The organism is Gluconacetobacter diazotrophicus PA1 5 (assembly GCF_000067045.1).
GTDB classification, from domain to species: Bacteria; Pseudomonadota; Alphaproteobacteria; order Acetobacterales; family Acetobacteraceae; genus Gluconacetobacter; species Gluconacetobacter diazotrophicus.
This window is the reverse complement of the sequence record NC_010125.1, coordinates 1777154-1834154: the sequence shown is the minus strand read 5'-3', so window position 1 is coordinate 1834154 and position 57001 is coordinate 1777154. Positions and strand designations below refer to the sequence as shown.

Genomic DNA, 57001 nt, shown 5'->3' with positions numbered 1-57001 from the left:
GACCACGTCGGTGGAATAGGCGATCGTGCCGCAGCGCACTCCCAGCGACAGGGTGCGGCCGTGTATCTGCTCGAACAGGCGCAGATGCAGGCCCGCGACCTCCAGCGTCTGGCCGGCATGCACGACATGCGGCACCACCACCGGGCGATAGAATCCGGGCGGGGACCAGGGGCGAAACGCGTAATTGAAGCGGTTTTCCAGGTCGGTCAGCACCGGGGGCGTGCCATAGACCGGCAGCGGCCGGTCGATCACCCGGTTGATGGCGCGGACCTCGTCCAGCCCCGCGATGTGATCGGCATGGGCGTGGGTGTAGAGGATCGCGTCGAACCGGTCGATCCGCTGGGCCAGCAACTGGTCACGCAGATCGGGGCCGGTATCCAGCAGCACCGCCCCGTCCCCGCCCCGCAGCAGGACGGATGCGCGGGTGCGGCGGTTGCGGGGTTCCGCCGGATCGCAGACGCCCCAGTCGCCAGCGCCGTCGGGGCCGCCGATCATCGGCACCCCCGCCGACCCGCCGCATCCCAGGACGATCAGTTCCATCGGTCAGGCCGCCCGGCTGAACAGCCGGTGGAAGTTCGCGGTCGTGACCTCGGCCAGGCTTTCGGGCGTCATGTCCCGTACTTCCGCCAGCCGGCGCGCCGTGTGGGCGACGAAACCCGGCTCGTTCTTGCGCCCCCGCTGCGGCACCGGGGCCAGATAGGGCGAATCGGTTTCCACCAGCAGCCTGTCCTGGGGAATGTCCCGTGCCACGGCACGCAGCGCATCCGATTTCGGAAAGGTCAGGATACCGGAGAAGCTGACATACCCCCCCAGTTCCAGCCCCACCCGCGCCAGGTCGGGACCCGAGGCGAAGCAGTGCAGCAGGAAGCGGAACGGGCCGTGGGACTCCACTTCGTCCCGCAGGATCTCGGCGACATCCTCATCGGCATCGCGGGCATGGATGACCAGCGGCAGGTCCATCTGCCGCGCGGCCGCGATATGGGCGCGAAAGCGCGCCTGCTGCAACGGCCGCACGGATTCGGCCCCGTGAAAGTAATCCAGGCCCGTCTCACCGATTCCCACCACGCGCGGATCGTCGGCCAGGGCCACGATACCGGCCGCGTCCGCGACCGTGCATTCGTCCACATGGTCCGGGTGCGTGCCCACCGTGCACCACACCCGCAGGTCCGGGCGGCTGAAGCGGGTCAGGTCCTTCTGCTGCGCCGCGCGCGACAGGCGGGTGCCGATCGTCACCATCCCTTCGACCCCGGCCTGGCGCGCCCTGTCCAGCAGGTCCGGGATCTCGTCATCCGTGAAATGGTCCAGATGGCAGTGCGAATCGATCAGTCCCGTCATTGCGCCTCGGCCTCCACGTAACGGGGAAAGATCCCCTGCGGCGGCGGCAGGGCGCGTCCGCCCGGCAGCGGCGTGGCCAGGGACGCGAAATCGCGCTCGTCCTCCGCCACGCCAAGCTGCGTCAGCAGCGCATCCATGCTGCCGGGCATGTAGGGCTGCAGCATGGTGCCGATGCCGCGCAGGGCATCGACCAGCACGCGCAGCACCACCGCCATCCGGTCGGGATCGGTCTTCTTCAGCGCCCACGGGGCCTGGCGGTCGATATAGGCGTTGCAGGCGCGGATGACGCGCCAGACCTCTTCCAGCGCGTCGGTCAGGGCGCGGCGGTCGATCTGTTCGTGCATCAGGGTCGGCAGCAGGTCGGCCTGCGCCAGCAGCGCGATGTCGTCGTCGGTCCGCGTGCCCTGCTCCGGCAGCAGCCCGCCGCAATTGCGCGCCACCTGCGACAGCGTGCGCTGCGCCAGGTTGCCCAGGTCGTTGGCCAGTTCGACATTCATCCGGTTGATGATGGCCTTGCGGCTCAGGTCGCTGTCACCGCCGAAGGGCATTTCGCGCATCAGGAAGAAGCGCACCGGGTCCAGGCCGAATTCCGCCACCAGGTCGCGCGGATCGACGACATTGCCCAGCGACTTGCTCATCTTCTCGCCCTCGATGGTCCACCATCCGTGCGAGAAGACGCAGTCCGGCAGGTCCAGACCCGCCGCCATCAGCAGCGCCGGCCAGTAGATGGCGTGGAAGCGGACGATGTCCTTGCCCACCAGGTGCAGGTTCGCCGGCCAGAAGCCCGCGCGCGGGTTGCGGGCGTCGGGAAAGCCGATCGCGGACAGGTAGTTGGCCAGCGCGTCGACCCAGACATACATCACGTGATCGGCATCGCCGGGCACCGGAATGCCCCAGCGGAAGCTGGTGCGGCTGATCGACAGGTCGCGCAGGCCCTGGCGGACGAAGCTTGCGACCTCGTTGCGCCGCGACGCGGGCTCCACGAAGCCCGGGCGGGTTTCGTACAGGTCCAGCAGCCGGTCGGCGAAGGCGGACAGGCGGAAGAAATAGGACGGCTCGCGGACCCATTCGACCGGGGCGCCGGTCGGCGCGACCCGGGTGCCGTCGGGCTGGGTAACCAGTTCGTCCTCGTTATAGAAGCTTTCGTCGCGCAGGGCGTACCAGCCCTCGTACGCACCCAGGTAGATATGGCCGTTCGCCGCGATCCTCTCCCACAGGGCCGTGGCGCCGGCGATGTGACGCGGTTCGGTGGTGCGGATGAAATCGTCGTACGAGACGTTCATCACGTCGTACATCGCGCGGAAATCGGCTGAAACGCGGTCCGCGAACGCGATCGGGGCCAGGCCCGCCGCCTGGGCGGCCTGTTCCACCTTCTGGCCGTGTTCGTCCGTGCCGGTCAGGAAGAAGACGTCGAAACCCGCCAGCCGCTTGAACCGCGCCACGATGTCGGCGGCGACCGATGTATAGGCGTGGCCGATATGGGGCGCCCCGTTCACATAATAGATCGGTGTCGTGACGTAATAGCGCCGGGTCATATTCCACTCACCAATGTCAGGCCGCTCAGGATGGCCTGATGTTTATCCAGATTGAACTGTTCCGTCTCGGCCCGCAGATGGACCAGACGACGCCAGAGATCGACCATGCGGTCGGCCGGCCTTTCCGCCGGGATCGTGCCGCGCACGGCGGCGCGGGTGCGCACCGATATGGCATCGCACAGCAGATCGAAGAAGACGGAAAAGCCATTCTCCCGCTTCAGGACCGCTTCCGCAATCTCGTACATCTCTCCTTCCCGCATGGCTCCCGGGCCTGCCGGCGCGTCCATCACGCGCGCGACCAGGGCGCCCAGCGCGCCGCCGTCACCCGCCAGCAACGCCAGCGCCCGGCCCGGCGATCCATGGGCCAGCGGCACGACGCGCGCGATGTCGTCGGGGGCCGCGTCCTCGACAACCGTGGACAGGACGGCATGCATGTCGGCGGGCGACAGCGGGCCCAGCTTCAGCGTCCGGCACCGGCTGCGGATCGTCGGCAGCAGGCGCCCCGGCGTGGCGCAGGTCAGGATCAGGATGGCGCGCGGGGGCGGTTCCTCCAGCAGTTTCAGGATCGCGTTGGCGGCGCTGCGGTTCATGTATTCCGCGCCGTCCACGATCACGACGCGCCAGCCATCCTCGGCTGCCGTGCGGTGCAGGAACTGGCCGATCGGCCGCACGTCGTCGGCCACGATTTCAGCGCGCAGGCGCTGCCGCTTTTCATCCACCCCCCGGGCGATGGTCAGCAGGTCGGCATGGCTGCCGGCGGCGATCCGCCGTGCGGCGGGACTGTCGGGGTCCGTCCCCTTCAGCAGCAGCCGCGCCATCCAGAAGGCCATCGTCGCCTTGCCGATGCCCTCGGTGCCGGTCAGCAGCCAGGCGTGATGCAGCCGCCCGGTGCGAAGCGCGTCCTCGAACGCGCGTCGCGCTTCCTGCTGCCCCACCAGGTCCGGAGCGTCACGCGGCGCCGGGGGCATCCGTTTCCAGCCTTGCGTCCACCAGGCGGGCGATGTCGCCCGCGACCACATCCACCGGCCGGTCGGCCGCGATCGTGACGCAGCGCCCGGCCTCGGCCCGCGCGATGGTGTCGAATCCGTCCGCGACGCGGGCGTGGAAGGCTTCGTCGGCGGCCTCGTACCTGTCCGCCGGGCCGCCGCGCGCGCGCAGGCGGGCCAGCGCGCCGGCCCGCTCCAGCATCAGGACCAGCGTCAGGTCGGGCGCCAGCCCCACCTGGGCGCCCAGCACCGCGATCAGGTGCAGGATCCCCGGATCGGCGCGACCCAGCCCGTAGCCCTGATAGGCCAGGGTGGAATCGATGAAGCGGTCGCAGATGACGACCGCGCCGCGCGCCAGCGCCGGGCGGATCAACTGGTCCACATGGTCGCAGCGCGCGGCGAAATGGGCCAGGATCTCCGCCCGCAGCGACAGGTCGTGCCCGCCGAACAGCAGCAACTGGCGCAGGGCCTCGGCCCCCGGGGTGCCGCCCGGTTCGCGCGTGCGCACCACCTCGCGGCCGGCGGCGCGCAGATGCGCCTCCAGGCGCTGCGCCTGGGTAGATTTCCCCGCGCCCTCGCCCCCTTCGAAGGTGATGAACAGGCCCGCCACGGAACTCAGTGCCGGCCCAGTTTCTGGCCCAGCACCGCCGACGCCCGGGCGAACAGGCCCAGGCGCGGCACGCCCTGCCCCGCCACCAGGGGCATGCGGATATCGGCCAGGCCCGGATTGCTGATCACCAGGTCGCCCAGCACCTGCCCTGCCGCCACGGGGGCGGCCACCGGGGCCTGGTAATCCACCCCGATATGCGCCCGCGACCGCCAGCCATGCGGCAGGGTCATGACGATATCCCGCGTGGCGACCAGGGGCACGGTGGGCTGCGTGCCCAGCCACACCGATGCCTGTTCGACGATGTCGCCCTTGCGGAACAGGGTCGCGTTCTCGAAATTCGCGAACGACCATTCCAGCAGGCGCTCGCCTTCATGCGCGCGGGCGTTGCTGGACGGCATGCCGTTCAGCGACAGGACCACCCGGTTGCCGCCCCGGTCGGCGCTGGCGCACAGCCCGAACCCGCCGGCATCGGTGTGGCCGGTCTTCAGCCCGTCGGCCAGCCCCTTGTCCACCAGCACGTTGCGGTTGCCCTGCGAGATCTTGTTGAACCGGTAATCCTTCTCGGAAAAGAAGTGATAATATTCCGGGAAGTCGCGGATCAGCCGTACCGCCAGTTGCGCGACGTCGCGCGCCGACATGTAGTGATTGTCGGCCGGCCAGCCGGTGGCGTTCATGAAATGCGAATTGGACAGGCCGATACGCGCCGCCATGTCGTTCATCTGGGCGACGAACTGTTCCTCGGACCCCGCCACGCCTTCGGCCAGCACGATGCACGCGTCGTTGCCCGACTGGATGACCATGCCCTGGATCAGGTCCTGGACCGCGATGCTCTGCCCCAGGGGCACGAACATCTTGGACCCCTGCATACGCCACGCCTTCTCGCTGACCGGCAGCATCTGGTCCAGCTTCAGTCGGCCGGATTTCAGCATGCCGAAGACGATATAGGCCGTCATCATCTTGGTCAGCGAGGACGGCGGCATCCGCTCGTCCGCCGCCTTTTCCAGCAGGACCGATCCGGTCGTGACGTCCAGGATGCAGGCCCAGCGCGCCACGGTGTCCAGCGGACCGATGGGGGTGGCGGCCGGCGGCCCGGCGGGGGCCGCCGCGTCGGCGGCATCGGTGCCGTCCTCCGCATTCGCTCCGCCGGTCGGGGCGGGCTGGGGGGACGGCGCGCCATGCGCGTGGTGCCGGCGCGGCGCCGCAACCGCAAGAGAACCGGTGGCGGCCAGCGAGGCCGTCCCAGCCATGAGGAACCTTCGGGTCTGCACGTTCATCCCTATTCGACGACGATCCGGGCACCGGTTACTCCGGCGCCCATAAGCTGGTCCAGTGCGCGGTCGGCGTCGGTCGCGTTCATGAACGGCCCGACATGGACCCGCCACAGCGCCCGTCCGTGTTCCTGGACCGGCACGACGCGGCCGCCGGTCCGCGCGGCCGACAGTTCGGCATAGCGCAGGGTCGAAAACGTGCCGGCATCGACCCACAGCAGCCCGCCCACCACATAGCCCTGGCGCACGCTGGGAGGCAGGTCGCCCATCAGGGCCGAGATATCCGCCGCCCCCACCGTCCCGCCGGGGGCGCCGACGATCGTGGCCCCGCTGCCCGGATGGTCCAGCGATTCGGCACGGACCTGGCCGGCCGGCGCCGCCGCGATATCCAGGTGCTGGGTGCCCGGCAGACCCTCGGCCAGTTGCTCGTTCTGCGCTTCCAGTCCCGTGACCGCGACCCGCACCGGATTGCTGCCGATCCCCAGCAGGGCGGCGGCCCTGGGCGACAGGCCGATCAGCCGGCCCGGCGAATCCGGTCCCCGGTCATTCACCCGGATGGTGATTTCACGCCCGTTTTCCAGGTTGCGCACCGTGACGATGGCCGGAAGCTGCAGCGTCGCATGGCGGCCGGTCAGGGCATCGGGGCTGTAATGCTCGCCATCCGCCGTGACGTAGGGCGTGCGGTCCGGGTCGGCGACGGCCAGGCCGGTCGCCTGATAGGAGAAATCCTCGTGCGGGTAGTACCACACGCCGTCCATCTGGTACGGCGCGCCGACGACGTAATGCGGCGCCGCAGGGGGCAGCCCGGGCTCCGCCCGATGGCAGCCCAGCAGTCCCAGCGCGGCCATTACCGTGGGAACGGCCCGGCGCGTCACGTGACGTCGTGGCCCAGCAGCCCGACCGCCAGCGCGTAGAAATCGGATGGATTGTAGCGCCGGATGACCGAAAAATTGCGATAGACCATGAAGGCCTCGCCGCCCGGTCCGTCCGGCCGGATCACCGCGCCGCTGATATCGGGGCGCGAGAAACGCCGCCCGTCCAGCCGCCGCACGCCCTGCGCCATCCAGTCGGCCAGGGTACGCACCCTGCCCCGCCCCAGATCGGCCTGCGCCAGCCGCGTGGGAACCGAGATTTCCTGGCCCCAGGGCTCGCCGGCCGACCAGCCGCAACGGGCCAGGTAATTGGCGATCGAGGCGAAGACGTCGGGCTCGCTGGTCCAGATGTCGCGCCGGCCGCTGCCGGTATAGTCGACGGCGTAGCGCAGATAGGCGCTGGGCATGAACTGCGGCTGTCCCATCGCACCGGCATAGCTGCCGGTCATGGAATCGGGCGTGACGTCGCCATGGTCCAGGATGCGCAGCGCATTCATCAGTTCGCCGCGAAAGAACGACGCGCGCCGCCCGTCATAGGCCAGGGTCGCCAGGGCGTCGGGGATCTGGAAGGTGCCCGTACGCGTGCCGTAGGCGGATTCCAACCCCCAGATTCCCATCAGCGGCTGCGGGTCCACGCCGAAATGCCGGCCGACCTCCGCCAGCAGCGCGCGCCGTGCCCCCGCCGCCACGCGGCCGTCGGCGACCTTCTTGGGCGTCAGCACGCGCTGTCGGTACTGCGCCCAGGTCAGGGTGAATTCGGGCTGGTGCTGGTCCAGTTGCAGGACGCGCGCGTTCGGCGCCTCCAGCGCCAGGGCGCGATCGACGATCGCGGCCGACAGGCCATGGGAAACGGCCTCGGCCCGCACCCCGGCCAGGAAGGCCGCATAGGATGCAGCAGGGGCGCTGTCGGCCCGCGCCGACGCGGCCATGCCGATGCCACCGGCCGCGCAGGTGGCCGAGGCTGACATCAGGAAGTCACGTCGTCGGATCATGATGCAAGCTGTGCCACATTCCCCGCCGGCCTTTCAATCCTTGCCTGGGGCAACCACGCGCTGTCCGGCGGCGGAATTTGCCGTCGCCCGCAGGCGATTTGTCGGCGGCGGCGAAGCGTGCCACAAGGGCCCCACCCCGGGCGCGGCCTCCGCCGGTCTGTCCGGTGCCCGCGCTGGACGGGCCCCTGGCCAAGGATTTTCAGGGCAAGGGTTTCTGGGCAAGAGGTTTTGATGCAGTGAGGATTCCGACCCGTCTCTTCCGGCCAATCCCACGCTGAACGGCCCTGTCCCGGTCATGTTTCCCTCACTTCCCGACCTGCTGGCCGCGGCCGGCACTTCGCCCGTCATCCAGGCGCTGGCGATCATCATCGGCACCTTCATCCTGGAAGACGCGGCCACCATCCTGACGGCGATGGAGGTCCAGACCGGCCAGATCGCCATCCCCGTGGCGCTGGTAGCGCTGTATGTCGGCATCGTGGTCGGCGACCTGGGGCTGTACGGGCTGGGGCGGCTGGCCGCGCTGTGGCCGCCGGCCCGGCGTTGGGTCGCCGTGCCTCAGGACGGCAACGGGCAGACCTGGTTCGGGCGCAATGTCTTCCGCATCGTCTTCGTCAGCCGGTTCATCCCCGGCGCGCGCCTGCCGCTCTACACCGCCTGCGGATTCTTCGGCGCCAGCGTGGGTCGATTCGCGCTGGCGGCCGTTCTGGCGACGCTGATCTGGACAACCCTGCTGTTCGCTGTATCGCTACAGGTCGGCCATTTCCTGATCGACCATCTGGGGGAATGGAAATGGCTGGGCATGGGGGGATTCGTCCTGACCATCATTCTGGTTGGCCGGATCGTGGCCAGTGTGCGGAGTCCCTCTCGATGAACCATGCCCCGACCGCCGCTTCCAGCCGGGCCAAGACGGGGGGGGATGCGGCACGGCAGCCCGCGCCGCTGTCGATGTTCGAATTCTGGCCGGGCTGGGCCATCTATACCCCGGTCGTGCTGTACTGGATCCTGCTGGGCCTGTGGCACCGGGATTTCAGCCTGCCGACCGCGGCCAATCCCCGCATCCTGACCGGCGGCCTGTGCGGCGAAAGCAAGACCAGCATCCTGGACATGGCGGGCGAGACGGCGCGGCGCTGGATCGCGCCCTATGTCTCGGTCACCACCGGTTCGGCCGATGACGGCGCGGCCGCCCTGGCGGCGCTGGATCGCGGCGGGCTGGCGCTGCCGGTGGTGGTGAAGCCCGATATCGGCTGCAACGGCGCCGGGGTGAAGCTGGTCACGACCCCGGACGAACTGGTCGCGGCGGTGGCGCTGTACCCGCCCGATACCCCCCTGGTCATGCAGCGGCTGATCCCGTTCGAGCACGAGGCCGGCGTGTTCTATATCCGCCACCCAGACGAGGACCGGGGCCGGATATCCTCGCTGACCTACAAGGAGGCACCGGTCATCGTCGGCGACGGCCGGTCCACGGTGCGACAACTGATCGATGCCGACGCGCGCACGCGCCTGGTGCCGCATCTGTATCTGCCCCGCCTGGGCGATCGGGTGCATGAGGTCCTGCCGGCGGGCATGCCGCTGCGGCTGGTCTTCGCCGGGAATCACAGCAAGGGGTCGATCTTCCGCAACGGCGCGGACGACATCACCCCGGCCCTGGTCGAGCAGATCGACCGGATCATGCAGGATATCCCCGATTTCCATTTCGGCCGGATCGACCTGAAGTTCGAATCCATCGCCGCCCTGCGCCTGGGCCGGGGGTTCGAAATCATCGAGATCAACGGCGTGGGGTCCGAAGCGACCCATATCTGGGATTCGCGCACCACCCTGCGCGAGGCCTATGCGGCGCAGTTCACGCATTACCGCGAGACCTTCCGCATCGGCGCCAAGAAGAAGAAGGCCGGATGGCGGACCAGCGGCGCCTTCACCATGCTGCATTACTGGCGCCAGCAGAGGCGGCTGCTCGCCTCCTACCCCCTGAACGACTAGGATACTGTTTTTACTGCATTGAATCGGACGGCAGACCGCCATTGCCGAAGATGTAGTTGCTGACCTGCTGTTCCAGGCTGACGGCCTCCTGCGCGTTGGTGATGACCGCGCCGGGGGGCAGCCGCGCCGGGGCCTTTCCCGGCACCACCATCAGCGCATCGTCGCCCGTCATGGTCGCGCTGCCGATCATCACGCCGGAATCGGCCGGCAGGGACAGGTCGCGATCGAGCGTGAAGCCCACATTCGCCATGGCCGTCGCGGGGTCCAGCGCGATGGCGGTCACGCGCCCGACGGGAACGCCCGCCAACTGCACCTCGGCCCCCACATGCAATCCGTTGGCCGATATGAATCGGGCGGACAGCGCATAGCGATCATTCCCCAGATCGACCTGCGAGGCACGGGCATAGGCATAGAATGCCCCGGCCACCAGCAAGACCAATCCGCTGAAAACAATCGCGCTGCCATTTTCTCGCGCCAAACGTTCCTCCTTATTCCTGTCGGGCCGATCATTCGCGGCGCTACGGTACAGACTTGCCGGGCACCCGGAAAGTAAGGCACGACGACATTCTAATTCGCCATGGACAGCCGGACAATGACACTCATCCAAGCCATCGTGATCGCGATCCTCCAGGGGGCGACGGAGCTGTTCCCGGTCAGCAGCCTGGGGCATGCCGTCATCGTCCCCGCCCTGCTGGGCTGGGCGTTCGACCCGCACGGCGAAATCTTCCTGCCGTTCCTGGTCATGCTGCACCTGGGCACCGCGATCGCCCTGCTGGTCTATTTCCGCAATGACTGGGCGGCCATCTTCCAGGGGCTGAGGGGCCGCGACGGCAGCCAGCGCCAGGCCGAAAGCATCCATATCCTGGCCCTGCTGGTGGTGGCGACCATTCCGGCGGTCATTATCGGCGGCCTGCTGGAACATTGGCTGCGGGCGCTGTTCGGCACCGCGCGCTATGCCGCGATCTTCCTGTTCCTGAACGGCCTGCTGCTGCTGCTGACCGAACGGATGAAGAGCCGCCAGCCCGTCCAGGGCGGCTATGCCATCGCATCGCTGACCTATGCCGACGCCGCGATCATCGGCCTGTGGCAGTGCCTGGCCTTCCTGCCCGGCATCTCGCGGTCGGGGGCCACGATCATCGGCGCGCTGTTTCGCGGCCTGAACCATGAAGGGGCCGCGCGGTTTTCGTTCCTGATGGCCCAGCCGGTCATCATTGCCGCCACGGTGCGCGAGGCCCTGCACATGCGCCATGTCGCCATCCCGCCGGGTCAGATGCAGGTCGCGACCATCGGCGCCATGGTGGCGGCCGTGACCGCACTGGCCAGCACCGCGTTCCTGATGCGATACTTCCACAATCACGAGCGATGGGCGCTGAGCCCGTTCGGCTATTACTGCGTGCTGGCCGGCGCGGTTTCCTTCTTCATCCTCGGCCACTGAACGTACCCTCCCCCATGATACGCCGCCTGACCGCCAGGTCCCTCCTGGCACTGCCCCTTCTGCTGCTTGCCGGCCTGGGTACCGCCCGTGCGACGCCCCCGAACCTGGCCGTCCAGCCCGTGTCGCGCATGGACACGCCCTGGTGGCGCCAGCGCTTCGCCGACAAGCAGGCCGAAATCGCGCATGGTCGTTTCGACCTGGTCTGGCTGGGCGATTCGATCACCCAGAACTGGGAGCGCACCGGCCCCGAGCCCTGGCGTCAGTTCGCGCCGGTCTGGCAGCATTATTACGGCGACCGCCACGCCATCAACCTGGGCTTCAAGGGGGACAGCACCTGCCACGTCCTGTGGCGCCTGGACCATGGCGAGCTTGATTTCCGCCCCCCCCCGCGCCTGTTCGTCGTGCTGGTGGGGGCGAACAATTTCGGCCATGTCCATATCGACGCGGGCCACACCTACCCCGGCATCACGCGCATCGTGGACCAGATCCATGGCCGCTTTCCCGCGGCGCAGGTCCTGCTGCTGGAGGTCCTGCCTTCGATTCGGACGGCATGGATCACGGCGAACACGCAGCGCCTGAACGCCATGCTGCGCGCCGACATACGGCGCGACCGGCCCTGGCTGCACCTGCAGGACGTCGGCGCGGCGCTGGAGCGGAACGGCGCGCCCGATCCCACGCGCTTCCTCGACCCGCATCTGACGCCGCCCGACCCGCCGCTGCACCCCAGCGCGGCGGCGCAACAGGACATCGCCCGCATGATCGAACCGACGGTGGCGGCGATCCTGGGCGACCACCCCCATTAACCTCCCTTAATCAATCGTTCGTACCGACCGTCCGAACCGAAACGGGACGTGCCTCGGCCGCCCCGTTTCGGTTCGTTCCGTTCGTTTCGCATTCGGTCCGGGCGGCCATGTTCGTTTGGCGCAATACAGCCCTCCCCCCCTCATGCTATTTTGAAGTTCATGTCCCTCATTTCCTTTTCCAGTAAACGCCTCCGGCTTCGGAAATCCATTCAGCAGATTGAATCCGAAAGCCAGAATCACGGGCTGCGCCGTACGCTCGGCCCCGTTCAGCTGATGATGCTCGGGATCGGTTCCACCATCGGGGCCGGGATCTATGTCATGACCGGAACCGCCGCCGCCACCTACGCAGGGCCGGCCATCCTGCTGTCATTCCTGGTCGCCGGCCTGGCCTGCCTGTTCACCGCGTTTTCGTATGGCGAACTGGCCTCGACGATGCCGGTTTCCGGTTCGGCCTACAGCTATGCCTATGTTTCGATGGGCGAAGGGGTGGCCTGGGCGGTCGGGTGGCTGCTGCTGCTGGAATACGGCATATCCTGCGCCGGCGTGGCTGCCGGATTTTCCGGATACGCGACCAGCCTGCTGCACGATCTGGGCGTCCATGTGCCGTCCTTCCTGTGCACCACGCTGGTCCAGACCGTGCCCACCCCCCACGGCGCCAGCCTGCTGGTCGCGCCCCGGATGGGCCTGGTGGGGGCGGTCTCGGTCCTGGTCGTCACGGGACTGCTGGTCCTGGGCGTCGAGGAATCGGCGCGGATCAACACCCTGATCGTCTTCGTGAAGGTCGGCGTACTGATGCTGTTCATGGCGTTCGGCATCCGGTACGTCCACCTGTCCAACCTCAATCCCTTCATCCCGCCGCGCGAAAACGGGTTCCATTACGGCGTGCCCGGCATCTTCCGGGCCGCGTCGGTCATCTTCTTCGCCTATGTCGGGTTCGAAACCGTCTCGACCGCGTCGGCCGAGGCCCGCAATCCCCGCCGCGACGTGCCGCTGGGCATCATCGGGTCACTGCTGATCTGCACGCTGGTCTATATCTGCGTGGCCACGGTGCTGATCGGGGTCGTGCCGTTCCGGCAACTGGGCGTCGCCGATCCGCTGGCAATAGCCGTGGATGCGATCGGCCAGCCCTGGCTTGCGATCATGATCAAGGTGGGCGCCGTCGTCGGCCTGTGCTCGGTCATCCTGGGCCTGCTGTACGGCCAGACGCGGATCTTCTTCACCATTGCGCGCGACGGGCTGCTGCCGCCGATCTTCTGCCGCCTGCACCCGACCTTCCGCACGCCATGGGTCGGCACCATCGTGCTGGGTGTCCTCGTCGCCGTGGCTACCGCGACCCTGCCGATCGACATCATCAGCGACCTGGTCAGCCTGGGCACCGCGACGGCGTTCGGCATCGTCTGCTTCACCGTGATCTGGCAGCGCAACGCCCGCCCCGACCTGCACCGGCCGTTCAGCGTGCCGCTGGGCGGGGTCAAGGTCGGCGGGGTATGGATCGGCGTGGCGCCTGCGCTGGGCATCCTGTTCTGCCTGATCATGGCCGGGCCGCTGTTCGTGGACATGATCCGGGCACTGACCAACGGCGATCCGCTGCCGGCCATCCTGCTGGGCAGCTACATCGTCCTGGGCGTGCTCAGCTACGCCTTCTACGGCCATTCCCATTCGCGGCTGGGCCGTGAAGAGGTCGCGCTGTAATCAGCCTGGAGGGCCGGTATAGGCGCCGGGCGGCGGCCGGTCGATCGGGGGGGACAGGATGCCGTGCGGGCCCAGCACGTCCTGGCCGGCCGGGGACGAGACATGGGCCATCCGCTCGCGCGGCAGCGCCTCGGGACATTCGTCGCGCAGGAACAGGATGATCTTCTCGCGGATCTCGCAGCGCAGATCCCAGCTCTGCATGGCCGAGCGCGCACTGGCGATGACGCGGATGGTCATGACCTGCGTGCTGCAGTCCGACACCTGGACATCGAACACCTTGCCGTCCCATAGCGGGCTTGCCTGCACGATATCGCGCAGCCGACCGCGAATCCGGTCCATCGGTGCGTGGAAATCCACGTACAGGAACACCACCCCGATCAGGGCCGCCGAATTGTGGGTCCAGTTCTGGAACGGGTTTTCCAGGAACCAGGAAATCGGCACGATGTGCCGGCGCCAGTCCCAGACCCGCAGCACGACATAGGTCGCGGTGATTTCCTCGACCCACGCCCAGTCGCCATTGATGATGATCAGGTCTTCCATGCGGATCGGCTGGGTCATGGCGATCTGCATGCCGGCGATCAGGTTGGTCAGCAGCGGCCGCGCCGCCAGACCGACCACGACCGAGGCCGCACCCGCCGAGGCGAACAGGCTGAGCCCGTATTCCCGCACCGATTCGAACGTCATCAGCGCCGAGCCCACCGTCAGCAGCCCGACCAGGATATCCGCCATGCGCCGCAGCACGCGCACCTGCGTCATGTGGGTCCGCGACAGGATGTCGTCGCGGTCCTCCTTGCCGTTGATCCGGAGCAGATAGGCGTCGGACAGGATTCGCATGGCCACGATGGCGGCGTAGCCCACCATCAGCACGAACAGCACCAGCAACCCGTGCGCGGCCCGATGCATGGTCTCGTACGACAGGCCGGACGCCGGCAACGCGGTGCCGACGAAGATGATCGCCAGCATGACCCGCGCCGGCCGCTGCATGGCCAGGGTGAAGGTGCGGACGAAGGCCCCGCGCTTCTGCCCCGGTATGCGCAGGATCAGCTTGGTCACGACCCGGCTGCAGAGTTCGGCCATCACGGCGGCGGCACACAGCACCAGGACCGAGGCCACGGAGCCGGGAAGCCATCCGAACGATTTCCGAATGTCGGTCAGCAGGTCGATAAACGCGTCTTTCACGAATTCTGCTCCGGTCTTGCGGCGCGGCATCGGGGTGGCAGACTGTGCATGAACAAAGCCATATCAATGGAAAGGATGGTTTTCTTTAACCACGGTGGGAAGCATCGCATCAATCGCGATGCACGGGTTGACTTTGCGCAACGGGGGGGATATCTCCCAACCCACCCGACGCGATGGCGGCGTAGCTCAGCGGTAGAGCAGGGGAATCATAATCCCTTGGTCGGCGGTTCAAATCCGTCCGCCGCTACCACGCGTCGGGTCTTTCCCCTTTTTTCCGAGGCTGTTTCAAAAGCCTCTCAATGCGCGCCCCCCGGCTGCCGCACTGCCGCGATATCCTGGGCCGTGACGTGCCCGACGCGGTTGGCGAAGTGACCGATCGTGTAGTTCGCCAGGTCCGCCAGGTCCTGATCGCGATATTCCGGGCCGAAGGCCGGCATCGTCATCACACCCCGGGCGGTATCCAGCCGCGATCCCTGGACCATGGTCTGGATCAGGTTCCGCCCCTGGATCTCGCCCAGGCTGCGCGCGCCCCACAATGCGGCTTCATCGACCTGCCGCCCCTGCCCGTCCGTCAGGTGACACCCGGCGCAGGCGCCGGCGAACAGCCGCTCGCCATTGCTGTGCGTGGGGGTGGCGTGGGCCAGGGCCTGCGGCGGTATGGCGGCGACGGTCTCGTTCGACTGCCGGGCCGGCAGGCTGCGCAGATAGGTCACCATGGACGCGATATCCTGCGGGGTCAGATACCGCAGGCTGTAGCCGACCACTTCGGCCATCGGTCCGGCGGCCGTGCCGCGCCCGTCGGCATGGCCGGTGGACAGGTACGCCGTCAGTTGCGCGTCGGTCCATGCCCCGATCCCGCTGTCGGGATCGGAGGAGATATTATACGCCTCCCACCCCGCAGTAAGCGCGCCCGCATAGGACCGGGCGCCGGATGTCGCCTGCATCATGGTGCGGGGCGAATGGCATTCGGCGCAATGGCCCGCGGCCTCGACCAGATAGCGGCCACGATTCCACGCGGCCGAGCGTCCCGGTTCGTCCGTCATCGCGCTGGAGGGCCGATACAGCAGGTTCCACGCCACCATCGCCAGGCGGATACTGTAGGGGAACCGCACCCGGTTGGCCCGTGCCGTCGCATGGACCGGCGCCAGGGTCGCCAGATAGGCCCGGATGGCACGCACGTCGTCCGCCGTCATCCGCGCATAGGATGCGTAGGGCATGACGGGATAGAGATGCGTCCAGCCCGGCGCGACGCCGGCCCGTACCGCCGAATCGAACTGCGCGTCGGTATAGGCGCCGATGCCGGTTTCCCGGTCCGGGGTGATGTTGGGGGCGTAGATCGTGCCGATCCCCGGAAGGTCGAAGGCCCGCCCGCCCGCAAAGGGCCGGCCGCCCGGTTTCGTATGACAGACCTCGCAATCCGCCGCGTGCTCCAGATAGGCGCCACGCCGCACCAGATCCGAATCCTGGGCCTGAACTTGGGCCTGGTCCTGGGCCTGGGCCACGCCGCCCGTGGCCACGCCCAGCGTCACCAGCGCCAGGACGGCACGCACCGCCCTCATGCCTGGGGTCCCGTCAGGGGCAGCCTGCGATAGCGCCGGCCGGTGGCGGCGGCCATGGCGTTGGCCAGCGCCGCCGCCGCCGCCGCCGTGCCGGTTTCGCCGATGCCGCCCGGGTCCTCGGTGCTGTTCACCAGATGCACCTCGATCATGGGGGATTCGTTCATGCGCAGGACCCGGTAGGAATGGAAATTCGTCTCCTGCACGCGGCCGTCGCGCAGCGTCACCTCGTTGAACAGGGCGGCGCTGATGCCGAAGATCAGGCCGCCCTCGATCTGGGATACGACCTGGTCGGGATTGACCATCCGGCCGCAATCCACGGCCACCACGGCGCGCAGGACGCGTACCGTGTCCATGTCGGACATGTCGACCTCCATCACCGTGGCCAGGTAGGAGCCGAACACGTATTGCAGGGCAATCCCGCGGCCGACATGCTTGGGCAGCGGCTCGCCCCAGCTCGCCTTTTCGGCGGCCAGGTCCAGTACCGCCCGGGCGCGGGGATTGCCCCCGGTCATCTGGCGGCGAAACGCCACCGCATCCTTCCCGGCACGCGCCGCCAGTTCGTCGATGAAGCTTTCGACCACGAAGACGCCCCGCGTGCCCCCTACCCCGCGCCACCACGCGGTGACCACGCCCGGGGCCTCGCGCCGGGCGTAATCCAGGAACATCGCGGGAATGGCGTACGGGGTCTCGACCGTCGCGGCCAGCAGGTCGTCGTCCACCCCGTTGGGCAGCAGCGCCTCGGGCGCCCAGCGGGCGACCACGGCGGGGCCGACGATCCGGTGCGACAGTCCGACCAGGTTTCCCTTCCGGTCCAGGCCGCCGACCAGGCGATCGACATAGGCCGGACGAAAGCGGTCCAGCGTCAGGTCTTCCTCGCGCGTCCAGACGATCTTGAGCGGATAGGCGACCTGACGGGCGAACTGCACCGCCTGGATGACATATTCATGTTCCAGCCGCCGGCCGAAGCCGCCGCCGATATACTGGTTGTGGACATGGACCCGGTCCTTGCCCAGCCCGGTGATGTCCGCCGCCGCGTCGCGCGCGCGCATAGGTACCTGCGAACCCACCCAGATGTCGCAGCGTTCGGGCGTGACCTGCACGGTGCAGTTGATCGGCTCCATCGGCGCGTGGGCCAGCAGGGGCTGCTGGTACACGGCCTCGACCCGCGTCGTGGCACCTGCGATCGCCGCCCTGGCGTCGCCCTTGGCGTGGGCGGTAATGGCCGGACCGTCCAGCGCCTCGTGCAACTGGCGATAGATCGTATCGGTGGAAACCGCCGCGTTGACGCCTTCGTCCCATGTGATCACCAGGGCATCCAGCCCCTTGCGCGCTGCCCAGAAATGGTTCCCGACCACGCAGACCGCATTGCCGATCGTCAGGACGTCCCGCACGCCGGGGACCTGCCGCGCCGCGCTGTCATCCACATGCGCCAGCACGCCGCCCATGACCGGGCAGGCCGCCACGGTGCCGATGCGCATGCCCGGTACCTGCACGTCGATGCCGAACGTCGCGGTTCCCGCGACCTTGGCCGGCGCGTCCAGACGGTGCTGGGATCGCCCGACCAGGCGAAAGGAAGACGGATCTCGCAGCGTCACGGGTGCGGCCGGCACCGGCAGGGCGGCGGCGGCGGTTGCGAGTTCGCCATAGGCCAGGCTGCGCCCCGTCGCCTCGTGCCGGACCATGCCGCCCCCGGTGGTGCAGGATGCGGGATCGACCGACCACTGGGCCGCCGCCGCCTGGACCAGAAGCGTCCGCGCCACCGCCCCGGCTTCTCGCAGGCTCTTCCACGTCGCGATCGTCGAGGTCGATCCGCCGGTTGCCTGCGTGCCCAGTTCCCTGGTCACGTAGGCGTCGTCCGGGGGGGCGGCCTCGATCTGGATCTGTTCCAGCCCGATATCCAGTTCCTCGGCGATCAGCATCGCCTCGCCGGTATAGATCCCCTGCCCCATTTCGACATTGGGCAGGATCAGCGTGATGGCCCCATCGGGTGCGATTCGTACGAAGGCGTTGGGCGCGAACGGGCCGGTCTGGTCCTCGACGATCCGGGTCGCGGCCCGGGCCGCCCCGCGCGGCAGCATGGCCGCCAGCAGCAGGCCGCCCGTGCCCGCCAGGGCCTGGCGGCGCGACAGCATCGTGCGGCCCATCACGCAGCCCCGGCGGCGTTGCGGATAGCCGCGCGAATCCGGCGATAGGTGCCGCAGCGACAGATATTGCCGGCCATCGCCTGCTCGATCTCCTCGTCGGTGGGGTGGGGGTTGGCCTTCAGCAGCGCCACCGCCGCCATGATCTGCCCGGTCTGGCAATATCCGCACTGCACGACGTCGATCTCCAGCCATGCCTGCCGCACGCCGGTTGCCAGCGGGTCGTCGGACAGGCCTTCGATCGTCGTGACCGGCCGCGCGCCGACCAGGGAAACCGGCAGGGAACAGGCCCGCACCGGCCGGCCGTCGACATGCACGGTGCAGGCCCCGCATTCGCCGATGCCGCATCCGAATTTCGTGCCCGGCAGGCCCAGGACATCCCGCAGGACCCACAGCAGCGGCATGTCATCGGGAACATCCACCTGATGCGCCGCGCCGTTAACCTGCAATGTCAGCATGCACCCTCCAGGTTGAAATCACCGATAGCCGTTCACCCACTCCATCGTGATAACAAAACAATCCGGGAAGGTGAAACCGGGGATCAGCCCCCGGACGGCGGGCTGTCCTGCCCCATCGTCGCGGGCAGGGCGTCGGACAGCGAGGCCGTCGCCAGGGCGATCGCCTCGTCCGAAGGCGCCACGGTGTTGTCGCCATCGGTCGGGACAAGCTGGACCTCGGATCGTTCGGACGTTTCGCGTGCCCGCGCCAGTTCCGCCAGATTGTGCTGGATGACCGGATATTCCGCGACCAGCCGGCGGAAGCGGCGCGCGCTCATATGGTCGAAATGCCCGAATTGCAGCGAGCGGCTGACCGCATGCACCCGCTCGCCCGACAGGGCTTCGTCCGCGCCCAGGACATCGCCCGCGCCGAAGCGGACATCATGCTCGGCATAATGCGTCTCGGTCACGCCGGCGCTGATGAAATAGACGATCCGCACCTTCCGTCCGCGATGGTACAGCCGCTCGCCCGGCGAGGTGAAATGGATCGACATCTGCGGGGCGAGCGCGTGCAGCGCCTCGTCCGGCAGGCCATGGAAGACCGGCAGGCTGCGCAGCCGGGCCTCGATCCCCGCCTTGATGTTGAAGGTCAGCTTGAAATCGAGCTGGCCGCGCCGGCGTTCGACGTCGCGACTCAGTTCCCGGTGCAGTTCCTCGCTGATCAGGGATTCGGACATCAGCGCGTCGTATTCCTCGCCCTCCAGCCGGAGAGCGACCTGCTGCAGCAGCCGGCTCTCCAGGGCCTCGGAATACCCATGATAATGCAGCCGCAGCGTCTGCAGCGCCTCGTTCAGCAATTTGCGCTGGCGTTCCAGGACCTCGCCCACGATCTCGCTGATGCGGCTGCCCAGCGTCGCTTCCATGCGCGTGCGCATGAAGCGGATCAGCGACAGCGAGACGAAATAGCTGATCATCAGCATTTCGAACCGCTCGGTCATGCAGGACATCAGGGGCTGGTCGAAATGGAAGCGGTGATGGATCACCTGCGCCAGCCGGAAGCGCATCGAGGGACGCAGGCGCCGCCGCAGCGCGCGCACGTAGCCGAACCGCCCTTCCAGCCGGGCACCGTCCACCATCGCCTCGGCCGAGCGCAGCAGCGTTTCCATCACCGGGCGCGACAGGCCCTGGATGCGGAACAGGTCCAGCAGGATCGACCGTTCCTTGTTCGCCACCACGATCAGCGCCAGCGTCACCCGCTGCCGGTCGGCCAGCGCCGTGTCGAAGGTGTTGGCCTGTTCCTCTTCCGCCACGCGGCGGTCCAGCATGCTCATGACATTGCCGGCCACGGCGCGGGAAAACCCCAGTTCCTCGGCCATTTCATGGGTGCGGTCGCGCACCTCGCCCAGGCCGATGCCCAGCACCTGGTGGCGCAGGGCCTGGTCGATGGGCGAAAGCTGGTCCAGCTTCAGGAACACGACCAGATAGCGCAGCGTCGTGCCGTTGACGAACAGGGTGATCAGGACAAAGCCGGTGGCGATGATGCCGATGAAATGCGCCACCGGGGTCGCGACATGCTCGTTTTCGGTCACCGCCAGGGCCAGCGCCAGGGTGATCGCGCCGCGCAGGCCGCCCCAGACCATCGTCACCTTGAACGGGTTCGGCACCGGGGGCGACAGGCGCGTCGCCGCCAGCACGGGCAGCAGGCCGAACACCACGGCGCCGCGCGCCAGCAGGCCCGCGCCCGTCGCGATCAGGATCAGCACGCAGTCCCAGCGCGTCATGCCCACCAGCAGGCGCGGCACCAGCATCGACGCCAGCACGAACACCAGCGAACCCGCCCAGAACACCAGTTGCTGCCACAGTTCGTTCAGGAACCGCCATGTCTGCGGCCGGAAGGTCGAAGGCCCGTAGACCGACAGGGTCAGCCCCGCCGTCGCCGTGGCGACCACCCCCGAGAACCCCAGGAATTCGTCGCAGACGATGTAGACGATATAGGGCAGCGCCACCGTCAGCGTGATTTCAGCCGCCGGTGCCGCGCCCAGCATGGTGATCAGCAGCAGGGTCAGCCGTCCGAACAGCACGCCCATCACCAGGGCGCCGCTGAATGCCAGGGTGAAATCCATCAGCGCCGCACCCGGCGCGATGGGGTGATGCGACGTCACCGCCGTCAGCAGGATCGAGAAGATCGAAATCGCGGCCGCGTCGTTCAGCAGGGCCTCGCCCTCGACCAGGCGCGTCAGCCGGCTGGTCGCCCCGATATCACGAAAGATGCCGGCCACCGCCGACGGGTCGGTGGTCGCCACGATCGACCCCAGCAGCAGGCACACCGACAGCGGCAGGCTGGCGAAGGGAAACAGCGCCAGCCCGATCGTGGCGGTGGACACGACCACCGCCACCACCGCCAGCAGCAGCACCGTCGCCGTCTCGTGCGCCAGGCGCCGGACATCGATCGCCAGCGCCCCCTGGAATACCAGGGCCGGCAGGAAGATCAGCAGGAAGGCTTCGCTGTTCAGCGGGAAATCCAGCAGCGTTTCGGCGGCGCCGTTGAACAGGTCGGTATAGGAACTGCGCAGCACCAGATCGGCGGAACCGCCCAGCAGGATGCCGACGACCGCCAGCAGGACCGTTTCGGACAGTTCCAGGCGCCGGGCGATCGGCTGCACGGCGCTGACGATCACCAGCAGCACGGCAATCGCCAGAAGAACCGCAGCCAGGCCCGTCACCGCCATCCGTCATCGTCTCCTTGTCAGTCCACACCGCACCTGATCTGTCGTGGGGAGTGTGACCTTCTGATGGCTATCCACGCACGCCGAATCAGGCGTAGCAAGATTAGCGCCTGTGTCGCGCGGACGGTTCCGAAAAAGCATACCGGCGGGAATCGGGCAACGACGCGGCCCGGTCACGTTATGCTGCGGCGCTGAAACACAGGGCCGTGGCGGCGACGCGGCCTCACCGGTTCAGGTTGTTATTTCTTTCAATAACAAACCAGTAAAACATGATCCTCAGAAAGAGGATCAGTCATATCCGACCCGGTTCAGGTCATGTCCCCGGTCGCGGCCAGCCATGCGCGCACCTGCGCCTCGGGGTCCGGCTGGCCGGTGAAATCGGATACGGCGGACACGCAGTCCGCCCCCGCCGCGATGCACGACGCCGCGCGCGCCAGCGTGATTCCCCCGATGGCGACCAGCGGCACCGGACCGACCAGCCGCTTCCATTCCGCCAGCCGTTCCACCCCCTGGGGTGCCCACGGCATCTTCTTCAGCTTCGTCGGCCAGACGGGGCCCAGCGCGACATAGTCGGGCGCGACCGACAGGGCGCGGTCCAGTTCGTCCGTCGAATGCGTGCTGACCCCCAGGCGGATGCCGCCGGCGCGGATCGCGGCGACATCGGCGGTATCCAGGTCTTCCTGGCCCAGGTGAATGAAATCGATCCCCTCATCCAGGGCCAGGCGCCAATAATCGTTCAACACCAGCGTCACGCCATGGCGCGCGGCATGGGCCTTCGCCGCGCGGATTTCCGCCAGCAGCGCCGCCCCCTGCAGATCCTTGACGCGCAACTGGATCAGGCGCGCCCCCGCCCCGCCCAGCCGGTCGATCCAGTCCGCCCGGTCGACAACGGGATAGATACGCGACGCCAGGCTCATACCAGCTTCCTCATACCAGCTTCCTCATGCCAGAGCCCTCATGCCAGCATCGCCCGGCCCAGCACCGGGGTCGAGGGTGCGGCCATGTCACGTTCCTCAATCGGGTCGGCCTCGCGCGCGATCAGCCCGGCCTCGACCGCCAGGCGGAATGCGCGGGCCATGCGCACCGGGTCGCCGGCCTTGGCCACGGCGGTGTTGATCAGCACGGCGTCATAGCCCAGTTCCATCGCCTGCGCCGCGTGCGACGGCAGGCCGATCCCGGCATCGACGACCAGCGGCACGTCGGGGAAATGCGCCCGCAGCGCGCGCAGGCCGAACACGTTGTTCAGCCCCTTGCCCGACCCGATGGGCGCGCCCCAGGGCATCAGGACCTCGCATCCCGCCTGCAGCAGGCGTTCGGCGCCCACCAGGTCCTCGGTCATGTAGGGAAACACCTTGAACCCGTCCCGGGACAGGATGCGCGCGGCCTCGACCAGCCCGAACATGTCGGGCTGCAGCGTGTCTGACTCGCCGATGACCTCCAGCTTGATCCAGTCGGTGTCGAATACCTCGCGGGCCATGTGGGCGGTGGTCACCGCTTCCTTGACCGTATGGCAGCCCGCCGTATTGGGCAGCACCGGCACGCCCAGGTCCCGGATCATCGACCAGAAGGCCTGACCGGCCCTCTGGCCCGCGGACTCGCGGCGCAACGACACCGTCACCACACCGGCCTCGGCGGCGCGCACCGCGTCGGACAGGATCTCGGGCGACGGATATTGCGCGGTGCCCAGCATCAGGCGCGATTTCAGTTCGGTTCCATAAAACAGCATGGGCTCAGCCCCCCTGCATGGGGGCCAGGATTTCGACCCGCGCCCCCTCGTCCAGCGTCAGCGCGGCACGGCGCGAAACGGGCACGAAATCACCGTTGACCGCCGTCGCCACCCGGGCGCCGCCATATCCCAGTTCGTCGAGCAGGGCGGCCAGGGTCGCGGTGGAGACCTCGCGCGGCTCCTCGTTTACCAGAATCCTCATCTTCCCTCCTTGACCCTTTGGTTCAGGCGGCGGCCTCGGCCGTGCCGAACACGATATCCGCGGCCTGCCGCGCCCGTGACGGCGACAGCAGGAAACCGTGCCGGTACATCCCGTTCACATAGACCGTCCGGCCCTGGACGGTGACGGCGGGCACGTTGTCGGGATAGGCCGGCCGCAACCCCACCCCGGTTTCGACGATCTCCGCCTCGCCGAACGCGGGATGCAGCACGTAGGCGGCGGTCAGCAGCTCCACCATCGAGCGAAGGGTCATGCCCCCGGCATTTTCGCTTTCCACCATCGTGGCCCCGACCATGAACAGATGGTCGGCACGCGGCACAATGTAAACCGGAATGCGCGGATGAAGCATGCGCACGGGACGATGCAGCGTCACGTCGGGGCAGCGCAGCAGCAGCATTTCCCCCCGCATGGCCCGCAGCCCCTTGAGGTGGGGTCGCGCCGCGACGCCGGTGCAGTCCACCACCCGGTCGAACCCGCCGGCGGCAAGGTCGGCGGGCACGTCCCCGGCCGGGGCGTTCATCCGCACCGTGCCGCCCAGCGCGACCAGCCGGTCGCGCAGCGCGGCGAGGGCCAGGCGCGGATCGACATGGCCCTCGGCGGGGAAGAACAGGCCCTTGTTGAATCGCCCGTCCAGGTCGGGCTCCAATTCGGCGATGCGGGCGGCGTCCACCAGGTCGAAATGGCTGGTCCGCCGGCCGAACCGCGCGATGTCGCCCTCGTCACGCGGCGGGGCCAGGACCAGGGTGCCGTTGCGCACGACCCCGGGCACATGCGACGCCCACCAATCGACCGATTCCAGCGAATCGCGCGTGACCTCGGGCGGGGCGGATTCGGCCTCGCACCACGGGGCGAGCATGCCGCCGGCCATCCATGACGCAGCCCCCGCGCCCAGTTCCGCGCTGACTTCCAGCAGGGTGACATCCGCCCCCCGCTCGGCCAGCGTCACGGCGCTGGTCAGGCCGGCCACCCCGGCCCCACGCACCAGAACCCGCAACCGCGCGCCGGATTCAGCCTGTTCCATGGTCGTCGCTCCTTCCCGTGGCAAGTTCATCGGCGCGTCGCGCGCCGACCTTGCTCTCATCCCCATCGAGTCCTCACTCGCGGGTCGTGCGGAGGATGTTTCCTCGCGCGGCGGATGACAACAGCGGATGCGGGAAAAGCCCCCGGGACCGCTATTCCAGAGCGTTATTCGACGGTGACGGACTTGGCCAGGTTGCGGGGCTGGTCCACGTCCGTGCCCTTCAGCAGCGCAACCTCGTACGCCAGCATCTGCACCGGGATGGTCTGCAGCACGGGGGACGTGAATTCATCGACCGTCGGGATCGCGACCACGATTTCCGCCAGCCCCCGCAGGCGCTCGGCGCCCTTCGTGTCGGTGAAGACCAGCAGGCGGCCGCCACGGGCGCGGGCTTCCTGCAGGTTCGACACCGTCTTCTCGAACAGGGGGCCGGACGGCACGGTGGCCACGATCGGCACCGTCTGGTCGATCAGCGAGATCGGTCCGTGTTTCATCTCGCCGGCGGCATAGGCCTCGGCGTGGATATAGGACACTTCCTTCAGCTTCAGCGCGCCTTCCAGCGCGACGGGGAAGGACGATCCGCGCCCCAGATACAGCACGTCGCGCGCGTTCGCCACGACCGCCGCCATCTCGCGGATCGCCGGGGCCTGGTCGAACACCTCGCTCGCCCGGCTGGGCAGGTCCAGCAGGGCCGCCACCATCTCCTGCTCGCGCTCGGCCGACACCGTGCCCCGCAGGCGGCCCGCCGCGATGGCCAGGCAGGCCAGGACCGACAATTGCGCGGTGAACGCCTTGGTGCTGGCCACCGAGATCTCGGGGCCGGCGACCGTACCCAGCACGACGTCGCTTTCGCGGGCTATCGTGCTCTGCTCGACATTCAGGACCGACACGATGTGCTGCTGGCGGGCACGCATGCCGCGCAAGGCGGCCAGCGTGTCCGCCGTCTCGCCGGATTGCGAGATCAGCAGGCCCAGCCCGCCCGGCGTCAGCGGCGGATCGCGATAGCGCATCTCGCTGGCCACATCGATATCGACCGGCAGGCGGGCAATGCCTTCCAGCCAGTAACGGCCGATCATGCCGGCATAGAAGGCCGACCCGCATGCCGTGACCACGGCGCGCGGCACGCTGGCCAGGTCGAACGGCAGGTCGGGCAGCACGACCCGCCGCGTGGCGGGGTCGATCAGCCGCTGCAGGGTCTGGCCGATCACCACCGGATGTTCGTGCAGTTCCTTTTCCATGTAGTGGCGATAGCCGTCCTTGCCGACCGAACCCGCGATCAGCGCGGTGGTGCGCACGGCGCGTTCCACCCGTTCGCCGGAGGCATCGAAGAATTCGGCGCCGTCCCGCGTCACGACCACCCAGTCCCCGTCATCCAGGTAGGCGATGCGCCGCGTCAGCGGGGCCAGGGCCAGGCTGTCCGATCCCAGGAACATCTCCTGCTCGCCATAGCCCACGACCAGCGGCGCGCCGTGCCGCGCGCCAATGACCAGCCCGTCATGACCCGCGAACAGCATCGCCAGCGCATAGGCGCCCTCCAGCCGGCGCAGCGCCGCGAAGGCCGCGTCGCGCGGCGACAGGCCCCGCGCCAGGTGGAAATCGACCAACTGGGCGACGGTTTCGCTGTCGGTCTCGGTCGTGAAGACGTGACCGGCCTGCTCCAGCTCGCGCCGCAATTCCTCGAAATTCTCGATGATGCCGTTATGGACCACCGAGACGCGTTCGGTGCCGTGGGGGTGGGCATTGTTCTCGGTCGGCGCGCCGTGGGTCGCCCAGCGGGTGTGGCCGATTCCGGTCACGCCGGCCAGCGGCTCGCGCTCCAGCAGCGCCGCCAGGTTGTCCAGCTTGCCCGCCGCGCGGCGTCGTTCGATCCGGCCGTCGACCAGGGTCGCGATCCCGGCGGAATCATAGCCGCGATATTCCAGCCGCCGCAGGGCGTCGAAGATGACCGGGGTCGCACACTTGCACCCGACGACGCCGACAATGCCGCACATCAGCCCTGTTCCTTCTTCCTGCGCAGCGCCGCCTGCAAGCTGGCCCCGCGTCCGTCCTTGTTCGTCTGCCGGGCCCGGCCCAGCGCCATGGCGTCGGGCAGCACGTCCTGGGTGATGACGCTGCCGGCGGCAACCAGCGCGCCGTCGCCGATGCTGACGGGGGCGACCAGAATCGCGTTCGATCCCACGAAGCATCCCGCGCCGATGTCCGTCCGGTGCTTGAACACCCCGTCATAATTGCACGTGATCGTGCCCGCGCCGATATTCGTCGCCGGGCCGATCGTCGCATCGCCCAGATAGGACAGGTGATTGGCCTTCGCCCCCGCCCCCAGGGTCGTGGCCTTCAGTTCGACGAAATTGCCGACATGGGCGGCGGCCCCGACATCGCTGCCCGGCCGCAGCCGCGCATAGGGGCCGATCAGCGCCCCCGGCCCGACCACGCAGCCTTCCAGATGACTGAAGGCGCGGATTTCCGCCCCCCGCCGCACCGTCACGCCCGGCCCGAAGACGACATGGGGCTGGACCAGAACGTCGGGTTCCAGCACCGTGTCGGCGGCCAGGAACACCGTTTCGGGCGCCACCAGCGTCGCCCCGCCATCCAGCGCCGCGGCGCGCAGCCGGCGCTGCACGCAGGCTTCGGCCTCGGCCAGTTCGGCACGGGAATTGATGCCGCGCAACTCGTCCTCGGGTGCTTCGACGGCACGGACCTGCCGTCCTTCGGCCACCGCCATGGCCACCACGTCGCCCAGATAATACTCGCCCTGGGCGTTATCGTTGCGCACGGCACCCAGCCAGCGGCGGAAATCCTCCGCCCCCGCGCACAGCACGCCGGCATTGCACAGGGTGATCGCCCGCTCCTCGTCCGACGCGTCAGCCCATTCGACGATGCGCCGGACCAGCCCGTCCTGCGTCACCACGCGGCCATAGCGTCCGGGATCGCGCGGCCGCATGGCCATCAGGGCCAGGCCCGCCCCCTCGCTGTTCCCCTCGCCCGCCCGGCACGCCAGCATGCGGCGCATGCTGTCCGCCGTGATCAGCGGGTTGTCGCCATACAGGACCGCGACATCGCCGGTCCCGAACAGGTCCGCGGCCTGGGCCGCCGCGTGGGCGGTGCCCAGCCTGTCCTGCTGCACCACGACGGCGTGCGGCGCGGCCAGGGCGGCGACCTGCTCCATGCCCGGCCCGACCACGACGACGATCCGGTCGAAGACCGAGGCGGCATTGTCCAGCAGGTAGCGCAGCATCGGCTGCCCGGCCAGCGGGTGCATCACCTTCGGACGATCGGACTTCATGCGCGTCCCCATCCCGGCCGCCAGGATGACGGCGGTGGCGGGACGATGGGCGGGCAGGTCAGCGGGCGCCGCGGACGGGACGGTGGCATTCATGGCATGCGGGTAGCGGGCGGGCATCGGACCTGTCAAACCTTGGCGCAATGCATGAGCATCACTTAGGTTTACGAAATACTGCGATCGATCGCATCGCCCATCCCGCCGACCGCCATCTTGCAGGAGACGTCATGCCCGCCACCCCCACGCCCCGCATCGCCGTGTTCGACATGGACGGCACCCTGCTGGACAGCCTGCCGGACCTGGCGGCCAGCGCCGACCGGCTGCTGACCGGGTATGGCCTGCCCGGGATTTCGCCCGACCTGGTTCGCGGCATGGTGGGGGACGGCGTGGCGGCCCTGGTGCGCCGCCTTCTGGCCCACGCCGGCACGCCTGCGGCGGGAATCGACGTGCAGCAGGCCGTGGACCGCTACATGGCGGACTACACGCCGCGCGCGACCGAACAGTCGCGACCGTTCCCCGGCACCGAATATGCCCTGAAGACGCTGCGGGACGCGGGCTGGACCCTGGCCATCTGCACCAACAAGCCGGTGGCGGCGGCGCGGCGCATCGTCAGTGAACTGGGACTGACGGAATGGTTCGACGCCATCGGCGGCGGCGATTCCTTCCCGGTCCGCAAGCCGGACCCCGCCCACCTGCTGGGCACGATCGGGCTGGCCCATGGCCATGCCGACCGCGCGATCATGGTGGGCGACCATCACAACGACATCTTCGCGGCCAAGGGCGCCCACGTGCGCTCGGTCTTCGCCCGGTGGGGCTACGGCCGTCCGGACATGGAAGCCGGCGCCACGATCGGCGCCGATTCGATGACCGAAATCCCCCACATCGCCGGCCAGCTTATCCCTGCATGACGATGGCCAGCCGTCCGAACTTCGGATGGTCGAACAGGACGCGCACGATCGTCAGCCCGTCGCCGGGCACATCCTGAAACCAGACCTTGCCCTGGATCGTCTTGCGGGCCGCCGATCCGGGGCCGTCGGACTGGCGGAAACCGGCGATCTGCACGTCGGTGAAGTCGCAGCGCAGCGCCGACCCGTGATAGGGCTGGCGGGAATCGTCGGGCATATCCTGCTGGCCCACCGTCCAGGCCTGTACCCGCAGCAGGCGGGCGCCGTCGAAGACGATGGCGGAGCCGTCGCAGCTATGGTGCGCCCGGACCGCCCGCTGCATCTGGATCAGGGCGCTGAGCGTATCCTTCGCCGGGGCCAGCGATTCGGCCGGTATGGGCTCGCGGCTGGGCTCGGGCGGGGTCTCGAGCGCGATATGCGCGCGTCCGTCATTGTAATCCAGCACCACATGCCGGTCCGCGCCCCGCGAATAGCCCGCACTGTCGAAGCTGACCGGATTCACGCCGTCAGGGACGAAATGCCCCGTCGCCTGTGACGTCAGGTTCATGCGGACCACCCAGCCCAGGATGCCGGCGCTGCGCATGGTCGAACGGATGGCATACCCGTCCGGCGTGATGGCATAGCGCGCGGTGATGGTCAGCGCCCGCAGACCGTCGGCATAGACGCCATAGGTATGGTCGATCTGCGGCGGCGTTTCGGTCGCCATGGCCCGAGGCGCCACCCCGACGGCCAAGCTCCCAGCGGCCAAGCCAACGACAAGTTTCCGGGACAGATCAGCAAGCCTGCGCATCGACAGGGGCATCGGTGCCCTCCTCTGCTCAGATATCGGGGGTGTCATGGCGCCGCCGGGATCGCCTACACGTCGAGGTTGGCGACCTTCAGCGCGTTGCCGACGATGAAGTCGCGGCGCGGTTCCACGACATCGCCCATCAGGGTCGAGAAAACCTGGGCGGCGTTTTCCACGTCGCCCACCTTGACCTGCAACAGCGTGCGCATGGCAGGGTCCAGCGTGGTTTCCCACAACTGGGCATCGTTCATCTCGCCCAGGCCCTTGAAGCGATTGATCGACAGTCCGCGCCGTCCCTGGGCCAGGATACGCTCGTACAGCGATGCCGGGCCGTCGGCCGCCCGGGTCGTGCTGTCCAGCGTCAGTTCGACCTTGCCGGCGAAATCCGTGGCCAGCCGGTCGGCGCGTTCGACCAGCCACCGGACCTCGGCACTGCGCAGGGTCGCGGGGTCCAGGCGATAGACCTCGCCCACGCCACGCACGCTGCGGGCCATTTCCAGCCCGTCGGCGCTGGCCACGACCTTCCATCCCCGCTCGTTGGGCAGCGAGACCTCGTCCAGTTGGGCCTGCAGGGCGGCCACCCGGGTCTGGACCGTCGCCGTGTCGGCATTCAGCGCGCCGGCGATGGCCGCCTGTTCCAGGATCCAGAGCGGCGCGCGCAGCGTCAGGCGCTGCAGCGCGCGGGTCACGTCCCGCAGGAACGCCATGTCGGCCGCAAGGTCCGCCCCCGCGACCACCCGCCCGTCGCCATAGCGCAGGGACGCATTGGCCAGCGCCTTGTCCAGCAGATACTGCTCCAGCGCCGCATCGTCCTTCAGGTAGCGTTCGTCATTGCCGCGCTTGGCGCGATAGAGCGGCGGCTGCGCGATATACAGGTGCCCGCGCTCGATCAGCTCGGGCATCTGGCGGAAGAAGAACGTCAGCAGCAGCGTGCGGATATGCGATCCGTCCACGTCGGCGTCCGTCATGATGACGACGCGGTGATAGCGCAGCTTGTCGATCGAAAACCCGCCCTGGTCGACGTCGCCGCGCCCGATGCCGGTGCCCAGCGCCGTGATCAGCGTCCCGACCTCGGCCGAGCCCAGCATGCGGTCGAAGCGCGCGCGCTCGACATTCAGGATCTTGCCCTTCAGCGGCAGGATGGCCTGGAAGCGCCGGTCGCGTCCCTGCTTGGCCGTGCCACCCGCCGAATCCCCCTCGACGATGAACAGTTCCGAGCGCGCCGGGTCGCGTTCCTGGCAATCCGCCAGCTTGCCGGGCAGCGAGGACACGTCCAGCACGCCCTTGCGCCGGGTCAGTTCGCGCGCGCGCCGCGCGGCCTCGCGCGCCGCCGCGGCGTCCATCACCTTCGCGACGATCGCGCGCGCTTCCTTGGGGTGGGTCTCGAACCAATGGGCGATCATGTCGGACGCCGCCGCATGGACCACCGGCTGCACCTCGGACGAGACGAGCTTGTCCTTGGTCTGGGACGAGAATTTCGGGTCGGGCACCTTGACCGACAGCACGGCGGTCATGCCCTCGCGCATGTCCTCGCCCACCAGGGACTGGCTGTCCTTCTTGCTGGCGTTGCTTTCGGCATATTTGCCCACCACGCGCGTCAGCGCCTGGCGGAAGCCCGCCAGGTGCGACCCGCCGTCCCGCTGCGGGATGTTGTTGGTGAAGCACAGCATCGTCTCGTGGAAGCTGTCGTTCCAGGTCAGGGCGAATTCGACCTTGATGCCGTTGTCCTCGTTCTGCAGGCTGCCGGTGATCGGCGGATCGACGATCGACGACTTGCCGCGATCCAGCCATTCGACGAAGGCCGCCAGCCCGCCCTGGAAGTGAAAATTCTCCTCGCGCGTCGGGGTGTGGCGCTCGTCGCGCAGCACGATCTGCAGGCCGGAATTCAGGAACGCCAGTTCCCGCATCCGGCGTTCCAGGATCGCGAATTCGAACTCCACCCTGGTGAAGGTCCCGATGCTGGGCTTGAACGTCACCTGCGTGCCGCGCGGCTCGTCGCTCGGCCCCACCACGGTCAGGGGGGCGTCGCGCTCGCCGTGGCGGAAGCGGATCATATGCTCCTGCCCGTTGCGCCAGATCCGGACTTCCATCCATTCCGACAGGGCGTTGACCACCGCGGCGCCCACGCCGTGCAGGCCGCCCGACACCTTGTAGGAATTCTGGTTGAACTTGCCGCCGGCATGCAGCTTGGTCAGCACGACCTCGGCCGCGCTGACGCCTTCCTCGGCATGCATGTCGGTGGGAATGCCGCGCCCGTTGTCGCGCACCGTGACGCTGCCGTCACCGTTCAGGGTCACGATGCAGCTTGTGGCGAATCCGGCCTGGGCTTCGTCCACCGCGTTGTCGATGATCTCGAACGCCATGTGGTGCAGGCCCGAACCGTCATCGGTATCGCCGATATACATGCCGGGGCGCTTGCGCACCGCATCCAGCCCTTTCAGGACCGAAATGGACGCCGCGTCGTAGTCCGAATCGTCGGGCAGGGTCCCGGTCGCGTCCGAATTGGGCATATCCGCGTCTGGCATATCCGCATCGGTTTTCTGAACGGGATTGGATTGATCGGACATACCGGGCAGATGCTCCAGATTGGGATCGTGGTCGAAAGACGCGATCATACAGGCTTCCCGTCCAGCGCGCCATTGCGGGGGGAGACGAATCCCGCCCGGCCGCGCAGCGGGGCGAACTGATCGGCATCGGTTCCGGTCATCAGGACCGTGGCGTCGAACGCGCCCACGCTGCGAAACAGGGCCGCCCGCCGCGCCTCGTCCAGATGCACCAGCGGTTCGTCGAGCAGGATCATCGGTGCCTCGCCCCGGCTGCGCGTCATCAGCGCCGCGTGGGCCAGCACCACCCCCAGCAGCAGGGCCTTCTGCTGGCCGGTGCTGGCCTGTGCCGCCGGGCGGCCGCTGGCCTGGTCCGACAGCGCCATGTCGGCCCGATGGGCCCCGATCCCTGCACCGCCGCGCGCGCTATCGCACGCCCGGCCGGCCGCAAGCCGTCCGCGCAGCCAATCCTCCACCGCCAGTGCCGGCCGGTCGCGCAATTGCTGGACGATGGGGCACAGGATATCGAGCCGCGCCGGGGGAAAGCCGTCCGGCACCGTATGCGCCGCCTCGCCGTTCAACTGCGTCACCAGCGCCAGCCGCGCGGCCGAGGCCGCGACGGCATGGCGCGCCATCGAATCCTCCAGCGCCGACAGCCAGCCCGGATCGGCGCGTCCCGCCGCCAGCAGGCGATTGCGCTGGCCCATGGCCTGGTCATGCGCCGCCAGTTCGCGCGCGTGGCCGGGTTCCAGCGCCAGGACCAGACGGTCCAGGAAGCGCCGCCGGCCCGGCAGGCCGTCCTGGAACAGGCGGTCCATCTGCGGGGTCAGCCAGACGGCGGACAGGTGATCGGCCAGGGCCGCGCGACTGCGCAGGGTTTCGCCGTCACGGCGGAAGACCCGCCGTTCCGGCCGCGCCGGATCGCTGCCGGTGGCGATGTCGAAGGGGGCGCCGTCGGGCCCGGTGAAGCGCGCCGCGACGCCCCAGATCGTGGTGCCGTGACGGGCCATCTCGGCACTGCGCGCGCCGCGCAGGCCGCGCCCGGGCACCAGCAGCGACAGGGCTTCCAGAAGATTGGTCTTGCCGCTGCCGTTTTCGCCCGTCACCACGGTGACGGGCGCCTCGGGCCGCCAGGCCAGGTGCCGGTAGTTCCTGAAATCCGTCAGCGCCAGCCGGTCGAGACGCGCCATGATGCAGCGGATCGAAGACGCAGCGGGTCGGGTCCTGGTCAGACCCGCATCGGCATCAGGACGTACAACGCCGAAGGGCTGGCCACGTCACGGACGATCGTCGGCGCGGAACTGTCCGAAAACGCGAATTCGACATCCTTGTCGATCTGGTCCGTGATGTCGTTCAGGTAGCGGGCCTGGAAGCCGATTTCCAGCGGCGTGGAATCGTAGGTGACGTAATTGTCGTCCAGTTCTTCCTTCGCGGTGCCCTGGTCGGGGCTGACCGCCGACAGGGTCAGCAGGTTGTGGCCGATCGACAGCTTGACGGGGCGCGACCGCTCCTGGCTGATCGCGGCGACACGCGCGACCGCATCGGAAAAATCACGCTTGCCGACGCGCAGGATCTTGTCGTTTCCGCGCGGGATGACGCGATCATATTCCGGGAACGTCCCGTCGATCAGCTTCGAGGTCAGGGTCACGGTGCCGACCGTGAACTGGATGCGGGTATCGGACAGGCCCACCGCCACGTCCTCGGTCCCCTCGTCCAGCAGCTTGCGCAGTTCCGCGACTGTCTTGCGGGGCACGATGACACCGGGCATCTCCTCGGCGCCCGGCGGGACCTCGGTCTCGACACGGGCCAGGCGGTGCCCGTCGGTGGCCACCGCGCGCAGCATGCTGCCTTCATCACCTGCCGCGACATGCAGGTAGATGCCGTTCAGGTAATAGCGCGTCTCCTCGGTCGAGATGGCGAAGCGCGTCCGGTCGATCAGCCCGCGCAGCACCGCGGCCGGCATCGTGAAATGGTACGGCAGCGTCCCGGCCATCATCGAAGGGAAGTCATCGACATCCAGCACGTTCAGGCTGGTGGCGTAGCGGCCGGCCCGCAATGCCAGCGGCGCGTCGCCGCCGGTATGGTCCAGTTCGATCGCGACCCCGTCGGGCAGCTTGCGCGCGATCTCGTACAGCACGGCGGCCGGGGCGGTCACCGCGCCGTTGCGGCTGGTCTCGGCCCCGATTTCCTCGACCACCGCGATTTCCATGTCGGTGGCGGTCAGCGTCAGCCGTCCATCCGCGACATTGATCAGGACATTGGCCAGGATCGGAATGGTATTCCGCTTCTCGGCGACGCTCTGGATGTGGGCCAGCGCCTTCAGCAATGTCGCGCGGTCAGCCTTCAGCTTCATGGGTAGAGACTCTCCTTGCCCGAGGCCAACCCGCTGCGGCCGGCCTGACGGGGGAATGGGTTCCGGCAACGGATCACCCGGATCGTTGTCCGGCAGTCGCGTATCAGGGTTGATGCCCTGACAGTAGCAGCCCCCGGCAACCGCGGAAAGGCCCCCGAAAGAGGCGGCTTCCCGTCAGCTTTCCAGCATGCGGCGAAGCAGTTCCACGTCCTCGGCGAACGCGGTGTCGCGTTCCATCAGTTCGGTCACGCGGGCGACGGCGTGCATGACGGTCGTATGGTCGCGATTGCCGAACTTGCGCCCGATTTCCGGCAGCGAGCGGCTGGTCAACTGCTTGGCCAGGTACATCGCCACCTGCCGGGGGCGCGCCACGGCGCGGGCACGCCGGGCCGAGGACATGTCCGTCAGGCGGATGTTCCAGTGTTCGGACACCTTGCGCTGGATTTCCTCGATCGTCACCCGCCGGTCATGGGCCTTGAGGATGTCGTGCAGCACATCCTGCGTCGCTTCCAGCGTCACCGGCCGGCCGAACAGGTTGGCATGGGCGATCAGCCGGTTCAGCGCGCCTTCCAGTTCGCGCACGTTCGAGGTGATCTTGTGCGCCAGGAATTCCAGCACCTTGGCCGGCACCGCGACGCCCGAGGCCGCCGCCTTGGATTCCAGGATCGAGATCCGCAGTTCGAACGTCGTGGCATGGATGTCCGCCACCATGCCGCAGCCCAGACGGGTGCGCAGCCGGTCCTCCAGCCCCGACAGGTCGGACGGCGACTTGTCGGCCGACACCACGATCTGCCGCCCGGCATCGACCAGCGCGTTGAAGGTATGGAAGAATTCTTCCTGTGTGTTGTCCTTGCCGATCAGGAACTGCAGGTCGTCGATCATCAGCACGTCGACCGACCGCAACTGCTCCTTGAACTCCATCGTCGATTGCGACCGGATGGCGGCAATGAAGCGGTACATGAATTTCTCGGCGGACATGTAGGCGACCGAGACCGCCCCGCCCCGCACCAGCTCCGACCCGATGGCATGCATCAGGTGGGTCTTGCCCAGCCCGACGCCGCCATACAGGAACAGCGGGTTGAACCCGGGGCTGGACGGCCGTTCGGCCACCCGGCGGGCGCAGGCATAGGCGAATTCGTTCGGCTTGCCGACCACGAACGTATCGAAGGTGAAGCGCGGGTCGAGCGGCGCCGCGAGGTCGTTGCGGTTTTCCGGCACCCGCTCGTCGCCCACGATCGCGGCGGTGGCCGGCGTCGCGGCCACCGGCGGGTCGGCGAGCGCGGGGGCGGCACCGTCGGCCGCGCCTTCCGGACGGCCGACCTGCAGTTCCACGCGGCGGATCGCCGGAAGCTCGGCATTCCACAGGGCGCTCAGCCGGTCGCCATACTGGGTGCGCACCCAGTCGCGCAGGAGAGCGGGTCGCAGGATATCCAGGACATTCCGGGCCGATCGGGCTTCCGCGACGGCATCAAATCCACTTAACTCGCCCGTCATGTCCACTCCCGGTCCCCTCGGGGGCATGTTCGTCCAGTTGCCCGGATCGCCCGCCCCTCTGCTTTCCGCCCCCGCCATACCGACCGTCCCGCGCTGCCCGTACCCCACCGGGTCACCCGACACGATGAACGCAGATTCCCGCATGCCCGACGCCAAAAGTGGCCCGGTCACGAAAACCCACCCATCGTCGCAGTATGAAGAGGGGCAAGAATAGGTCACAGACTCGGCCGAAGCAATGGAAAACTGACCGCTCCGGATCGCGAAAATCGCGTGACCCGCGTTGCGGAATCCTCCTGTCGTTTCGGAGAGCAGCGATCGAAACTTGCCCTATAAAACAAAAGCCGGACCCCACGCCTGAACGCGAGGCCCGACCTTTGATCTATTCTACCCGGTCGCTTTCCGATGGAAAGCAATACCGGATATCTGCCAGGCGATTACGCCGCGACGATCGACTTGATGCGGGCGGACAGGCGGGAAATCTTGCGGGCCACGGTGTTGGCGTGGATGACACCCTTGCCCGACGCACGCTGCATCTCGGGCTGGGCCGCGCGCAGGGCCGCCGTCGCTTCGTCCTTGTTGCCGGACGCGATCGCCGCCTCGACCTTCTTCACGAAGGTGCGCATGCGCGAGACGCGTGCCGTGTTGCGCGCATTGCGGCGCTCGTTCTGACGGATGCGCTTGCGCGCGGAAGCAGTGTTGGCCATCGTTCTCAGTTCAGCAAATCGGGTTACGAGGTCCGCCCCTGATATGCGCGGACATCCAGATCAGGCTGGCGATCTAGTCCATGCCCTTGTCCCCCGTCAAGACAAGTCTTCGCGGAGCATCCATTCTCACGAGACCTTGCCCGGCGGGGGCTGGCACAGGGGGCAGAAGAAGCTGGAGCGTCCGGCCTGTTCCAGCCGCTCCACACCATGGCATGCGGGGGGACCGGGACAATCCGGGCATCCCTGCCCCGCACGGCCGTAGACACGCCACGCGTGCTGGAAATAACCCAGTTCCCCATCCGGCTGGACATAGTCGCGCAGGCTGGACCCGCCCGCTGCGATCGCTTCGCGCAGCACGGCGCGGATCGCCTGGACCAGGCGCGCGTCCTCGGCCGCGTCCAGGGTGCAGGCCAGGCGTGCCGGATGGATGCCGGCGCGGAACAGCGCCTCGGACACATAGATATTGCCCAGGCCCGCCACCACCGTCTGGTCCAGCAGCGCCGCCTTGATGGAGGTCCGCCGCCGGGCCAGTACTTCCTGCAGCCAGTGTTGCGAGAACTGGTTGCCCAGCGGTTCGGGACCGAGTCGGGCCAGCAGCCGATGTGCTCGCTCCTCCGCCGTCGGCATCAGGTCGACCGCGCCGAAGCGCCTGGGGTCGATCAGGCCGCACCGCGTCCCGTCCGTGGTCTCGAAGAAGAAATGCTCGTGCCGGTCGGGCACGGGGGCGTCGCCGGGCAATGACAGCAGGACCCGCCCCGACATGCCCAGGTGCAGCAGCAGGGTATCGCCCGTATCCAGCCGGATCAGGATATATTTCGCCCGTCGGGCGAAACCGGTGATCGTGGCGCCCTCCAGCCGGGCCACCAGGTCCGCGGGAAAGGGGAAACGCAGGTCGGCGCGACGCACCGCGACCCGCGCGATCGTCTTCCCGTCGAGATGCAATCGCATCCCGCGCATCACTGTTTCGACTTCAGGGAGTTCCGGCATGAGCGGATCTGAGGTTATATCCCTGGGACATGACCGACAATCCCACCCCCTCTCCGTTCGCGCCCCATCCCGCCGGCCCCGATGCCACTGGAACGGGGACGACCGATTTCGGCTTCCGCGACGTTCCCGTGGCGGACAAGAAGCCGATGGTCCGCGCCGTGTTCGACAGCGTCGCCTCGCGCTACGACATCATGAACGACGTGATGTCGCTGGGCATCCATCGCGCCTGGAAGAAGATCTTCGTGACCGAGCTGGGCGCGCACCCCGACCTGACGCTGCTGGACCTGGCCGGCGGCACGGGCGACATCTCGTTCGGGTGGCTGCGCGCCGGCGGCGGGCAGGCGATCCTGTCGGACATCAATGCCAGCATGCTGGCCGTGGGGCGCAGCCGGGCACTGGAACGCGGCCTGATCTCCAGCCTGCGATTCGCCGTGATGGATGCCGAGGCGATTCCCCTGCCCGACCGCTCGGTCGACCGGGTGTCGATCGCCTTCGGCCTGCGCAACTGCACCGACAAGGACGCCGTGCTGCGCGAGGCCAGGCGCGTGCTGCGCCCGGGCGGCAAGTTCATGTGCCTGGAATTCTCGCGCGTGCAGGTGGCGGCGCTGTCGCCGATCTATGACGCGTGGTCGTTCAAGGTCCTGCCGCGCATGGGGGCCGCCATCGCCGGCGACCGCGACAGCTACCAGTACCTGGCCGAAAGCATCCGCATGTTCCCCGACCAGGAGACGCTGGCCGGCATGATGCGCGCCGCGGGGCTGGAGCGCGTGTCGGTCCGCAACCTGTCGGGCGGGATCGCCGCCATCCATTCCGGCTGGCGGATCTGAACGTGGCCGCCCCCCAGCCGGCCGCCCCTCACCCCGCCGGGGGGCGCACGGTCCTGCTGATCGTCTGCGGGGGGATCGCGGCGTACAAGACCCTGGAACTGATCCGGCTGCTGACGGCGGACGGCGTGCGCGTGCGCACCGTCCTGACCCGGGCGGGCGCGCAGTTCGTCACCCCGCTCAGCCTTCAGGCCCTGACCGGGGAACGGGTGTTCAGCGACCTGTTCTCGCTGACCGACGAGAGCGAGATGGGGCATATCGTCCTGTCCCGCTCGGGCGACCTGCTGGTGGTCTGCCCGGCGACGGCGGACATCATGGCCCGCATGGTCACGGGCCAGGCCGACGATTTGGCCAGCACCGTGCTGCTGGCGACCGACAAGCCGGTCATGATCGCGCCCGCGATGAATGTCCGCATGTGGGAACATCCCGCGACCCAGGCCAACCTGGCCACCCTGACCGCGCGCGGCGTCGCGGTCGTCGGGCCCGAAACCGGCCTGATGGCCTGCAACGAGACCGGGCCCGGCCGCCTGGCCGAACCCGCGCGGATCGCCGAGGCGATCTTCGGCCACTTCGCGGCCGGCGTGCGAAGCCCGTCTCTGGCCAGGCGGCACGCGCTTGTCACCGCCGGGCCGACGCACGAGCCGATCGATCCGGTGCGGTACCTGGCCAACCGGTCGTCGGGCCGGCAGGGTTACGAAATCGCGGCGGCGCTGGCGGCGCACGGCGCGCGCGTGACGCTGGTCAGCGGCCCGGTGGATATTCCGCCCCCGCCCGGTGTCGAACTGCGCGCCGTGGAAACCGCGATCCAGATGCAGGATGCCTGCCAGGACGCGCTGCCCTGCGACATCGCCGTCTGCACCGCCGCCGTGGCCGACTGGCGCGTCGCCCAGACCTCCGGTCACAAGATGAAGAAGGCCCCCGGCGCGCCCCCGCCGGTCCTGACCCTGGTGCCCAATCCCGATATCCTGGCGCAGTTGTCGCTGCCCGGCCCCGCGCGGCCGGCCCTGGTGGTGGGATTTGCCGCCGAAACCGACGATGTCGAGCAGCATGCCGGCACCAAGCGGCTGGACAAGGGCTGCGACTGGATCGTCGCCAACGACGTGCGGCCGGAAACCGGCATCATGGGCGGGACGGAAAACGAGATCACCCTCATCACCGCCGATGGCGCCGAACGCTGGCCGCGCCAGGACAAGGAATCCGTGGCCCGGCAGCTGGCCCGGCGGATCGCCGCCTTCTTTTCCCCCGACCGGAGTGTCCATGACCGTGCCCATCGTGTCTGCCATGCCGCGGACTGCCGCTGCCGGCTATCCACCGCCGGCGCCGCGGGCATTGACCTGCTGGCGGCGGTGACCGAACCCATTGTGGTGGTGGCGGGGGCGCGGGTGCTGGTGCCCACCGGCCTGTGTATCGCCCTGCCCCCGGGCTACGAACTGCAGGTTCGCCCCCGGTCCGGCCTGGCGCTGAAGCACGGGATCACGCTGCCCAATTCGCCCGGCACGATCGACGAGGATTATCGCGGCGAAATCGGCATCATCCTGCTGAATACCGGTGACGCGCCCCTGACCATCGAACGCGGCATGCGCATCGCCCAGGCCGTGCTGGCCCCCGTCGTCCGCGCCGCATGGCAGGAAGTCGAGACGCTGGACGAAACCACGCGATCCTCCGGCGGCTTCGGCAGCACGGGCGTCAGCCCGTAACGCGCGGCTGAGGCCCCCGGGGCGCGACGCCCCGGGACAACAGGAAAGAGGTTCATGACGGCGAGTTCGCTGCCCGCCCCTTCGTCCCGCCCGGCCCGGCCCAATGTGTTCGATCTGGCTGCCCTGCTGTGCATCATGGGGCTGGCGGTCGTGCTGGGCACGGCGGGGCGGCACATGCTGGCCCCGATATCGGCCCCCAACGCCGCCACCATCCACCTCGATCCCGCCTGGCTGCCGGGCTATGCGGTGCGCACCACCCTGCGGATGTTCGCGGCCCTGGGCGCGTCGCTGTTCTTCACCTTCACCTATGCGGTCTGGGCGGCCAAGAGCCCCCGGGCGGGGCTGGTGCTGGTGCCGGTGCTGGACGTGCTGCAATCCGTGCCGATCCTGGGGTTCCTGACCTTTACCGTCGTGTTCTTCATGGGCCTGTTCCCCGGGCGCATCCTGGGGGCGGAACTGGCCGCGATCTTCACCATCTTCACCAGCCAGGCCTGGAACATGGCCTTCAGCATGTACCAGTCCCTGCGGGCCGTCCCCCCCGACCTGGACGAGGTCGCGCGGTGTTTCGGCCTGACGGGATGGCAGAAATTCTGGCGGCTGGAGGTCCCGTTCGCCGTGCCGGGCCTGGTGTGGAACGCCATGATCTCGATGTCCGGCGGATGGTTCATGGTGGTGTATTCCGAGACGATCACGGTCGGGAACACCAATGTCCTGCTGCCCGGAATCGGGTCGTATGTCGGCACCGCCATCGCCCAGCGCGACCTGTGGGCGGTTCTGTATGCCATCGTGGCGATGATGGTGGTGATCCTGGCCTATGACCAGCTCGTCTTCCGGCCGCTGGTCGCGTGGTCGGGGCGCTTCGCCGCCACCGGCATCGAGGGCGCGTCCGCGTCCGACCCCTGGCTGCTGGTGCTGCTGCGCCGCACCGCCCTGCTGCGCCGGATCACGGACGCGATCGGCGACGGGCTGACGGCGATCGGCGGCCTGAAGCTGGGCCGCCGCCCGTCCGATGCGCGCCGCACCCCGCTGGTCCCCGACCGCATCCGCGACGTGGTCTGGGCGGTCGGGCTGGCCATGCTGTCCGGCGGGGCCGCGTGGCAGGTCTGGCTCTATGCGCGCGCGACCATCTCCATGGCGGAATTCCTCCATGTCGTGTCGCTGGGCGGCCTGACGCTGGCGCGGGTGGTGGCGATGGTTCTGCTGGCCTCGCTGATCTGGGTGCCGGCGGGGGTCTGGCTGGGGCTGGACCCGGTGCGGGCGCGGCGGGCCCAGTTCATCGCCCAATTCATGGCCGCCTTTCCGGCCAACCTGTTCTTCCCGATCTTCGTCCTGTTCATCGTCCATTTTCATCTGAGCAGCGATATCTGGCTGACGCCGCTGATGATCCTGGGCACCCAGTGGTATATCCTGTTCAACGTCGTGGCCGGGGCCGCGTCCTATCCCGCCGACCTGCTGGAGGTCGCGCGCAGCCTGCAGGTCGGCGGACGGCTATGGTGGCTGCGGGTCATCCTGCCCGGGATCGTGCCGTTCTACATCACCGGCGCCATCACGGCGTCGGGCGGGGCATGGAATGCGGCGATCGCGGCCGAGGTCGCAAGCTGGGGCGACGATCACCTGTCCGCCCACGGCCTGGGCGCCTACATCGCCCACGCCACCGTTGCCGGCGACACCGCGCATGTCGGGCTGGGCATGACGGTCATGGCGGCGTTCGTCCTGCTGTTCAACCGTGCCGTCTGGCGCCCGCTTGCCGAATATGCCCGCCGCCACTTCACCCTGAGCTGAGACCGCGCCCCATGACCAGCCAACCGGCCCCTGCCTCTGCCCCTGTCTCTGCTCCCGCGCAGGAAGAACTGATCCGCATCGTCGCCTGCCGCCAAGCCTATCACAAGGAAAGCGCCGCCGACCTGGTGGTGCTGGACGATGTGAACCTGACCCTGCGATCGGGCGAGATCGTGGGCCTGCTGGGCCGGTCGGGGTCGGGCAAATCCACCCTGCTGCGCATCATCGCCGGCCTGCTGCCCCCCAGCGCGGGCGATGTCCTATGGAAGGGGCGGCCTGTCCTGGGACCCGTTCCCGGCATCGCGATGGTGTTCCAGTCCTTCGCGCTGTTTCCCTGGCTGACCGTGCAGAAGAATGTCGAGCTGGGGCTGGAGGCCAAGGGCGTCCCGGCGGCGGAGCGCGACCGGCTGGCCGAGGCCGTGATCGACCTGATCGGACTGGGCGGTTACGAAAACGCCTATCCCAAGGAGCTGTCGGGCGGAATGCGCCAGCGCGTCGGACTGGCGCGGGCGCTGGTCGTGCAGCCGGACCTGCTGCTGATGGACGAGCCGTTCTCGGCGCTGGACGTGCTGACGGCGGAAAACCTGCGCACCGACCTGATCGAACTGTGGGCCGAGCACAAGCTGCCGGTCAAATCGCTGCTGCTGGTGACCCATAATATCGAGGAAGCGGTGCTGATGTGCGACCGCATCCTGGTCTTTTCCTCCAATCCCGGCCGGGTCGCGCACGAACTGGCGGTGCCGTTCCCCCACCCTCGCAACCGCGAGGACCCGGCCTTCCGGCATCTGGTCGACCGGATCTATGCCCTGATGACCCGCCGGGCCCCGATCGTGTCCGAAGCCGAGCTGCCCTCGGGCGATGAGATTCCGCCGCCGGCCTCCCCGGTCCAGGTCGCCCTGCCCTCGCTGCCGATGAACGCCATGGTCGGCATGATGGAAACCCTGGCCGCCGAACCGCTGAACGGCCGGGCGGACCTGCCGCTGCTGGCCTCGCGCCTGCAGCTTGAACTGGACGACCTGTTTCCGCTGGGCGAATCGCTGCAGCTTCTGGAATTCGCGGAACTGGAGGACGGCGACATCCTGCTGACGGCCGAAGGCGCGCGCTTCGTGCAGAGCACGCACGACGAACGCCGCCAGATCCTGTGGCACAGCCTGCTGCACAATATCCCGATGGTGCGCACCATCCGCTCGGTCCTCGACGAACGGCCCAACCATCGCGCCAGCGCCGAACGCTTCCGCGACGAACTGGAAGACAGCATGTCCCCCGACTATGCCAGGCAGACCCTGCAGACCCTGATCGGCTGGGCCCGCTACGCCGAACTGTTCGATTTCGACGAGGAAGCGGACCAGTTGTTCCTGGATGACGAGATGGAGTGATCGGCCGATATACTTTCCTACCCCAGCGCCAGCCGGTCCTGGAACGACCGTCGCACCTTCGACACCTTGGGTGAGATCACCGCCGCGCAATATCCCCGTTCGGGATGCTTCGCGAAATAATTGTGGTGATAATCTTCGGCCTCGTAGAACTGCTCCAGGGGCAGGATCTCGGTGACGATCGGGTCGGCCCAGAGTTTCGACGCGGCGATTTCATCGCGGACCGCGCGGGCGGTGGCCGCCTGTTCCGGTGTCGCGGTGAAGATGACCGACCGGTACTGGGTGCCGGAATCCGGCCCCTGCCGATTCAGGGTGGTAGGGTCGTGGATCGTGAAGAAAATCCGCACCAGGTCGGCATAGGACAGGATCGCGGGGTCGAACGTGACGCGCACGATCTCGGCATGGCCGGTCCGCCCGCTGCAGACCTGTTCGTATGTCGGGGCCGCCAGCGTGCCGCCGGCATAGCCCGGCGCCACGTCCGTGATCCCAGCCAGTTCCCGCAGCATCGCCTCGACGCACCAGAAACAGCCTCCGCCCAGATAGGCGACCTCCGTCCGGGGGGCTCGCGTCATGTCATCCATTATCCGCCTTCCTTCCACCCCTCACGCTCCGGGGGCGTTCGTTCCCTGCAAGATGTGACGCCCGCCACCCGATTAAAAGAGAAGGGATGGTGATGGGGGCGCGTGGATCAGGCCAACCGCGCCAGCGCGGCATCCAGACGGGCGCGCTCGTCCTGCTGCTGGGCCAGGCGCTCGCGGTTTTCCTCGACGATCTCGGGCTTGGCGCGGGCGATGAAATCGGCGTTACCGAGCTTGCGCTCGACCTTCGCGATTTCCTCGTCCATCTTGGCGCGCTCCTTTTCCAGCCGCTGCCGCTCCTGCGCCAGGTCGATGATGCCGGCCAGCGGAATGACCAGCGTGGCCTCGTCCACCACAAGCTGCGCCGCGCCCTCGGGCATGTCGCCCGCCAGGACCTCGACCGCCGAGACGCGTGCCATCCGGCCGATCGCTTCCTCCCACCGCGTCGCGCGCGCCACCGTCGCCTCCGCCGCGTCGCGCAGCAGGACGGGGGCCAGGCGCGACGGCGGCACGTTCATTTCGGCCCGCACGGTACGGATGGCGGAAATGAAGCGGATCACCCACTCCATCTCGGCCGCCGCCGCCCCGCCATCCATGGGACGGGCCGGCGTGGGCCACGCCGTCGTCATCAGGCTGCCCTTCTCGCCATAGCCGAACTGCGCCCACAGATCGTCGGTGACGAAGGGCATGACCGGCTGCAGGATGCGCAGGATGATCCCCAGCACATGCGCCGCCACGGCGCGGATTTCGGCCGCCTGCTCCGCATCCCCCCCGGTGAAGACCGGCTTGGCGAATTCCAGGAACCAGTCGCAGAAGCAGTTCCATACGAAGCGGTAGCAGGTGGCCGCGTATTCGTCGAAACGGAAGGCCTCCAGCGCCGCGTCGGCCTCGGCCACCGCGCGGGCGGCCTCGCCCAGGACCCACCGCCCCAGGGGCGAGGACACGGCGTCCGGCCGGAAATCGGCCACCGGTGCGACGCCGTTCATTTCGCAGAACCGCGCGGCGTTCCAGATCTTGGTGACGAAGGAACGGTGTTCCTCGATCCGCTTCTGGCCCAGCTTCACGTCGCGGCCCAGCCCGGTCAGCGCGCAGACGGTAAAGCGCATGGCGTCGGCGCCGTACTGCTCGACCATGTCCAGCGGGTCGATACCGTTGCCCTTGCTCTTGGACATCTTCTGGCCGCGCTCGTCCCGGACCAGGCCGTGGATGAACACGGTGCGGAACGGCACGTCCTTCATGAAATGCAGGCCCATCATCATCATCCGGGCCACCCAGAAGAAGATGATGTCGAAGCCCGTCACCAGCACGTCGGTCGGGTAATAGCGCGCCAGTTCCGCCGTCTGCTCCGGCCAGCCCAGGGTGGAGAACGGCCACAGCGCGGAGGAGAACCAGGTATCCAGCACGTCCTCGTCACGCGTCAGGGCCTCCTCGCGCCCGTAATGGGCCAGGGCCTCGGCGCGCGCCCCGTCCTCGTCCCGCGCCACGAAGACGTGGCCGTCCGGCCCGTACCAGGCCGGGATGCGGTGGCCCCACCACAATTGCCGGCTGATGCACCAGGGCTGGATCTCGCGCATCCAGGCGAAGAAGGTGTTTTCCCATTGCTGGGGCACGAAGCGCACCTGCCCGGTTTCCACGGCTTCGATGGCGGGGCCCGCCAGGGTGGCGGCGTCGCAATACCATTGCGTGGTCAGGCGCGGTTCGACGACCGCGCCGCTGCGTTCGGCATGCGGGACCTGGTTGCGGTGCGGCTCGATCTTCTCCAGCCAGCCCAGGCGCTCCAGTTCCGCGACCACGGCCTTTCGCGCCGCGTCGCGGCCCATGCCTTCCAGCCCGCGCACGAAAGCCGGGTCGGCCAGGCCGTCCTCGGAGCGCAGTTCGTCCGCGATCTCCGCCAGCGTGATGCGCGCGTCCTCGTCCAGCACGCTGGGCATGGCCAGCTTGTGGCAGCGGCCGACCTCGAAATCGTTGAAATCATGCGCGGGCGTGATCTTGACCGCGCCGCTGCCCTTCTCGGGGTCGGAATGCAGGTCCGCCACGATGGGAATGCGCCGCCCCGTCAGCGGCAGGACGACCGAACGGCCGACCAGGTCGGCGTACCGCGAATCCTCGGGGTGAACGGCCACCGCCATGTCGCCCAGCAGGGTTTCCGGCCGCGTCGTGGCCACGGTGATGGTGCGGCCCGCGGCGTCGCCTTCGACCGGATAGCGGATGTACCACAGGCTGCCCTGGACCTCGCGGTTATCGACTTCCAGGTCCGAAATCGCCGAACGGAAGGCCGGGTCCCAGTTCACCAGCCGCCGGTCGCGATAGATCAGGCCCTGCTGGTACAGGGTGACGAAGACCTCGCGCACCGCCTGCGACAGGCCGTCATCCATCGTGAAGCGTTCGCGCGGCCAGTCCAGCGATGCCCCCAGTCGGCGCAGTTGGGTGGTGATGCCGCCGCCGGATTCCGCCTTCCACTGCCACACCCGCTGTTCGAAGGCCTCACGCCCCAGGTCCCGGCGGCTGATGCCTTCCTTCTGCAGGGTGCGTTCCACCACCATCTGCGTCGCGATGCCGGCATGGTCGGTTCCCGGCTGCCACAGCGTGTCACGCCCCTGCATCCGCCGCCAGCGAATCAACGTGTCCTGCAGCGTCATCGTCAGTGCGTGGCCCACATGCAGGGTGCCGGTGACGTTGGGCGGCGGGATCATGATCGTATAGGGCTGGGCGCTGCTGTGCGGATCGGCCGAAAACGCGCCGCTCCGCTCCCATTCGGCATAGAGGGCGGATTCGATCTCGCCGGGCGAGAAAGACTTGTTCAGCATCGCGAAAGCCAGACCTGACAGGGAAAGGGAATCCGCCGCTTATACCCAAATTCCCGCCGAAAGAAACTTTCCCGGGTCGGCGGAGCGGCCGGCGCGTGTTTTCGAGCATCGAAGCGGAGCGACCTTACGGGCCGAGAGCATCGAAGCACAGAAAACGCGCGTCGGATCGCCGGCAGCGGGGCTTTTGAAGCAGCCTGTCAGCGGCCTGGCTGGTCGGTGGCCTGGTCGCCGATGCCCCACGGGCGGTCCTTGACCGCCTTGTAATAGGCGGTCTCGTCATAGCGCGGGACGTCCAGCTTCAGGTCCGCCGCCGTCAGCCGCCCGATAGCGGCCGCCACGCCGTATGACGCGGTGACGAGATTGCTCAGGCTCTGCACCAGCGCGACCTGGGCCTGAAGCAGGGTCTGCTGCTGCTGCAGGACTTCCAGCGTCGTGCTGGTGCCCACGATCGCCTGGCGCTCCACCCCGTCCAGGGCGACGATGTTCGACGCGATGGCGGTGCGGTCGCTCTGGATCGAGGCCGCATAGGCCATCAGTTGCTGCCAGTTGGACGAGGCGAGCTGCAACGCGGCGCGGCGCTGGATGTCGACCGCGCGATGCGCCTGGGCCACCTGCTGGCGCGCCTGGCGGACGGCGGCATATTCCGATCCGCCCTGGTAGAGCGGGAACTGGACGTTCAGCGTCGCGTATTTCTCGTCCTCCAGCGACCGGCCGCTGCTCTGGTTGATGCTGTGGACGTAGCTGGCATCGGCCGTCACCTTGGGCAGGATCGCCGCCATGGCGACGGCGACCCCGTCCTTGTTCGACGCCTCGGAGAACAGGGCGGCGATCACGTTCGGATTGTTCTGCACCGCCTGGGCGATCGCCTCGTTCTGCGACTTCACCGGCAGCACCAGCGGCTGCGGCGGCACCAGGTTGGGGGGCGGCGACATGCCGACCACCTGGGTGTAGGTCGCCTGCGCCGTCTGCAGCGTGCCCTCGGCCTCCTGCCGGGCGGCGCGGGCGCTGGCCAGCGCGGCCTCGGCCTGGGCCACGTCGGTGCGGGTGATCTCGCCCACGCGGAAGCGCTCGGACGTGGCGCGGAGCTGTTCCTGCAGCACCTTCTCGTTATTGATGTTCAACTGCAGCAACTGTTCGTCTTCGATCACGCCGACATAGGCGCTGACGACGCTGCTGAAGACCTGCTGTTCGGTCGCGATCAGCCGGGCGCGTTCCGCCATCACGGCATTGACCGCCTTGTGGGTGCTGGCGGTGGTCTTGCCGCCGGTATAGATCGGCTGGGAAAGCGACACGCCGCCGGTATAGCCCGGCACGTCGAACCGCCTTGAATACCAGGCGTACCCTTCCTGCCGCGCCACCGCGTTGAGGCCGGAGTAATAGGTCATGTTCACGTTGGTGCTGACGGTCGGGCGCCAGCCGGCGAGCGCGGTCGGCACCTGCTCGTCCGTCGCGCGCAGGGCCGCGCGCTCCTGCTGCAGCGTCGGATTGGTCAGGTAGGACGCCGCCAGCGCTTCCTGCAGCGTATGGGGAACGAAGGACGGGGACCCGCTGCCGTCATAGCGCTGGGCCCAGGCCGTGGTGCCGCACAGCAGCGCCGCCAGCCCCGCCCCGATCCCACAGTTCCGCTTCATTCCGCTCCCCCGCGACAATGCCACCTCAGGCCGCATGACGTGTTTCATGCACGCAAACGGTTGCGAACGGGTTTACAGCCTTCAGAACGCAAAGGCAGGCGCGGGCTCCAGTTCCGGCAGCAGCGGCAGGGCGACGTCGAAGACCCGGCGGACCGCCAGCCCCTGCGCGGTGGGCTCGGCGATGCAGGCGGAGGCGACGCCCCCCTGGGGCCAGATGACGCAGACGATGCGCCCGTGCTCGGCCAGTTGTCCCGGCAGGGCATGCGGGACCTCACGCACCGCCCCGTCGATCACGATCAGGTCGAACGGCGCATGCGCGGGGTCGCCCGCCTGCAGCGGGCCGTCCACCCAGGTGACGCCCGGTGCCTCGACCGCGCAGAAGGCCTTGCCGATCGCGCTGAGCGCGGCATCGGATTCCAGGGCCGTGACCTGCAGTTCCAGCCGGGCCAGCAGCGCGGCCAGGTAGCCCGTCCCGGCCCCCACCACCAGGGCGCGCTGCGCGGCCTGCGGGGCCGCGATCTGCACCATCCGCCCGGCAATGCGCGGTTCCGTCAGCACGCGGCCGCGGCCGATCTCCAGGCTCTGGTCGGCATAGGCGAAGGGGCGCAGCGCCTCGGGGACGCAGTCCTCGCGCGGCAGGGCACGCATCGCCGCGATGATTCGCGAATCGTTGATCGCCACCGGGCGGATCTGCGCATCCACCATCCTTTGCCGCGCGGCATCGTAATCGAGGACGGCTTCTCCAAGCGCGGACTGGTTCATGACGCTCCCTTCACAACTTTCCCGACCGCACGGCAAGCGGCACAGGGCCGTTTTATGTCCCTGCGTTCCATCTGCCTAGCATGTCCCGTGCACACAACGGCTTGACCGCGCGGGGCAGAGCGTGGATATAGCCAACGCGCCCGGTCAGGTCCGGTGGCAGAATGGTGATGCAGCGGACTGCAAATCCGCGAATGTGGGTTCGATTCCCGCCCGGACCTCCAAGCAAGCCCGACAGGCGCCCCCTTTCAATGATTCGCGTGGCGCATGGCAGCATTGCCGTGCCGGATTCACGCGCGGCTTCGGCGCCAACGCATTCACTAAAAGGTGAACACGTTGGCGTTTTTATCAGGCGAATCGCTCGGCGAAGGCCGCCGCCGCGCCGAACAGGCCGGGCTGCGGGTGGGTGATCAGCTTGACCGGCATGTCGGCCATCAGCGATTCGAATCGCCCCTTGGCGACGAATCGCTCGGCGAATCCGGACCGGGGCAGATGCTGGGCCAGCCGCAGGCCCAGGCCGCCCGCGATCACCACGCTGTTGCCACCCTGCGACAGCGCCAGGTCACCGGCGACGGCCCCCAGCGCCAGGCAGAATCGCTCCAGCGCCGCCGCGGCCATATGGTCGGCTCCGTCCAGCGCCAGGGTCCATAATTCCTTGTCGTCGCGCGTGCGGACCGGCAGGCCCTCGATTTCGGCGATCGCCTCGTACAGATTGACCAGCCCCGGGCCCGACACGACGCGCTCGGTCGACACGCGGCGATATCGCCGGCGCAGGCGCTGCAGGATCTTGTCCTCCAGCATGTCGAGGGGCGAGAAATCGACATGGCCGCCTTCGGTCTCGCACACCAGATAGCGGCCGTCCCGCCGCACGACATAGGCGGTGCCCAGCCCCGTTCCCGGCCCGACGATGGTCGTCACCCCGCTGGCGGGCAGCGGCCGGTCCGGGCCGCACAGGTGCTGCAGATGGGCCGCGTCCACCTGGGCCACGGCGTGGCCCACCGCGCCGAAATCATTGACCAGCACATGCTGGTCCACATCCAGCTTCGCGGCCAGTTGGGCCGGCTGGATGATCCAGGGATTGTTCGTCAGCTTCAGGATATCGCCCTGCACCGGGCAGGCGACGGCGATGCCCGCCGCACGCGGCAGGGTGCGGCCGACCTGACGGGCGAAGGACTCCCACGCCAGTTGCAGGCTGGCATGCTCCGCGCATTTCAGGGTGGTGGCTTCCCCCAGGTGGGTGACACGGCCGCCCTCGACACCGGCAATGGCGAAACGCGCATGAGTCCCGCCGATATCGACGGCTACGATCTCTCTCATGTCCTGTCAGACTCCCTGGATCTTCCTTGCCCGGCAGGTACCCGGGGCACGTTTTCGTTATCGGCCCGATCGGGTTTCCCGTCCCGACGCCACAACGTCAAGTGCGGAATGGAGATCAAGGGAAATCAGGCCGGCCGGCATTATCCCGCGGCGCGGGGCGCCTGGTCGGCCTTCAGGCGCCGCATGATGGCGTCGCGGATCGGGCGGGGCATGATGATATCGAGGATGCGCAGGCCGGCGAACAGGCGGGGGAAGATCAGGTGCGGGCGTTCTTCCTCCACCGCGCGGGCAATCAGGCGGGCCGCCTGGGGCGCGGTCTGCATGAAGGGCTTCGCGCTGCTGACCCGGCGGCTCATCGGGGTATCGACGAACCCGGGCGAGACCAGCGTCACGCCGACCCCATATTCCGCCAGGCCGTTGCGCAGCGCCTCGGCAAAGCGCGTCAGCCCGGCCTTGGACCCGGAATAGCCCGCCGCGAACGGCAGGGCGTGGAACGCCGCGACCGAGCCCAGCAGCACGATATGCCCCCGCTGTCGCAGAACCATGCGTTCAGCCCCCGCCGTGGCCAGCGCCGCCGGGGTGGCGTAGTTCACCAGCCCCAGTTCCAGCACCGTTTCCGCCCGTTCGGTCCGCTCGGCATGCTGGCGCATGTCGCCCAGCCCGGCCGCCAGGATCAGCAGGTCCACGGGGTGGTCGGTGTCATCCTCGCGAAAGGACGCGATCGCCGCGTGCCCGTCGGCCAGGTCCAGCACCCGGGTCCGCACGGTGGCACCCATGGTGCGGCAATCCCGCGCCACCCGTTCCAGCCGCGCGGCGTCACGCCCCCACAGGACCAGCGTCCGGCCGGACCGGGCATAGAACCGGGCCAGTTCGGCGCCGATGCCGCTGGAGGCCCCCGTTATCAGGACGGTCACGGGATCGAAGCGGATTTCCCCGTTCTGCTGCGCGTTGGCCATCGGGCCCCTTTCTTTTGATGCCGATTCCATGTCATCAGCACGCGGTCGGCCGTCACAGCCGGCCCAGTTCCCCCAGACACCGGACCGGTCATGAACGAAGCGGATCAACTTGTCATTACCCCGGTATCCAGCTTCCGTCAGATGTCCCTCTTCATCCGCCTGCCCCGCCTGCTCTATGCCGGATTGCCGGGTTACGTCCCGCCGCTGGACATGGAGCAGAAGGATCTGCTGCATCCGCGCAAGACCGCGTTCTTCCGCCACGGCCGGGCGCGGTATTTCCTGGCAATGCGCGCGGGAAAGCCCGTCGGCCGCATCTCGGCGCAGGTCGACGACCTCGCTATCGAAACCCTGGGCGAGAATATTGGCTTTTTCGGGGCGCTGGACGCCGTCGACGACGCGTCCGTCGTCTCCGCCCTGCTCGATGCCGCCTGCGCGTGGCTGCGCCGGCAGGGGATGGACACGGCCCGGGGCCCCTTCACCCTGAATGCCAACGGCGAGCTGGGCATGATGATCGAGGGCCACCGGGCACCGCCGATGATCGCCATGCCCTGGCATCCGCACTGGCTGCCGCCCCTGGTCGAAGCCTGCGGCTTCGCCAAGGCGATGGATTTCGTGGCCTACCAGATGGAGACCGGACCGGGCGCCGAGCAGGCGCACCTGGTGCCCTCCGGCCTGCGCCTGGGCGAAGGGCGGCTGGGCAGCATCACCACGCGCGGCATCCGCCGCAGGCAGATCGCCGAGGACGGCGAGATCCTGCGCCGGCTCTATAATGATGCGTGGCGCAACAACTGGGGTTTCGTCCCGCTGACCCAGGACGAGATGACCGGCATGATAAGGCAGATGCGGCCGATCCTGAAGTCGGAGCATTTCGTGCTGATCGAACAGGATGGCGAGCCGGTGGCGGTCGCCCTGGTGGTGCCCAACCTGTACGACATCGCGGGCGACCTGGGCGGCGCGCCCACCCCGCTGGGCTGGGTCAAGCTGGCCGAGCGGCTGGTGCGCCACCGCTTCCATTCCGCGCGGGTCATCCTGCTGGGCGTCAGTTCGAAGCTGGAGGGCACGGCCCTGGGCGCCATCATGCCCGCCCAGGCCATTGCCGAACTGATGCGGCGCGGCCGGTCCCTGCCCTATCGCATGGTCGAGATGGGATGGATCCTGGAGACCAACCTGCCGATGCGCCGGCTGATCGAACGCCTGGCCCCCGAACCCTGCAAGCGCTACCGGGTCTATGACCGGGTGCTGGGCCGCTGATCGTCTTCTACAGGTGACTCCATCCGGTGCGCTCCAGCGCCAGGATTCCCCCTACCCCGTCCAGTACCTGGACGCCGGATAGCGTGGCGTCGAACGCGCCGATCCGCGTGACCGCCACCCCATGCGTCCGGGCGGCTTCCCGCAGGGCGCCCTCGTGCGCCGGGGGCACGGCCAGCAGCAATTCGTAATCATCCCCGCCGGTCAGGCAGGTCGGCAGCCAGCGGGGGCCCGCCTGCCTGGCGGCCGGCGACAGGGGAACGCGGCCGGCGTCGATCCGGGCGCCGACGCCGCTTTCACGGGCCAAGTGGCCCAGATCCTGCACCAGCCCGTCCGAGACATCCATGGCGGCCGACGCGATTCCGCCCAACCCCAGCCCCAGGCGCGGCCGCGGCAGCCGATAGCGGCCGGCCAGGAACCCGTCGGGATCGGCCACTTCCCCGCGCAGGGCGCGCAGGCCCAGCGCCCCGTCGCCGATCGTCCCGGTCACCCATATCCCGTCGCCGTCGCGCGCGCCGTTGCGCCGCAGGGCCCGGCCGGGTGCCCCATGCCCCAGGATGGTCAGCGACAGCACCAATGGCCCCGGCGTGGAAGTGGTATCGCCCCCCAGCAGGCTGAGCCCATAACGCCCCTGATCGTCCGCCAGGCCCCGGGCGAAACCGGCGAACCAGGCCTCGTCCCGTGCCGGCGGCGTGGTCACCGCCAGCAGATAGCCCAGCGGCATCGCGTCCATCGCCGCCAGGTCGGACAGGTTGCAGCGCAGCAGCTTGCGGCCGACCGTGTCGGCCGGGTCGTCGGGCAGGAAATGTACGCCCTCGACCATCGTATCGACCGCGACGACCAGTTCCCGCCCCGCCGGCGCGCGCAGCAGCGCCGCGTCGTCGGTCAGGCCCAGCGCGCCCTCGCCCGCCAGGGCAAGGAAATGGCGGCGGATGAAGCCGAATTCGGGCGGCAGCGGACCGGCGGGGGGAAGAGCGGCGGACATTCCACGATCCGCCGGATCAGGCCTCTTCGGCCTCGTGCGGGTCTTCGGGCAGGACATCCGCCGGGGTGTCGGCCGCGCGCAGGCGCCGGGCCAGCGTATCCAGCACGCCGTTGACCATCTTGGGCTCGTCGCCCGAGAAGAAGCCGTGCGCGATATCCAGGTATTCGTTGATGATCACCCGGGTCGGTACGCCCCCCGTGGCGGCCAGTTCCGCGCCCGCCGCCCGCAGCAGCGCCCGCAGGACGGGGTCCAGCCGGCCGACCGGCCAGGACGGCGGCAGCACCTCGACGATCAGCGCGTCGATCTGTTCGCGCCGGGCCACGGCCGCGCGGGCCACCTGCTCGAACAGCCGGATGTCGGCTTCCGGCACGCGGCCGTCCTCGTATTCCTCGCCCTGGTCCGCGCCGGACGCGGTGCCCAGCCGGTGGCGCAGGAACTGCGCGATCACCGTGTCGGGCGTATCGCCCGCCTGTTCGATCTGGAACAGGGCCTGCACCACCGCGACGCGCGATGCGGTCCGGGACCGGGGCTTCGAATGGGTCCTGTCGTCGTCCGGTATGCCATTCATGCGCCTGTCTCCTGCTGCCGCGATGTCGCCGAAGGCGGCTTCATCGCCTCTTTACGCCGCCAGGTCCAGACTCTGCTGCGATCGCCGCCGCCGCGTCGCCGGGAACGACCGGCACGTCACCGTCCGCCGTGCCGGGAATCGATTGCAGAATCGCGGCGAAATCCTTGGTTTCCCGGAAATCCCAATGCACGCTGGCAAAGCGGATATAGGCCACGATATCGACCTCGCGCAGCGTGCCCATCACCAGCTTGCCGATATCGCGCGACGGGATGTCGGTTTCGCCCGATGCCTCCAGCTGGCGAACCAGCCCGTTGACGATGCGTTCGATCCGTTCCTCATCGACCGGGCGCTTGCGCAACGCGATGCGCACCGATCGGGCCAGCTTGTCGCGCTCGAACGGCACACGCCGGTCGTCGGCCTTGACCACATACAGGTCGCGCAACTGCACGCGCTCGATCGTGGTGAATCGCTGGCTGCACGCCGCGCAGATCCGGCGGCGACGGATCGCGGCCCCATCCTCGTGCGGGCGGCTGTCTTTGACCTGGGTATCCTCGTGACCACAAAAAGGGCATCGCATGCGTGCGGCAATCCTGACCGGCGTTCGTTTGGCACCGAGATGCGCATGAAATCGGCCGGGTGCAAGAGCGGCAGTCAGGATCGGCCGACCACCTGCCCGGTTCGTTCCCCGATTTTGTCCAATGCATCCATGCTGGTATCGTCCCTGGATGACGAAGGTGAGGACTCCCACCATGAAGCGACGCGTGTTGCCGATCGGACTGTTCGCCCTGCTGGCCGGCTGGGGCCCGTCAGTCCCTGCGCTGTCCCAGGCCGCACTGGCCGGCACTGCCATGACCAGCACCGCCATGGCCGACCCGGCGCCCCCCTCCATTCCCGGCCAGGTCGACGCCGATGGCGATATCGACATCCGCGCGGCCTGGATGCAGGTCATCCGTCCCGATCACAGGATCGCCGCAGGCTACTTCACCATCGAAAACCGGGGCCGGAACGTCCATCTGCTGGACGGCGTGTCGTCGCCCGCCTGCCACGACCTGTTCGCCCACCATACCGAACAGGAAAGCACCCAGGAAACCGCGACGCTGTTTTCCCACCTGGCCCTGCCGGCCCAGACCATCCTGGTCTTCCCGCCCGGGGGCTACCATCTGGTCTGCGTCGGCTATGACGACAGCGTCCAGCCCGGGCGCCGCGTCCCGGTGACGTTTCACTTCATGGGCGGCACGACACGAACCATCCAGTTCGACGTGCGTCCGGCACCCGACACGGCCGATACCGCCCCTTAAAGCAGATCGTGATGAGGTGGAACCACCTGATCACGCACCCTAAAACTCGACCGTCTACGCGGAAGCGTCGGCGGTCAGGGTGCGCCGGACCGCCTGGTGCCAGCCGTCCAGCATGGTACCGCGCTGGGCCAGGTCCATCGTGGGCTGGAACAGGCTGCCGCGCGCCCGGCGGGCGGCCACGTCATCCAGGTCCGTCCACACCCCCGTGGCCAGCCCGGCCAGGAAGGCGGCGCCGGTCGCCGTGGTTTCCAGGTGGCGCGGCCGCTCCACCCGGGCCTGCAGCACGTCGGACAGGAACCGGCAGAACCAGTCATTGGCCGCCATGCCGCCATCGACACGCAGGGTGGTCACCGCCCCGCCGCCGTCCTGCGCCATCGCCGCCATCAGATCGTATGTCTGGTAGGCGACCGATTCCAGCGCCGCGCGGGCGATATGCGCCGCCGTCGCGTCCAGCGTCAGGCCGCAGATCAGCCCCCTGGCCTCGGGGTCCCAATGCGGCGCGCCCAGGCCCACGAATCCCGGCACCATGTAGACGCCGTGACTGTGGGGAATACGCGTCGCCATGTCGTCGGTCTGCGACGCGTGGGTGATCAGGTGCAGCCCGTCGCGCAGCCACTTGATCGCGGCCCCCGCGACGAAGATCGCCCCTTCCAGCGCATAGGTCGTGCGGTCGCCGATCCGGTAGCCGATCGTGGTCAGCATCCGGTTGGCCGACTGCACCGGGGCCGTGCCGGTGTTCAGCAGGACGAAGCAGCCGGTGCCATAGGTCGCCTTGGCCATTCCGGGGGCGAAGCAGGCCTGGCCCACCAGCGCCGCCTGCTGGTCCCCGGCCATGCCCGCCACCGGAATCGGCCGGCCGAACAGGGCGGGATCGGTTTCGCCGTAGATTTCGCTGTTCCCCCGAACCTCGGGCAGCAGCGCCGCCGGAATGCCGAACAACCGCAGCAGGTCGTCGTCCCAGACCTGGCGATGGATGTCGAACAGCAGGGTGCGCGACGCGTTCGTCACATCGGTGGCATGGACCCGCCCGCCGGTCAGGCGCCACAGCAGGAAGCTGTCGATGGTGCCGAAGGCCAGGCGCCCGGCTTCGGCGGACGCGCGCGCGCCGGGGACGTTGTCCAGCATCCAGGCCAGCTTGCTGGCGGAAAAATAGGGGTCCAGCAGCAGGCCGGTCCGGTCGCGCACCAGCCCCTCGCACCCGTCCTGGCGCATGCGGGCGCACATGGACGCCGTGCGGCGGTCCTGCCAGACGATGGCGCGATGGATGGGGGTTCCGGTCGCGCGGTCCCAGACCACGATGGTCTCGCGCTGGTTGGTGATGCCCAGGGCCGCGATCGCATCCACCCCGCCGCCCTGTTCGATCGCCGCGCGCGCGGTCGAAAGCGCATCGCGCCAGATCTCTTCCGCGTCATGCTCGACCCAGCCATGGTCGGGATAATGCTGCGCGAACTCGATCCGCGATGTCGCCAGCGGCGTCGCGTCGCGATCGAAGATGATGCTGCGGGTGGACGTCGTGCCCTGATCGATCGCCAGGATGGTCGTCTTCTTGTTCATGATTTTCTTGTCTCCCGACTTGGAATGACCGTCACGACGACCGCCGGATCGCGGCATCGGATG

At 68.5% G+C, this 57001-nt stretch carries 50 protein-coding genes, 2 tRNA genes and 1 pseudogene (2 of these 53 cut by a window edge); 15 read left to right on the top strand and 38 right to left on the bottom strand.

Going from position 1 to position 57001, the window contains the following annotated elements; translation table 11 throughout:
* The 8 genes in view from GDI_RS08570 to GDI_RS08535 are tightly spaced (at most 5 nt apart) and all read right to left on the bottom strand, a layout consistent with a single transcriptional unit that may run on beyond the window.
* Window positions 1-540, bottom strand: the 5' portion of a protein-coding gene (locus GDI_RS08570) for an MBL fold metallo-hydrolase (RefSeq protein WP_012225347.1). It extends 249 nt beyond the left edge of the window; only the first 540 of its 789 coding nucleotides appear in the window; its start codon is at window positions 538-540; the stop codon falls past the left edge of the window.
* A gap of 3 nt (window positions 541-543) precedes the next feature.
* Window positions 544-1335: a TatD family hydrolase gene (locus GDI_RS08565; protein WP_012225345.1), complete on the bottom strand. Its 792-nt coding sequence runs from the start codon at window positions 1333-1335 to the stop codon at window positions 544-546.
* Window positions 1332-2870 carry a methionine--tRNA ligase gene (gene metG, locus GDI_RS08560; RefSeq protein WP_012225343.1) on the bottom strand — a complete coding sequence of 513 codons (1539 nt, stop codon included), beginning with the start codon at window positions 2868-2870 and terminating at the stop codon, window positions 1332-1334. Before metG ends, GDI_RS08565 begins: the two co-directional genes overlap by 4 nt.
* On the bottom strand, window positions 2867-3838 hold the full coding sequence (locus tag GDI_RS08555) for a DNA polymerase III subunit delta' (protein ID WP_012552930.1): 972 nt from the start codon (window positions 3836-3838) through the stop codon (window positions 2867-2869). Before GDI_RS08555 ends, metG begins: the two co-directional genes overlap by 4 nt.
* On the bottom strand, window positions 3819-4466 hold the full coding sequence (gene tmk / locus GDI_RS08550) for a dTMP kinase (protein ID WP_012225339.1): 648 nt from the start codon (window positions 4464-4466) through the stop codon (window positions 3819-3821). Before tmk ends, GDI_RS08555 begins: the two co-directional genes overlap by 20 nt.
* Window positions 4467-4471: 5 nt before the next feature.
* Window positions 4472-5740: a D-alanyl-D-alanine carboxypeptidase family protein gene (locus GDI_RS08545; RefSeq protein ID WP_012225337.1), complete on the bottom strand. Its 1269-nt coding sequence runs from the start codon at window positions 5738-5740 to the stop codon at window positions 4472-4474.
* Window positions 5741-5742: 2 nt separating this feature from the next.
* Window positions 5743-6609 carry a septal ring lytic transglycosylase RlpA family protein gene (locus GDI_RS08540; protein ID WP_231854279.1) on the bottom strand — a complete coding sequence of 289 codons (867 nt, stop codon included), beginning with the start codon at window positions 6607-6609 and terminating at the stop codon, window positions 5743-5745.
* Window positions 6606-7598: a lytic murein transglycosylase gene (locus GDI_RS08535; protein ID WP_012225326.1), complete on the bottom strand. Its 993-nt coding sequence runs from the start codon at window positions 7596-7598 to the stop codon at window positions 6606-6608. The genes GDI_RS08540 and GDI_RS08535 overlap by 4 nt, the downstream gene beginning before the upstream one ends.
* 295 nt (window positions 7599-7893) lie before the next feature.
* Here GDI_RS08535 and GDI_RS08530 point away from each other — a divergent pair, with 295 nt between their 5' ends.
* Together GDI_RS08530 and GDI_RS08525 are read left to right on the top strand one after the other, a co-directional pair.
* The gene (locus GDI_RS08530; RefSeq protein WP_012225323.1) at window positions 7894-8469 is read left to right on the top strand and encodes a DedA family protein; all 576 of its coding nucleotides are present in this window, start codon (window positions 7894-7896) and stop codon (window positions 8467-8469) included.
* Window positions 8466-9575, top strand: coding sequence for a D-alanine--D-alanine ligase (locus GDI_RS08525; RefSeq protein ID WP_012225321.1), 1110 nt, complete (start codon window positions 8466-8468; stop codon window positions 9573-9575). The genes GDI_RS08530 and GDI_RS08525 overlap by 4 nt, the downstream gene beginning before the upstream one ends.
* Before the next feature lie 10 nt (window positions 9576-9585).
* Here the strand turns inward: GDI_RS08525 and GDI_RS08520 are convergent, their stop codons facing one another.
* On the bottom strand, window positions 9586-10053 hold the full coding sequence (locus GDI_RS08520) for an MlaD family protein (protein WP_012225320.1): 468 nt from the start codon (window positions 10051-10053) through the stop codon (window positions 9586-9588).
* A 114-nt stretch (window positions 10054-10167) separates the two neighbouring features.
* On the opposite strand from GDI_RS08520, the gene GDI_RS08515 reads away from it, so the two are divergent.
* The 3 genes from GDI_RS08515 (at window position 10168) to GDI_RS08505 (ending at window position 13505) form a co-directional block, all read left to right on the top strand.
* Window positions 10168-11010 carry an undecaprenyl-diphosphate phosphatase gene (locus GDI_RS08515; RefSeq protein WP_012552928.1) on the top strand — a complete coding sequence of 281 codons (843 nt, stop codon included), beginning with the start codon at window positions 10168-10170 and terminating at the stop codon, window positions 11008-11010.
* A 14-nt stretch (window positions 11011-11024) separates the two neighbouring features.
* Window positions 11025-11813: a GDSL-type esterase/lipase family protein gene (locus tag GDI_RS08510; protein ID WP_012225313.1), complete on the top strand. Its 789-nt coding sequence runs from the start codon at window positions 11025-11027 to the stop codon at window positions 11811-11813.
* 159 nt (window positions 11814-11972) lie between these two features.
* On the top strand, window positions 11973-13505 hold the full coding sequence (locus tag GDI_RS08505; RefSeq protein ID WP_012225312.1) for an APC family permease: 1533 nt from the start codon (window positions 11973-11975) through the stop codon (window positions 13503-13505).
* Here the strand turns inward: GDI_RS08505 and GDI_RS08500 are convergent, their stop codons facing one another.
* Window positions 13506-14714 carry a mechanosensitive ion channel family protein gene (locus GDI_RS08500; RefSeq protein WP_012225311.1) on the bottom strand — a complete coding sequence of 403 codons (1209 nt, stop codon included), beginning with the start codon at window positions 14712-14714 and terminating at the stop codon, window positions 13506-13508.
* A 145-nt stretch (window positions 14715-14859) separates the two neighbouring features.
* Between GDI_RS08500 and GDI_RS08495 the strand changes: the two genes are divergently transcribed.
* A tRNA-Met gene (locus GDI_RS08495) sits at window positions 14860-14934 on the top strand.
* 46 nt (window positions 14935-14980) lie between these two features.
* Here the strand turns inward: GDI_RS08495 and GDI_RS08490 are convergent.
* The 10 genes from GDI_RS08490 to glmU form a co-directional block, all read right to left on the bottom strand.
* Window positions 14981-16243 carry a c-type cytochrome gene (locus GDI_RS08490; RefSeq protein WP_012225309.1) on the bottom strand — a complete coding sequence of 421 codons (1263 nt, stop codon included), beginning with the start codon at window positions 16241-16243 and terminating at the stop codon, window positions 14981-14983.
* Complete coding sequence (locus GDI_RS08485) at window positions 16240-18387, bottom strand: molybdopterin cofactor-binding domain-containing protein (protein WP_012225306.1); 2148 nt, start codon at window positions 18385-18387, stop codon at window positions 16240-16242. Before GDI_RS08485 ends, GDI_RS08490 begins: the two co-directional genes overlap by 4 nt.
* Window positions 18387-18842, bottom strand: a complete 456-nt coding sequence (locus GDI_RS08480) for a (2Fe-2S)-binding protein (protein WP_012225304.1) — start codon at window positions 18840-18842, stop codon at window positions 18387-18389. The genes GDI_RS08485 and GDI_RS08480 overlap by 1 nt, the downstream gene beginning before the upstream one ends.
* 83 nt (window positions 18843-18925) lie before the next feature.
* On the bottom strand, window positions 18926-21550 hold the full coding sequence (locus tag GDI_RS08475) for a cation:proton antiporter domain-containing protein (protein WP_012225295.1): 2625 nt from the start codon (window positions 21548-21550) through the stop codon (window positions 18926-18928).
* A gap of 305 nt (window positions 21551-21855) precedes the next feature.
* Window positions 21856-22464, bottom strand: a complete 609-nt coding sequence (locus GDI_RS08470; RefSeq protein ID WP_012225293.1) for a thiamine phosphate synthase — start codon at window positions 22462-22464, stop codon at window positions 21856-21858.
* Window positions 22465-22502: 38 nt separating this feature from the next.
* Complete coding sequence (locus GDI_RS08465) at window positions 22503-23273, bottom strand: thiazole synthase (RefSeq protein ID WP_012225292.1); 771 nt, start codon at window positions 23271-23273, stop codon at window positions 22503-22505.
* A gap of 4 nt (window positions 23274-23277) precedes the next feature.
* Window positions 23278-23475: a sulfur carrier protein ThiS gene (gene thiS, locus GDI_RS08460; RefSeq protein WP_012225291.1), complete on the bottom strand. Its 198-nt coding sequence runs from the start codon at window positions 23473-23475 to the stop codon at window positions 23278-23280.
* 22 nt (window positions 23476-23497) lie between these two features.
* The gene (gene thiO / locus GDI_RS08455) at window positions 23498-24514 is read right to left on the bottom strand and encodes a glycine oxidase ThiO (protein ID WP_012552923.1); all 1017 of its coding nucleotides are present in this window, start codon (window positions 24512-24514) and stop codon (window positions 23498-23500) included.
* A gap of 164 nt (window positions 24515-24678) precedes the next feature.
* Window positions 24679-26502: a glutamine--fructose-6-phosphate transaminase (isomerizing) gene (gene glmS / locus GDI_RS08450; RefSeq protein ID WP_012225289.1), complete on the bottom strand. Its 1824-nt coding sequence runs from the start codon at window positions 26500-26502 to the stop codon at window positions 24679-24681.
* Window positions 26502-27887, bottom strand: a complete 1386-nt coding sequence (gene glmU, locus GDI_RS08445; protein ID WP_012225288.1) for a bifunctional UDP-N-acetylglucosamine diphosphorylase/glucosamine-1-phosphate N-acetyltransferase GlmU — start codon at window positions 27885-27887, stop codon at window positions 26502-26504. The genes glmS and glmU overlap by 1 nt, the downstream gene beginning before the upstream one ends.
* A 131-nt stretch (window positions 27888-28018) precedes the next feature.
* On the opposite strand from glmU, the gene GDI_RS08440 reads away from it, so the two are divergent.
* Entirely contained in the window at window positions 28019-28699 is a 681-nt protein-coding gene (locus GDI_RS08440) for an HAD-IA family hydrolase (RefSeq protein WP_012552921.1), read from the top strand.
* Here GDI_RS08440 and GDI_RS08435 read toward each other — a convergent pair.
* The 7 genes from GDI_RS08435 to mutM form a co-directional block, all read right to left on the bottom strand.
* Window positions 28686-29402 (bottom strand): DUF3108 domain-containing protein, encoded by a 717-nt coding sequence (locus GDI_RS08435; protein ID WP_231854277.1) that lies wholly within the window; start codon window positions 29400-29402, stop codon window positions 28686-28688. The two genes, GDI_RS08440 and GDI_RS08435, sit on opposite strands and share 14 nt — an antisense overlap.
* Window positions 29403-29551: 149 nt before the next feature.
* Window positions 29552-32008: a DNA topoisomerase (ATP-hydrolyzing) subunit B gene (gene gyrB / locus GDI_RS08430; RefSeq protein WP_012225285.1), complete on the bottom strand. Its 2457-nt coding sequence runs from the start codon at window positions 32006-32008 to the stop codon at window positions 29552-29554.
* 86 nt (window positions 32009-32094) lie between these two features.
* Window positions 32095-33216, bottom strand: coding sequence for a DNA replication/repair protein RecF (recF, locus tag GDI_RS08425; protein ID WP_012225284.1), 1122 nt, complete (start codon window positions 33214-33216; stop codon window positions 32095-32097).
* Window positions 33217-33254: 38 nt separating this feature from the next.
* Entirely contained in the window at window positions 33255-34379 is a 1125-nt protein-coding gene (gene dnaN / locus GDI_RS08420) for a DNA polymerase III subunit beta (protein WP_012225283.1), read from the bottom strand.
* A 174-nt stretch (window positions 34380-34553) separates the two neighbouring features.
* Window positions 34554-35873, bottom strand: a complete 1320-nt coding sequence (gene dnaA, locus GDI_RS08415; protein ID WP_041249366.1) for a chromosomal replication initiator protein DnaA — start codon at window positions 35871-35873, stop codon at window positions 34554-34556.
* A 434-nt stretch (window positions 35874-36307) separates the two neighbouring features.
* Window positions 36308-36577, bottom strand: a complete 270-nt coding sequence (gene rpsT, locus GDI_RS08410) for a 30S ribosomal protein S20 (protein WP_012225281.1) — start codon at window positions 36575-36577, stop codon at window positions 36308-36310.
* Window positions 36578-36703: 126 nt separating this feature from the next.
* Window positions 36704-37564 (bottom strand): bifunctional DNA-formamidopyrimidine glycosylase/DNA-(apurinic or apyrimidinic site) lyase, encoded by an 861-nt coding sequence (mutM, locus tag GDI_RS08405; RefSeq protein WP_012225280.1) that lies wholly within the window; start codon window positions 37562-37564, stop codon window positions 36704-36706.
* Window positions 37565-37593: 29 nt separating this feature from the next.
* Between mutM and GDI_RS08400 the strand changes: the two genes are divergently transcribed.
* The 5 genes and pseudogenes from GDI_RS08400 (at window position 37594) to GDI_RS08380 (ending at window position 43240) form a co-directional block, all read left to right on the top strand.
* On the top strand, window positions 37594-38391 hold the full coding sequence (locus GDI_RS08400; RefSeq protein ID WP_012225279.1) for a class I SAM-dependent methyltransferase: 798 nt from the start codon (window positions 37594-37596) through the stop codon (window positions 38389-38391).
* 2 nt (window positions 38392-38393) lie between these two features.
* A pseudogene (gene coaBC / locus GDI_RS08395) lies at window positions 38394-39626 on the top strand (bifunctional phosphopantothenoylcysteine decarboxylase/phosphopantothenate--cysteine ligase CoaBC); the annotation flags it as partial.
* A 108-nt stretch (window positions 39627-39734) separates the two neighbouring features.
* On the top strand, window positions 39735-40085 hold the full coding sequence (gene dut, locus GDI_RS20035; RefSeq protein WP_408735213.1) for a dUTP diphosphatase: 351 nt from the start codon (window positions 39735-39737) through the stop codon (window positions 40083-40085).
* A 54-nt stretch (window positions 40086-40139) separates the two neighbouring features.
* Window positions 40140-41867 carry an ABC transporter permease gene (locus GDI_RS08385; protein ID WP_012225277.1) on the top strand — a complete coding sequence of 576 codons (1728 nt, stop codon included), beginning with the start codon at window positions 40140-40142 and terminating at the stop codon, window positions 41865-41867.
* A gap of 11 nt (window positions 41868-41878) precedes the next feature.
* Entirely contained in the window at window positions 41879-43240 is a 1362-nt protein-coding gene (locus tag GDI_RS08380; protein WP_012225276.1) for an ABC transporter ATP-binding protein, read from the top strand.
* A gap of 17 nt (window positions 43241-43257) precedes the next feature.
* Here the strand turns inward: GDI_RS08380 and msrA are convergent, their stop codons facing one another.
* The 4 genes from msrA to GDI_RS08360 form a co-directional block, all read right to left on the bottom strand.
* Complete coding sequence (gene msrA / locus GDI_RS08375; RefSeq protein ID WP_012555010.1) at window positions 43258-43818, bottom strand: peptide-methionine (S)-S-oxide reductase MsrA; 561 nt, start codon at window positions 43816-43818, stop codon at window positions 43258-43260.
* A 107-nt stretch (window positions 43819-43925) separates the two neighbouring features.
* Window positions 43926-46622: a valine--tRNA ligase gene (locus GDI_RS08370; protein ID WP_012225274.1), complete on the bottom strand. Its 2697-nt coding sequence runs from the start codon at window positions 46620-46622 to the stop codon at window positions 43926-43928.
* A 197-nt stretch (window positions 46623-46819) separates the two neighbouring features.
* Window positions 46820-48253: a TolC family outer membrane protein gene (locus GDI_RS08365; RefSeq protein WP_012225273.1), complete on the bottom strand. Its 1434-nt coding sequence runs from the start codon at window positions 48251-48253 to the stop codon at window positions 46820-46822.
* Between the two features lie 81 nt (window positions 48254-48334).
* Window positions 48335-49015, bottom strand: a complete 681-nt coding sequence (locus GDI_RS08360) for a protein-L-isoaspartate O-methyltransferase family protein (RefSeq protein ID WP_012555008.1) — start codon at window positions 49013-49015, stop codon at window positions 48335-48337.
* A 147-nt stretch (window positions 49016-49162) separates the two neighbouring features.
* Between GDI_RS08360 and GDI_RS08355 the strand changes: the two genes are divergently transcribed.
* Window positions 49163-49236, top strand: a tRNA-Cys gene (locus GDI_RS08355).
* Between the two features lie 124 nt (window positions 49237-49360).
* On the opposite strand, the gene glk is transcribed toward GDI_RS08355, so the two are convergent.
* Window positions 49361-50329, bottom strand: coding sequence for a glucokinase (gene glk, locus GDI_RS08350; protein ID WP_012225271.1), 969 nt, complete (start codon window positions 50327-50329; stop codon window positions 49361-49363).
* A gap of 140 nt (window positions 50330-50469) precedes the next feature.
* Complete coding sequence (locus GDI_RS08345) at window positions 50470-51285, bottom strand: SDR family NAD(P)-dependent oxidoreductase (RefSeq protein WP_012555007.1); 816 nt, start codon at window positions 51283-51285, stop codon at window positions 50470-50472.
* Between the two features lie 90 nt (window positions 51286-51375).
* Between GDI_RS08345 and GDI_RS08340 the strand changes: the two genes are divergently transcribed.
* Window positions 51376-52536, top strand: a complete 1161-nt coding sequence (locus GDI_RS08340) for a GNAT family N-acetyltransferase (protein WP_012225269.1) — start codon at window positions 51376-51378, stop codon at window positions 52534-52536.
* A gap of 7 nt (window positions 52537-52543) precedes the next feature.
* Here the strand turns inward: GDI_RS08340 and thiL are convergent, their stop codons facing one another.
* Genes thiL through nrdR form a run of 3 tightly spaced genes read right to left on the bottom strand, consistent with a single transcriptional unit; the run spans window position 52544 to window position 54663 of the window.
* The gene (thiL, locus tag GDI_RS08335) at window positions 52544-53518 is read right to left on the bottom strand and encodes a thiamine-phosphate kinase (protein WP_012225268.1); all 975 of its coding nucleotides are present in this window, start codon (window positions 53516-53518) and stop codon (window positions 52544-52546) included.
* A 16-nt stretch (window positions 53519-53534) separates the two neighbouring features.
* Window positions 53535-54086: a transcription antitermination factor NusB gene (gene nusB, locus GDI_RS08330; protein WP_012225267.1), complete on the bottom strand. Its 552-nt coding sequence runs from the start codon at window positions 54084-54086 to the stop codon at window positions 53535-53537.
* A 40-nt stretch (window positions 54087-54126) separates the two neighbouring features.
* Window positions 54127-54663 carry a transcriptional regulator NrdR gene (gene nrdR / locus GDI_RS08325; protein WP_012225266.1) on the bottom strand — a complete coding sequence of 179 codons (537 nt, stop codon included), beginning with the start codon at window positions 54661-54663 and terminating at the stop codon, window positions 54127-54129.
* Between the two features lie 172 nt (window positions 54664-54835).
* Here nrdR and GDI_RS08320 point away from each other — a divergent pair, with 172 nt between their 5' ends.
* Complete coding sequence (locus GDI_RS08320) at window positions 54836-55384, top strand: copper chaperone PCu(A)C (protein WP_012225265.1); 549 nt, start codon at window positions 54836-54838, stop codon at window positions 55382-55384.
* Window positions 55385-55438: 54 nt separating this feature from the next.
* Here GDI_RS08320 and glpK read toward each other — a convergent pair whose 3' ends face one another.
* Complete coding sequence (glpK, locus tag GDI_RS08315) at window positions 55439-56938, bottom strand: glycerol kinase GlpK (protein ID WP_012225263.1); 1500 nt, start codon at window positions 56936-56938, stop codon at window positions 55439-55441.
* Window positions 56939-56969: 31 nt separating this feature from the next.
* On the bottom strand, window positions 56970-57001 hold the 3' end of the coding sequence (locus GDI_RS08310; RefSeq protein ID WP_012225261.1) for an MIP/aquaporin family protein. It continues 817 nt past the right edge of the window; the window shows 32 of its 849 coding nt (coding positions 818-849); its start codon lies beyond the right edge, outside the window; the stop codon is at window positions 56970-56972.

Coding starts and splice junctions, on each gene's coding strand:
- GDI_RS08565 (WP_012225345.1), bottom strand. CDS start 1,335: ATGACGGGACTGATCGATTCGCACTGCCATCTGGACCATTTCACGGAT.
- metG (WP_012225343.1), bottom strand. CDS start 2,870: ATGACCCGGCGCTATTACGTCACGACACCGATCTATTATGTGAACGGG.
- GDI_RS08555 (WP_012552930.1), bottom strand. CDS start 3,838: ATGCCCCCGGCGCCGCGTGACGCTCCGGACCTGGTGGGGCAGCAGGAA.
- GDI_RS08545 (WP_012225337.1), bottom strand. CDS start 5,740: ATGAACGTGCAGACCCGAAGGTTCCTCATGGCTGGGACGGCCTCGCTG.
- GDI_RS08535 (WP_012225326.1), bottom strand. CDS start 7,598: ATGATCCGACGACGTGACTTCCTGATGTCAGCCTCGGCCACCTGCGCG.
- GDI_RS08530 (WP_012225323.1), top strand. CDS start 7,894: ATGTTTCCCTCACTTCCCGACCTGCTGGCCGCGGCCGGCACTTCGCCC.
- GDI_RS08525 (WP_012225321.1), top strand. CDS start 8,466: ATGAACCATGCCCCGACCGCCGCTTCCAGCCGGGCCAAGACGGGGGGG.
- GDI_RS08515 (WP_012552928.1), top strand. CDS start 10,168: ATGACACTCATCCAAGCCATCGTGATCGCGATCCTCCAGGGGGCGACG.
- GDI_RS08510 (WP_012225313.1), top strand. CDS start 11,025: ATGATACGCCGCCTGACCGCCAGGTCCCTCCTGGCACTGCCCCTTCTG.
- GDI_RS08505 (WP_012225312.1), top strand. CDS start 11,973: ATGTCCCTCATTTCCTTTTCCAGTAAACGCCTCCGGCTTCGGAAATCC.
- GDI_RS08500 (WP_012225311.1), bottom strand. CDS start 14,714: ATGCCGCGCCGCAAGACCGGAGCAGAATTCGTGAAAGACGCGTTTATC.
- GDI_RS08490 (WP_012225309.1), bottom strand. CDS start 16,243: ATGAGGGCGGTGCGTGCCGTCCTGGCGCTGGTGACGCTGGGCGTGGCC.
- GDI_RS08485 (WP_012225306.1), bottom strand. CDS start 18,387: ATGGGCCGCACGATGCTGTCGCGCCGCCAGGCCCTGGCGGGCACGGGC.
- GDI_RS08480 (WP_012225304.1), bottom strand. CDS start 18,842: ATGCTGACATTGCAGGTTAACGGCGCGGCGCATCAGGTGGATGTTCCC.
- GDI_RS08475 (WP_012225295.1), bottom strand. CDS start 21,550: ATGGCGGTGACGGGCCTGGCTGCGGTTCTTCTGGCGATTGCCGTGCTG.
- GDI_RS08470 (WP_012225293.1), bottom strand. CDS start 22,464: ATGAGCCTGGCGTCGCGTATCTATCCCGTTGTCGACCGGGCGGACTGG.
- GDI_RS08465 (WP_012225292.1), bottom strand. CDS start 23,273: ATGCTGTTTTATGGAACCGAACTGAAATCGCGCCTGATGCTGGGCACC.
- thiS (WP_012225291.1), bottom strand. CDS start 23,475: ATGAGGATTCTGGTAAACGAGGAGCCGCGCGAGGTCTCCACCGCGACC.
- thiO (WP_012552923.1), bottom strand. CDS start 24,514: ATGGAACAGGCTGAATCCGGCGCGCGGTTGCGGGTTCTGGTGCGTGGG.
- glmS (WP_012225289.1), bottom strand. CDS start 26,502: ATGTGCGGCATTGTCGGCGTCGTCGGGTGCAAGTGTGCGACCCCGGTC.
- glmU (WP_012225288.1), bottom strand. CDS start 27,887: ATGAATGCCACCGTCCCGTCCGCGGCGCCCGCTGACCTGCCCGCCCAT.
- GDI_RS08440 (WP_012552921.1), top strand. CDS start 28,019: ATGCCCGCCACCCCCACGCCCCGCATCGCCGTGTTCGACATGGACGGC.
- GDI_RS08435 (WP_231854277.1), bottom strand. CDS start 29,402: ATGGCGACCGAAACGCCGCCGCAGATCGACCATACCTATGGCGTCTAT.
- gyrB (WP_012225285.1), bottom strand. CDS start 32,008: ATGCCAGACGCGGATATGCCCAATTCGGACGCGACCGGGACCCTGCCC.
- recF (WP_012225284.1), bottom strand. CDS start 33,216: ATGGCGCGTCTCGACCGGCTGGCGCTGACGGATTTCAGGAACTACCGG.
- dnaN (WP_012225283.1), bottom strand. CDS start 34,379: ATGAAGCTGAAGGCTGACCGCGCGACATTGCTGAAGGCGCTGGCCCAC.
- dnaA (WP_041249366.1), bottom strand. CDS start 35,873: ATGACGGGCGAGTTAAGTGGATTTGATGCCGTCGCGGAAGCCCGATCG.
- rpsT (WP_012225281.1), bottom strand. CDS start 36,577: ATGGCCAACACTGCTTCCGCGCGCAAGCGCATCCGTCAGAACGAGCGC.
- mutM (WP_012225280.1), bottom strand. CDS start 37,564: ATGCCGGAACTCCCTGAAGTCGAAACAGTGATGCGCGGGATGCGATTG.
- GDI_RS08400 (WP_012225279.1), top strand. CDS start 37,594: ATGACCGACAATCCCACCCCCTCTCCGTTCGCGCCCCATCCCGCCGGC.
- GDI_RS08385 (WP_012225277.1), top strand. CDS start 40,140: ATGACGGCGAGTTCGCTGCCCGCCCCTTCGTCCCGCCCGGCCCGGCCC.
- GDI_RS08380 (WP_012225276.1), top strand. CDS start 41,879: ATGACCAGCCAACCGGCCCCTGCCTCTGCCCCTGTCTCTGCTCCCGCG.
- msrA (WP_012555010.1), bottom strand. CDS start 43,818: ATGGATGACATGACGCGAGCCCCCCGGACGGAGGTCGCCTATCTGGGC.
- GDI_RS08370 (WP_012225274.1), bottom strand. CDS start 46,622: ATGCTGAACAAGTCTTTCTCGCCCGGCGAGATCGAATCCGCCCTCTAT.
- GDI_RS08365 (WP_012225273.1), bottom strand. CDS start 48,253: ATGAAGCGGAACTGTGGGATCGGGGCGGGGCTGGCGGCGCTGCTGTGC.
- GDI_RS08360 (WP_012555008.1), bottom strand. CDS start 49,015: ATGAACCAGTCCGCGCTTGGAGAAGCCGTCCTCGATTACGATGCCGCG.
- glk (WP_012225271.1), bottom strand. CDS start 50,329: ATGAGAGAGATCGTAGCCGTCGATATCGGCGGGACTCATGCGCGTTTC.
- GDI_RS08345 (WP_012555007.1), bottom strand. CDS start 51,285: ATGGCCAACGCGCAGCAGAACGGGGAAATCCGCTTCGATCCCGTGACC.
- GDI_RS08340 (WP_012225269.1), top strand. CDS start 51,376: ATGAACGAAGCGGATCAACTTGTCATTACCCCGGTATCCAGCTTCCGT.
- thiL (WP_012225268.1), bottom strand. CDS start 53,518: ATGTCCGCCGCTCTTCCCCCCGCCGGTCCGCTGCCGCCCGAATTCGGC.
- nusB (WP_012225267.1), bottom strand. CDS start 54,086: ATGAATGGCATACCGGACGACGACAGGACCCATTCGAAGCCCCGGTCC.
- nrdR (WP_012225266.1), bottom strand. CDS start 54,663: ATGCGATGCCCTTTTTGTGGTCACGAGGATACCCAGGTCAAAGACAGC.
- GDI_RS08320 (WP_012225265.1), top strand. CDS start 54,836: ATGAAGCGACGCGTGTTGCCGATCGGACTGTTCGCCCTGCTGGCCGGC.
- glpK (WP_012225263.1), bottom strand. CDS start 56,938: ATGAACAAGAAGACGACCATCCTGGCGATCGATCAGGGCACGACGTCC.